Source organism: Burkholderia sp. 4NA327C6 (genome assembly GCF_005502655.1).
GTDB classification, from domain to species: Bacteria; Pseudomonadota; Gammaproteobacteria; order Burkholderiales; family Burkholderiaceae; genus Burkholderia; species Burkholderia contaminans.
The window spans coordinates 56,538-114,208 of record NZ_SCNZ01000029.1; the positions used below are offsets into that span (position 1 = coordinate 56,538).

The window sequence follows — 57,671 nt, forward strand, 5'->3', positions numbered from 1 at the left end:
CGATCTCGGGATGTCGACGCCTTACCTGCTGAGCGGCCCGAGCATCGACTTCATGCACGCGCTCTCGCCCGATTACGTGACCGCCTACGACCTGACGCTCGATGGCGACGTGCGGGTCGGCGCGACGTTGTGCGTGTGCGCGAACGCGCCGGTCGATTTCCATGTGCCGGAAACGGCCGTGATGGAAACCGGCGGCGAGCTCGAACTGTTCTGACCGACCCAGACCGACCCCGATCGACCATGAGGAACCCTTGAGATGACCCTGGACAAACCCGTCAGCAAGGTGCTCGTGCTCGACGACAGTCGCGCGCACGCCGACGCGATCAAGCGTTTCTGCGACGAGCACAACCTGGTCGGCCTGACCGTGCGGCGCAACCGGCTGCTGAAGGTGCTGCGCTCGAATATCGACCTCGGCGCGATCCTGCTCGCCGAGGATTACGGTGGTTCGCCGGCCGAGAGCGCGATCATCGCGACGCAGATCGATGCGCTGCGCCCCGAGCTGCCGATCATCCTGCGCCGCGAATCGCTTGCGTCGCGCGACGGGCTGCCGGAGGCGCTCGCGCGCGTCGCATGCGCGGCCTACGTCGCGGACGACATGACGCCGCTCAAGCGCGCGATCGACGAATACCTGTTCGGCCGCGACTACCCGAACGCACTCGTGCGCGGCATCTCGGAGATCACCGAGGCGCGCATCGACAGCCTGTTCCCGGGCATGACGATCGAGCACGAAACGCCGTGCATCGTGCGCGACCAGATCATCTTCGGCGAAGTGTTCAGCCTGATCGCGCTCGAAAGCGCGTGGTGCCGCGGCTACATGCTGCTGCAGACGAGCGAGCAGCCGCTGCTCGACATGATCGGCGGCACGCGCGACGCCGGCCGCGCGCCGGATTTCCGCGACGTGAACAGCATGCTCGGCGAGTTGACCAACCTCGTATGGGGCGCGTTCAAGAACCGCTATCTCGGCGACGCCGAGGCGCTGGCGCGCCATCCGGTGCAGGTGCCGCTCGTCGTGAATCACAAGCAGAAGTTCATCTCGTTCGGCGGCGACTGCCCGCAGCTCTGCTTCAAGTACCGGATGACCGATCCGGCATCGGGGCGCTCCGTGTGCCTCGACCAGCGCTTCGTGTTCAGCCTGAGCTGGTCGCCGGAGGATTTCCGCGAATCGGTGCAGGACGTGGGGCCGATGGTCGAATCGGGTGAGCTCGAACTGTTTTGAATACTGAAGTCAGCAACAAGGAAAGGAAGGGGAATACGACATGGCAAAGATTCTGGTGGTCGACGATTCGGGCACGGTGCGCGACGAGGTCGCGGGTTTCCTGCGCAATCACGGGCTCGACGTCGCGACGGCCGTCGACGGCAAGGACGGGCTCGCGAAGCTCAAGGCGACGCCCGGCGTGCGCCTCGTGATCAGCGACGTGAACATGCCGAACATGGACGGCCTGACGATGGTCGAAAAGATCCGCGGCGAACTGGCGAACTCGACGGTCAACGTCGTGATGCTGACGACCGAAAGCAGCCCGGCGATGAAGGAACGCGGCAAGGCCGCCGGCGTGAAGGGCTGGATCGTGAAGCCGTTCAAGGGCGACGCGGTGCTCGACGCACTGAAGAAGCTCGCGGGCTGACGCGCGGCAGGTCACATCGAGCGCGCCCGCCCGCACTCGCATTCAATGCTGCGGGTCGGGCTGCGCGGCCGCCGCGTTACCCTCCGCGTCACCGGCGCGGGCATCTGCCATTTCACGACGATCATGCCCGCGAGGCCGTCGAGCCGTGTCCACAGCGGGCGCTGCAGCGTGTCGCCGACGAGTGGCGCATGCGCGCGCGGCAGGTCGCGATGAGTAACGATGAGTAGCGACGCCGCTTGATCGTTGGCGGGCGCAACGATTTACAGCGTGCCGCGACGTCCGTATCCTGCCGGATGCCGAGGGCGGCGATGCTCGCGCATCGCGCGGCACGCCCGGCATCTGTAACGATCAGGAACGGGATCCCTTCCGATGACAATCAGAATCGAGCGAGCCGCGCGCGGGCGCGGCGCAGCGCAATCGCGCACACGAAACCGCCGGCATTGCCGATGCGCACCGGCGCGCGCTCGGCGTGCGTTGCTGCGCGCCGATCGATCCGGTGCGCCGAGGTGAGCGGGATGGCGTCCGAATCCGCACGCGCCGACGCGCATCAGACGGAAACACGGATCGCGAAGGGCATCGTCTTTACCGTCCTGGGCGCGTGCATGCTGGTCGCCGCTGCGCTGACCGCTCGGTCGACGAGCGAATTCCTGCGGACGTCGATCGTCGTGCCGGGCCGCGTCACCAAGCTGAATGCGGGGCGGCACCATCCGGAGATCGCGTTCACGACGCTGGCGGGCGAACACGTCGAATACGCGCAGGGGGGCGACGTTAGCGTGGAGGATGGCGCGGCGGTCGAGGTGCGCTACACGCCCGACGCGCCCAGGATGAGCGCGCGGATGAATACGTTCGGCGCAATCTGGGGCACCGCGCTGACGATCGGCGGGATGGGCGGCGTGTTTTTTTCGTGCGGAGTCGGCCAGCTGTGGTCGGGCATTCGCGCGTGGCGCAGCGCGCGCAAGCAGCAGTGATCGAGCGCTGCCAACGGAAACCCCACGAAAACATTTCAAGGACATTCCAGCATGACGATTCGCTCGATGCCGTGGCTGATCGCGATCGGTGCCGCATTCGCGGGCTTTTCCGCGCACGCGGCCGGCACCGCACATTCGCTCGGCCAGGTGCCGCAGACGTTCGATTCGGCCGAAGCCCGCGCCGCGTATGCGCGCGACATGAGCGGCGCACCGCAAGCGGACGGTTTCGGCGTGCACCTGCCGCCCGGCTTCACGAGGGAAGGGCTGGCGGCGCTGCTTGCCCCGGGCCAGCCGTTCGCGCGTGTGGTGCTGGCCGGCGCGAAACCGTGGCCGCAGCGTCCCGGTGCGTTCGTCGCGATCGTTTGCGTGGCACCGACCGACGACCGGGCGCGCGAGGTACTGCGATTCAGCGCGCCCGCCGATTGTGAAGGCGTCGACCGCAATGCCAGTGCCGATGACCCGAAGGAACAGGTTTGGCTGGGCGTGTTCGAGCGCGGGCCGGACGGCGTGCCGCACCTCGTCGCACGTACCGGACAGCCGCTCGACCAGGCCACCGACTGGGGCAACACGAATCTCGACCGCCCGGACGCCCTCGAACAGACGACGCAGGCGGCTGATCTCGCATTACGGCCCGAGCGGTGGTCGCGGTTCGATCTCGCGCCGTATCTGCTGCGCGACGGCGATGCTGCGTTCGGCGTGCGAGCGGGCTGGTCGATCGGCTATGCGGGCGGCGGCGCATCGTTCGAGGCGTTGTACCTGTTCCGGGTCGACGGCAAGACGCTGCGCGTCGTGTTTGCGCAGCCGATGATGTTCTACCGGGATATCGCCGGCGATTGGCACCGCGACGGCACGCGCGATCACGACATCACGGAAGGCAGCAATACGCTCAGCGTGCTGTCGACTTCGACGGAAGGCTTCCGCGACCTGCAGTTGCGCGAGCGCGGCGGCAAATGGCGCCAGACGTTTCGCTGGTCCGCCGCGGATCGCGCGTATCAGCCGCGCTGACGAAGCGGCGCGCGACCGGATCGTCAACGGCCCGCCACCGTGACCGTCGCGAATTCCTCGACGACGGCTTCGATCACCGCCTGCACGCGCGCAGTCTTGTAGAGATCGGCGTGAGCGACGAGCCACACGTCGAAATAATTGCACCGCGGCGCGATGAGCCGCACCAGCTCCGGCTCCGTTTCGGCGCGAAAGCACGGCAACTCCGAGATGCCGAGCCCCGCCAGCGTGGCCTCCACCAGCATCATCGTCGACGAGGTCTGGAACATCACGCGACCGTGCGAAGTCGGTTCGCCGCATAGCGCGTCCCACATCGTCGGCACGACCGGCTGCTGGTACATCACCAGATCGTGTCCATCGAATGCGCTGCCCGCGACCGGTTCGCCGCGTTCGGCCAGGTAGCCGCGCGACGCGTAGATGCCCGTTTCGAGATGCCCGAGCCGTTTGACGATCAGGTCCGGCGATTCCGGCCGAAGCGTACGTATCGCGAGATCGGCTTCGCGGCGCGTGAGGTTGGCGATTCCCGCCGATGTCACGCACACCACGTCGATGCCGGCATGCCTGCGCCGCAAGCGGGCGACCGCGGGCACGACGAAACGCTTGCCGAGCGTGTCGGTCGTCGCGATGCGCACGGACCCGGCCAGTTGCTCGTCGAGCCCCATTACCCGGCGCTCGATCGTGAGCGACGCGCGTTCCATCGTTTCGGCCGGCTCGAGCAGCGCTTCGCCCGCGGTCGTCAGCACGTAGAGGGCGGGCGTGCGCAGAAACAGCCGGGCGGAGAGTTCGTCCTCGAGCGCGGCGATCCGGCGCCCGACCGTTGCCTGATCGACGTTCAGTTGCGCCGCAGCGCCGCGCAGCGTGCCGGTGCGCGCCAGGGCGAGGAAGAAGCGGGCGTTGTCCCAGTTCATGCGGGTCGATTGTGTCATCGGATGGGCGGCAGCGGGCGGACGGTGGTGATGCAAATCTGCATCAGGCCAATGCGAAATTACCACTTTTCCGCATCGCTCGCCGTTCCTAGACTCCCCGCATCTGCCTGGAGGTGTCATGTCCGATTGCAACCCCGTTTCCGTTCCCGCCGCGCTTGCGGCACCGGGCCGCCCGGCGGCGCGCGAGCAGCGCCTGACGCTCACGCTCGTCGCGGTCGGCATGTTCATGGCGGTGCTCGATTCGACGATCGTCAACGTCGCCTTGCCGGCAATGCGCGCGAGCCTCGGCGCGACGGTCGCGCAGCTCGCGTGGATCGTCGACGCCTATACGCTCAGCTTCGCCGCGCTGATCCTCGCGGGCGGCGCGCTGTCCGACCGGTTCGGCGCGAAGCACGTATACCTTGCCGGGCTGGCGCTGTTCGTCGGCGCGTCGGCCGCATGCGGTGTCGCGTCGTCGGTGGCCGTCCTCGTGGTCGCGCGCTTCGTGCAGGGCATGGGTGCCGCGCTCTTCCTGCCTGCGTCGCTCACGATCGTACGCAGCACCTTCGACGTGCCGGCCGAGCGCGCGCGGGCGATCGCGGTGTGGGCCGGCATCGCGTCGGTCGCGGTCGCCGTGGGCCCCGTGCTCGGCGGAATCCTGGTGGACGATTTCGGCTGGCGCAGTGCGTTCCTGATCAACGTGCCGGCCGGCGCACTCGCCTTTGCGGGCACGGCGGCGCTCGTTCGCGCATCGGGCACTCAGGGCGTGGGGCACTTCGACTGGGCCGGCCAGTGTATCGGCGCAATCGTGCTCGGCGCCCTGTGTTTTGTGGTGATCGAACTGCCGACGCGCGGCGCCGGCGCGACGGATGTCCGGGCCGCGCTGCTGGTTGCCGCGCTCGGTGCAGCCGCGCTGGTCGTCGTGGAGCGGCGCGCCCGCCATCCGATGGTGCCGCTCGCGTGGTTTCGCAATCGCGTCTTCGTCGCGATGAACCTGATGGGCAGCCTCGTCTACGTCGGCTACTTCGGGCTGCTGTTCGTGCTGAGCCTGTACCTGCACGGCCGCCTCGGGATGGGCGCGCGGCAGACGGGGCTGACGCTGTTGCCGTTCGCGTTGAGCCTGTCGCTCGGTAATCTGCTGTCGGGCAAGCTGCATGGCCGGGTCCGCCCGGTCCGGCTGATGGCGAACGGCCTCGCGATGGCGGCGCTGGCCATTCCGGCGATCGCGATCGCGCTCGCGCTGCGTGCGCCGTGGCCGGTGGTCTGGGCGGCGATGGTCGTATTCGGCACGGGGACCTCGATGTCGGTGGCGCCGATGATCGCGACGGTCCTCGAACAGGTGCCGGCCGACGCGGCGGGCGTGGCATCGGGGTTCCTCAATGCGGCCCGGCAGGCCGGCAGCCTGCTCGGCGTGGCCATCGCCGGCGCGGCGACGATACTGTTGCCGGACGTGGCCGATGCGTTGTGGGTGGTCGCGGGGATCGGGTGTGTCGCCTATGCGATTGCCGCGCTGGCCGCGTGGACAGCAGGCCGCGCGCACGCCGCGCAACGGACCCGTTGACGGCCGAGCGGCACGCGCGTTGTACGGTGGCAGGCAGATGCGCACGCATGCGGCGCCGCGGCTGGACGTCGCGCGGAATGTGGAGGACCATTTCGTGGTGGCGCCGCGACCGGACGGATGCGATTTTCATCCGTTCGCGCCGCATAGAATCCTGCCGAACCCCATCGAGCGGAACATCATGAAATCCGATCAAGAGACTGCCGAGCCGATCCTGTTGCGCGACGCGCACGACGGCGTCGTCACGCTGCGGCTAAATCGTCCGCAGCAATTCAATGCACTGTCCGAGGCGATGCTCGCGAGCCTGCACGATGCGTTCGAGTCGCTGGCTGCCGATCCGCACGTGCGCTGCGTCGTGCTGGCCGCGCAAGGCAAGGCGTTCTGCGCGGGTCACGACCTGCTGCAGATGCGCAGCAAGCCCGAACTCGATTACTACCGCGCGCTGTTCGCGCAGTGCAGTCGCGTGATGCTCGCGATGCGCGCGTTACCGGTGCCGGTGATCGCACGCGTGCACGGCATTGCGACGGCGGCCGGCTGCCAGCTCGTCGCCGCGTGCGACCTGGCGATCGCCGCCGATACCGCGCGCTTCGCGGTTTCGGGCATCAACGTCGGGCTGTTCTGTTCGACGCCGGCCGTTGCGTTGAGCCGCAACGTCACGGCAAAGCGCGCGTTCGACATGCTCGTGACCGGGCGCTTCGTCGACGCGGCAACGGCCGTCGCGTGGGGCCTCGTCAACGAGGCGGTGCCCGAAGATGCGCTCGACGCGGCCGTCGCGCGCAAGGTCGCGGAGATCGTCGCGAAGAGCCCGGCCGCGATGCGGTACGGCAAGCAGATGTTCTATCGCCAGCGCGAGTTGCCGCTCGACGAAGCCTATGCGTATGCGGGCGACGTGATGGCGCGCAACATGATGGAAGAGGATGCGGGCGAAGGGATCGACGCGTTCCTCGAGAAACGCAAGCCGACGTGGCGTTCGTCGTGAGCCGCCGTCGGCGTGTGGCGAGCGAAGCGGAAGGGCCGTAAGGAAGGGCCGTAACCCGCGCCTGTCGCTCACACGGAAAAGCAAACGGGCCGCCCGAGGCGACCCGCAATCGAAGCGCACGCGAGGCGACGCAACAGCGTGTGCGTCGCCGCATCTGCGCCGGTCAGCGCCCGTAGCTCCCGGTCCGCAGCGTCGGCTGTTCGCTCGATGCACCAGGCGGCACGATCACGACCGGCACGCGGCGCGCGAGCGCGCACATCAGCTCGTAGCCGATCGTGCCGCTGGCTTCCGCCACGTCATCCACCTTTACCTGGTCGCCCCACAGCTCGACACCCGATCCGATGCCCGCGTTCGGGCATGGCGTCAGGTCGACGGTCAGCATGTCCATCGACACGCGGCCGACGACGCGCGTCATCACGCCGTCCACCGCGATCGGCGTGCCGGTCGGTGCGTGGCGCGGATAGCCGTCCGCATAGCCGCACGCGACGACGCCGATCCGCATCGGCCGGTCGGCCGTGAAGCGGCGGCCGTAGCCGACGGTCTCGTCCGGCGACAGCGTCTGCACGCCGATGATCTTGCTCGTCAGCGTCATCGCGGCCATCAGCGGCGTATCGGCGATATCCCGCGCCGCACCCGTCGGCGATGCACCGTACAGGATCGTGCCGGGCCGGACCCAGTCGCGGTGCGCGCGCGGATGCCACAGCACGGCGGCCGAATTCGACGTCGAGCGCTCGCCCGGAATTCCCGCCGTCGCCGCATCGAACTGGTCGAGCTGCCAGTCGACTTCGCCTTCGTCGGCGTTCGCGAAATGCATCATCAGCGTGATCTTGCCGATCGACGGCGCGCCGGCCGCGCGCTCCCACGCGGCACGGAAAGCGGCGGGGCGATAGCCGAGCCGGTTCATCCCGGAATTCATCTTGAGCTGGATGTCGATCGGCTGCTGCGGCCTGGCCGCCATCAGCAGGTCGAGCTGCTCGTCGCAGTGCACGGCCACCGTCAGGCGGTGGCGATCGGCCAGCTCGACGTCGGCCGGCTCGAAGACCCCTTCGAGCAGCAGCACCGGCTTGTCCCAGCCGAGTTCGCGCACGCGCACGGCTTCGTCGAGATCGAGCAGCGCGATGCCGTCGGCCGCTGCGAGGCCCGGGTAGATCCGCTCGATGCCATGACCGTACGCATTGGCCTTGATCACGGTCCACACGCGCGATTGCGCGGCGGTGCGGCGGATGAAGTCGAGGTTGTGGCGGACGGCGTCAGGTCGGATGTGGGCGACGATGGGACGGGGCATGGCGATGTCTCGGATCGGATGTCGTTCGGCGCGCGCGGCGGCGCGGGTTCGGCGGCCTGGCGCGACAACGCGTCAGGCCAGTGGTGAGCGCTATCTTATTGGTGTTCGACCAGTTTTAATTAACGTTTTTGTCGATGATTTGGTGGAAATTGTGGTGTCGAACCAGGCGTGTCGCGGCTGCCGGCGGGCCGTGCAGCCGAGTCTCCCGTCTAGAAAACCGGTGCGCGAACAGCACGACGCAATGCTAAGCTCTCGGCGATCTTGTCATTGATCAATGTAATCATAAAAGGAGGAGACTTTTGATGACGACGTCCCAGCTGTGCCTGTTCATCGTGGCGGCGTTGCCGTTCTCGATGACGTTTCTCGCGAAGGCCCGCAAGGGTTACGACAACCGCGCGCCGCGCGATTACCTGGCGAAACTCGAAGGCTGGCGCGCTCGCGCGCAGGCCGCGCACCAGAACGGGTGGGAAGCGCTTGCGCTGTTCACGGCCGCGCTGGTGGTGGCATGGCACAACGGCGCGAACGGGCATCGCGTTGACCAGCTTGCGATGGCATTCGTCGCGATCCGCATCGTCTACATGCTGATGTACCTGCTGAACTGGGCGACGCTGCGCTCGCTCGTGTGGTTCGGCGGGATGGCGTGCGTGGTGGCGTTGTTCTTCGCCGCGCCGTAAGCGGCGCATGCGGGCGAGGCCGGCGCGTTACTTGCCGGTCGCGCGGCCCGTGCCGTGCACGAGGCTGTCGTTGGATGCGGGCGCAACGATCGGGCCCGCGATCGGCGCTGCTGCCGCGTCCGCTTCCGCTTCGCGGCGCAGGAACGCGATCAGTGGATCGAGCAGCCGGTGTCGCGTCGACGGGTTGCGGCGCAGCACGAAGCGCCACGACGCGGCGCGCTCGAGGCCCGGCCTCAGTGGCACGAGGCGCCCGCTGCGCAGCTCGGGCTCGATCAGCGGCGCGCGGCCGAGCGCGATGCCCGCGCCGCCGACCGCCGCGCCGATGACCTGGCTGAAACTGCTGTAGCGGACGATCTTCGTCTCGAAGTCGCCCGGCAGGCCGAACTCCATGGACCAGTTGCGCCAGTCGATCTCGGGGCTGTTCTCGTGCATCTCCTGAAGCAGCCGGGAGCGGCACACGTTCACGGAGGCAAACGGATGCAGTTCGGGGCTGCATACCGGGAACACCGTTTCCTGCAGCAGGATGTCGTCGTCGGCCTGCAGCCGGTGCGCGGGCACGTGCACGATCGCCAGATCGACGCCGCTGCGCGCGAAATCCGGTTCGTCGTCGAGCACGACGGCATGCAGCGGCGTGTCGGGATGAAGCGACGAAAATTCCGCGAGGCGGCGTGCGAGCCACATCGCCGAAAACGGCGCGTTGGCGGATACGGTGAGCCGTTGCGCGGTGCCGCGAATTTCGGCACAGGCATCGGTCAGCCGCGACAGCGCATCGCTGACCGCCGGCAGCAGGCGTGCGCCGGCCGGCGTGAGGCTGATGCCGCCGAGCCCCGTGCTGCGTTCGAGCAGCCGCGCGCCAAGCGATTCCTCGAGCGCGCGAATCTGGTGACTGACCGCGCTCGTCGATACGTTCAGTTCCGCCGCCGCGCGCGCGAACCCGCCGAGGCGGACGGCCGCCTCGAAAGCTCGCAATGCGCTGAGGGGAGGGAGGTGCGACATGCGGGGTATTGTAGTTGACTCAATACCCGTTGAAAAATCATCTTTTGCCGCGCACGGGCCGCGCGGGTAGCCTCGATCCGGTCAAGAAAAAACATCATCGGACACGACCGGAGGGCTTCATGTATTTCGACCGACGACTATGGGCAATGATGGCGGGACTGCGCTGGCGGGTTGCCGCGGCCGTCGCGCTCGGCCTGCTCGCGATGGGTGTCGGGATTCTGCGTTTCGTATTTCTCGGCCGCGTGCTGGCGCTGGTCTTTTCCGGCGCGCCGGCACGCAGCATCGGCGAGGCCGTCGTTGCAACCGCGGCCTGCGTGCTGTTGCGCGCGTGGCTCGACCATCGCCGTACGATGCTCGCGCAGCACACGGCCGGGCGCGTGCAGGCCACGTTGCGCGCGCGGCTGTTCGACCGGATCGCCGCACTCGGTCCCGCGTGGTTCAGCGGCGAACGCACGGGCGGCGTGATGCTGGCCGTCGTCGACGGCGTCGAGCAGTTGCAGACCTTTTTCGGCACCTACCTGCCGCAGCTCGTGATCGCCGCGTGCGCGCCGGTGATGATCTTCGCGGTGCTCGCGTGGTGGGATGTGCCGACGGCCGCGATCCTCCTGGTCGCGGCGCTCGTCACGCTTGCGCTGCCGCAACTCGTGCACCGTGCCGACAAGCGCGCGGCGCTCGCTCGCTCCGCAGCGTTCAAGGCGTTCGGCGAGGAATTTCTCGACGCGGTGCAAGGCCTGCCGACGCTGAAGGCGTTCGGGCAAAGCACGGCGTTCGGCGCGAAGCTGGCCGCGAAGGCGCGCGCGCTGTCCGACAGTACGTTCTGGGTGCTCGCGCTCGGCCTGCTCACGCGGTTCTTCACCGATCTCGGCACCGGCCTCGGCGCGGCCGCCGCGATCGCGGTCGGTGCGTGGCGCGTGCGGCATGGCGACATGAGCCTCGAGGCGCTGCTGATCGTGCTGATGGCCGGCAGTGAAATCTTCCGGCCGCTGCGCGACCTGCGTTCCGTGCTGCACCAGGGGATGATCGGCCAGTCGGCGGCGAATGCGATCCATGCGCTGCTCGATGCGGATAGTCATGCACCGGCCGCCGACGCGCCGCGTGTGACGGGCCTGCGGCCGGAGATCGCGTTCGACGCCGTCAGCTTCGCGTATCCGGGGCGTCGTGCGGACGCGCATGCGGCGCTGAGCTTTTCGGTTCGCGAGGGCGAAACGGTGGCCATCGTCGGGCCGAGCGGTGCGGGCAAGTCGACCATCGTGCGCCTGCTGCTGCGCCAGCACGATGCGCAGGGCGGCGCGATCCGCATCGGCGGCCACGACGTGCGCACGCTCGATGCCGGCCAGGTGCGCGAGATGATCGCGGTCGTCGCGCAGGATGCGACGCTGTTCGACGGCAGCGTGGCCGACAACCTGCGGCTCGGCAGCCCCGACGCGAGCGATGCGGACATGATCGCCGCCGCGCGTGCCGCCAACGCGCACGATTTCATTTCGGCGCTGCCCGACGGCTACGCGACGCGCATCGGCGAACGCGGGCTCATGCTGTCGGGCGGCCAGCGCCAGCGCCTCGCGATTGCCCGCGCGCTGCTGCGCGATGCGCCGATCCTGCTGCTTGACGAGGCGCTGTCGTCGGTCGACGCGGAGAACGAAGCGCTGATCCAGCAGGCGCTCGACCGGCTCACGCGCGGGCGGACCACGCTCGTGCTCGCGCACCGGCTGTCCAGCGTGATCGGCGCCGACCGCATCCTGGTGCTCGACCAGGGGCAGGTGGTCGACGAGGGCACGCATGCGGCGCTGATCGCGCGCGACGGTCCGTATCGCCGGCTGATGGGGCCGCAACTGGAAGCGGTCGCCGAGTCGGTCGGTGCGGCGGCGACGGCCGGCCCGACCGCGCGCGCATCGTCGGGCCCGCAGGTGCGGCCGCTGAACGACGATGCGGCGGAGATCGGCTGGCCGGAAACCCTGCAGACGCTATTGCGCTTCGTGCGCCCGTGGACGGGCAAGGTCGTGCTGACGGTGCTGTTCGGGATCGGCCGCGTGCTCGCGTTCATCGGCGTCGGCGTGATCGGCGCGCTGGTGGTCGGCGCGGTGCCGGGCGGCCACGTGAGCCCGACGCTCGTCACCGCACTGCTCGTGATCGCGCCGTTGGCGGCCGTGCTGCACTGGCTCGAATCCTGGCTCGCGCACGACATGGCGTACCGGTTGCTCGCGGAAATGCGCATCGCGCTGTTCGCGACGCTCGAACGCCTCGCGCCGGCCGGGCTGCTGCGCCGCCGCTCCGGCGATCTCGTGTCGCTCGCGACGCAGGACGTCGAGACCGTCGAGTATTTCTATGCGCACACGCTGGCGCCCGCATTCGTCGCGGTGCTCGTGCCGGCCGCCGTGCTGGTGCTGCTCGCGTCGGTCGCCTGGCCGCTCGCGCTCGTGCTGCTGCCGTTCCTGTCGTGGGCCGGGCTCGCACCGGTGCTGGCGCGGCGTGACGTCGACCGGCTCGGCACCGGCGCACGCGAAGCGCTCGGCCAGCTCGGCGCGCACCTGACCGAAACGATCCAGGGGCTTGCGGAGCTGACCGCGTTCCAGGCCGTCGCGCGCCGGCGCGCAGCGTTCGTGGCCGAGGTCGATGCGTACCGCAAGCAACGCACGAAGCTGCTCGACGATCTGTCGGCGCAGAGCGCCGCGCTGGAAATCGCGAGCGGGCTCGGCGGGCTGGTCGTCGCGGCGCTGGGCGCGCTGCTGTGCGCACGCGGCTGGTTTCCGCGCGAGTCGTTGCCGCTGCTGGTGCTGGTGGCCGTGGCCGCTTTCATGCCGGTGGCCGAAATCGGCCAGGTCGCGCGCCAGCTCGCCGATACGATCGCGTCGACGCGCCGCTTGCGTGCGCTGGAGAAGGAGCCGGTGCCGGTGACGGACGGCACGCAGGCGATGCCTGCCGATCCGGCCGTGCGTTTCGAGGCCACGTCCTTCACATACCCGGGCCGCAGCGTGCCCGCGATCGACCGCGTGAGCTTCGAGGTGCGGCCCGGCAGCACGGTCGCGCTGGTCGGTGCGTCGGGCGCCGGCAAGTCGACGGTTGCGAGCCTGCTGCTGCGCTTCTGGGATCCGCAGCAGGGCCGCGTGACGCTCGGCGGCGTCGACCTGCGCGACTTGCGGCTCGACGACCTGCGGCAGCACATCGCGCTGGTTGCGCAGGATACCTACCTGTTCAACGACACGCTCGAAGCGAACATCCGGCTCGCCGCGAGCGATGCGTCCGACGCGGACGTGCAGCGTGCGATCGACCATGCGGCGCTCGGCGACTTCGTCGCGCGGCTGCCTGACGGGCTGGCGACGCGCGTCGGCGAGCGCGGCGTGCAGCTGTCGGGCGGGCAGCGCCAGCGTGTCGCGATTGCACGCGCGTTCCTCAAGGATGCGCCGGTGCTGATCCTCGACGAAGCGACGTCCCATCTGGACACGATCAGCGAGCAGCAGATCCGCGCGGCGCTGGAAGACCTGATGACGCAGCGTACGTCGATCATCATCGCGCACCGGCTGTCGACCGTGCGCAATGCCGACCTGATCCTCGTGATGGAGCACGGCAGCGTGATCGAGGCGGGAAGGCATGCGGACCTGATGGCGCGGCAGGGCGCGTATGCGCGGCTCGTGTCGCATCAGGCGAGCGGGGTGGCGGCGTAAGCGACGCTGCAGCGGCGCGCGGCCGGCCGATAGGGCCGCGCATATTCCGCAACATGTGTTGAGCCCCGCCGGCGAATGCCGGCATCGCGCGGGCAGCCGCTCCGGCACGACACGGTGCCGGGGCGAAGCGCCGACGATCCGCGCTGACACATGCGCTGACACCCGCACGGGCGGCGGTGGTTGTCGCGCCCCGTCGCGCCGTCATCCCCCTCTCGCGTAATGCCCGGGACGGGAAACCCGCCAGACCAGACCGCGTCACCACCAACCGCTCCCCACGCGCCGCCATCGGCCGGCGCATCACGATCCGGCCGGGCATTTCGCCCCGGGCCACACGCCCTTTCCTCCGATTTATCCACCCGCGCGCCCCGGGTTTGTCTCGACGCATTTACCTGTTGCGCACTTTTTTGTTGTCGTAGTATCGCCGTTGACAACACGTGTTGCACTACGGTCTAATTCGACATCGCATGTTGCGGTGCGGCTTGATGTCGTCGTTCCGCCGGCCGCGTGGCCGGCCCATCGCTCAATCATGCGGAGAGAAACCATGAGTCGCCGTTCCTTCCTGAAAGCCGTCGCGGTCGTTGCCGCGCTCGGCGCAAGCCTCGCGCACGCGGACACCAGGACGCTCGTCGTCGGGACCGACACGTCGTTCATGCCGTTCGAGTTCAAGCAGGGCGACAAGTACGTCGGCTTCGATCTCGACCTGTGGGCGGAGATCGCGAAGGACCAGGGCTGGAAATACACGATCCAGCCGATGGATTTCGCGGGCCTGATCCCGGCGCTGCAGACGCAGAACATCGACGTCGCGCTGTCGGGCATGACGATCAAGGAAGAGCGCAGGAAGGCGATCGACTTCTCCGCGCCGTACTACGACAGCGGGCTCGCCGCGATGGTGCAGACCGGCAACACGACGATCAAGTCGATCGACGACCTGAACGGCAAGGTGATCGCCGCGAAGACGGGCACCGCCACGATCGACTGGATCAAGGCGCACCTGAAGCCGAAGGAGATCCGCCAGTTCCCGAACATCGACCAGGCCTACCTCGCGCTCGAAGCCGGCCGCGTCGATGCGGCGATGCACGACACGCCGAACGTGCTGTTCTTCGCGAACAACGAGGGCAAGGGCAAGGTGAAGGTCGCGGGCCAGCCGGTCAGCGGCGACAAGTACGGGATCGGCTTCCCGAAGGGCAGCGCGCTGGTGCCGAAGGTCAATGCGTCGCTCGTGAAGATCAAGGCCGATGGCCGCTACGCGCAGATCTACAAGAAGTGGTTCGGTGCCGAACCGCCGAAGATGTGAGCGTGACGCCGCAACAGCGCGCGGCCGGGTGGCCGCGCCGGTCTTGAATCGAACGGGGAGCGACAAGTGAATTTCGATTGGTCGGCGATCTGGGCGGCGTTGCCGGACCTGATGGACGGGGTCCGGTTGACGGTGTTCATCGCATTTTTCGGGCTGGTGGGCGGCTTCATCGTCGGGATGATCGCGGGCATGTTCCGCGCATACGGACCAAAGGCGATGAACGTGCTCGCACAGGTTTATATTGAATTGATCCGCGGCACGCCGATCGTCGTGCAGGTGATGTTTTTGTATTTCGCGCTGCCGCTGCTCGCGCATATCCGCATCGACGGCCTGACGGCCGCGATCATCGCGATCACGGTGAATTCCGGCGCGTATCTCGCGGAAGTGGTGCGCGGCGCGCTGCTGTCGATCCCGAAGGGGCTGACGGAGGCAGGGCTCGCGATGGGCTTGTCGATGCCGCGCGTGCTGCTGAAAGTGGTCGGGCCGCTCGCATTCCGGCGCCTGATTCCGCCGCTCGGCAACCAGTGCATCGTGAGCCTGAAGGACACGTCGCTGTTCATCGTGATCGGCGTCGGCGAGCTGACGCGCAAGGGGCAGGAAATCATCGCGGGCAATTTCCAGGCGGTCGAGATCTGGACGGCAGTGGCTGTCCTTTACCTGTTGCTGACCGGCGCCATGACGTTGACGCTGCGGCTCGTCGAAAGAAGGATGCGCATCCTATGAGCATGATCGAATTCCAGAACGTGTCGAAGAGCTTCGGCCACGTGCCGGTGCTGAAGCATATCGACCTGAAGATCGACGCGGGCGAGGTGGTCGTCGTGATCGGGCCGTCCGGCTCGGGCAAGTCGACGATGCTGCGCTGTATCAATGCGCTCGAGAAAATCACCGGCGGCGAACTGCTCGTCGACGGCCAGAGCGTGCGCGGCAACGCGGCGACGATCCGCAACATCCGGCTCGAAGCCGGCATGGTGTTCCAGCAGTTCAACCTGTTTCCGCAGATGACCGCGCTCGAGAACGTGATGTTCGGGCCGATGCAGGTGCGCGGTGCGTCGCGCGCCGAAGCGCGCGACCAGGCGATGGCGCTGCTCGACAAGGTCGGCCTCGAATCGCGCGCGAATCATTATCCGTCGGAGCTGTCGGGCGGCCAGCAGCAGCGTGTCGCGATTGCGCGTGCGCTCGCGATCCGGCCGCGGCTGATGCTGTTCGACGAGCCGACGTCGGCGCTCGATCCGGAATTGCGCCACGAAGTGCTGAAAGTGATGCAGGATCTCGCGACCGAAGGGATGACGATGATCGTCGTCACGCACGAGATCGGCTTTGCGAAGCGGGTCGGCACGCGCCTGCTCTTCATGGATCAGGGCGGGATTGCCGAGGACGGCCATCCGGTCGAGCTGATCGACCGGCCGCCGACCCCGCGCCTGAAGGAATTCCTGAAACACGTGTCCTGAACGAAACCGAACCCTCCGACATGCCGCTTTCCCTTTCCCCCGTCATCGCCGGCGCGCCGTTCGACATCGGCGTGCGCCTCGGCGAGCTCGCCCGGCCCGTGTTCGATGAATACATGCAGCAGAGCAGCGCGTGGCAGGCCGTGCGCCGCTGGCGCGGCCATCCGTTCGTCGCCGCGCTGCGGCAGGCCGCGCTGGCCGCGTATCCCGATCTCGTCGCGGAGCTGGACGGGATCGCGGCGGGCATCGGCTGGCGGGCGGAGGACATCTTCCTGTGGAACTGCCGCGGCGAACTGATTCACAACGCGCCGGATGGCTGCACGACGCTTGCCGGGCGCGACGCTCACGGCACGCGCTGGATCGCGCACAACGAGGACGGCGATCCGTACCTGCGCGAGCGCTGCCTGCTCGTCGACGTGCAGCCGGCGGGCAAGCCCGGCTTCATCAGCTTCTATTACCCCGGCTCGCTGCCGGGCCACACCTTTGCCGCGAACCGCGCGGGCATCGCGCAGGCGATCAACAACCTGCGGATCCGCACGCCGGCAGCGGGCGTGCCGCGGATGATCCTCGCGCGCGCCGTGCTCGATGCGACGTCGCTCGACGCGGCGGCCGACGTGCTGCGCACGCATGCACGCGCGAGCGGGTTTCATCACACGCTCGGCGCGACCGGCGATGCACGGCTGCTGAGCATCGAGGCGAGCGTCGCGCGCTGTTCGGTGACCGACGTCGCGCGGCTCGCGGGGCATGCGAACCATCTCGTGCACGCCGGCTGCGACGCGGAAGCGCAGATCGTCACGCAATCGTCGGCCGATCGTCAGCGTCGCGTCGACGCGCTGACGCCCGCCATCGACGCGATCGATGAAGCCGCGCTGCGGCGCGTGCTCGGCGATCGCGCGCCGGAAGGGCTGCCGATCTACCGCGACGATCCGGCCGACCCCGACGACGAGAACACGCTGGCCACCGCCGTGTTCGCGATCGGCGCGGCATCGATCGATTTCACCATTCACCAACACGGCACGCAGCGTTTCGCGACGCGCATCGTGCCGTCCGGACGCGCGCACGACGCGTCCTGATCCATGAGGCAACGCATGACGACCGTTTTCCATCGCGCTCCGCGCGCCACCTTGCCCGTTGCCGTCGCAGGCGACGGCATCGAGATCATCGACTCGACCGGCAAACGCTATATCGACGCGTGCGGCGGCGCGGCCGTTTCGTGTCTCGGCCACAGCAACCAGCGGGTGATCGACGCGATCAAGCGGCAGGCGCAGCAGCTGGCGTACGCGCATACGTCGTTCTTCACGACCGACGTGGCTGAAGAACTCGCCGACCGGCTCGTCGCTGCCGCGCCGGCCGGCCTCGAGCACGTGTATTTCGTGTCGGGCGGCTCCGAGGCGGTCGAGGCCGCGCTGAAGCTCGCACGCCAGTATTTCGTCGAGAAGGGCGAGCCGCAGCGCCGCCATTTCATCGCGCGACGCCAGAGCTATCACGGCAACACGCTCGGCGCGCTCGCGATCGGCGGCAACGCGTGGCGGCGCGAGCCGTTCCTGCCGCTGCTGATCGAGGCGCACCACGTGAGCCCGTGTTATGCATACCGCGACCAGCAGGCGGGCGAAACCGACGAAGCTTATGCGCAGCGCCTCGCGGATGAACTCGAACAGAAGATCGTCGAACTCGGCGCGGACAACGTCGCGGCGTTCGTCGCGGAGACGGTGGTGGGCGCAACGGCCGGCGCGGTGCCGCCGGTGCGCACGTACCTGAAGAAGATTCGCGCCGTGTGCGACAAGTACGGCGTGCTGCTGATCCTCGACGAGATCATGTCGGGCATGGGCCGCACGGGCTACCTGTACGCGTGCGATGAAGACGGCGTCGCGCCCGACCTGCTGACGATCGCGAAAGGGCTCGGCGCGGGCTACCAGCCGATCGGCGCGACGCTGGTGAGCGATCGCATCTACCGGACGATCGTCGACGGTTCGGGCTTCTTCCAGCACGGCCACACGTACCTGGGCCACGCAACCGCATGCGCGGCCGCGCTCGAAGTGCAGCGCGTGATCGCCGAAGAGAAGCTGCTCGACAACGTGAAGGCGCGCGGCGAGCAACTGCGTGCATCATTGCGCGAGCACTACGGCGCGCATCCGCATGTCGGCGACGTGCGCGGCCGCGGGCTGTTCGTCGGCATCGAGCTCGTGCGCGATCGCGACAGCAAGGCGACGTTCGATCCCGCGCTGAAGCTGCATGCGGCGGTCAAGCGCGAAGCGATGCAGCGCGGCCTGATGGTGTATCCGATGGGCGGCACGATCGACGGCGTTCACGGCGATCACATCCTGGTCGCGCCGCCGTTCATTTGCACCGCGCAGCAGATCGATACGATCGTCGAGCGGTTGTCGGGCGCGATCGGCGCGGCGCTCGCGTCGGCCGGCGCGTGACCGTATTCGTCAAACCTAGTCCGGACTTCGCCATGACCAACAGATTGCCTCCGTTCGATCCCGCATCGGCCACCGATGAGCAGAAGGCCGTGCTGGCCGACATTCTCAGCGGCCCGCGCGGCAACCTGAACGGGCCGTTTCTCGGCTGGATCGCGAGCCCCGAGCTGGCGCAGCACGCGCAGAAGCTCGGCGCGTTCTGCCGTTATCGCACGGGCCTGCCGCTGCGCCTGTCGGAGCTCGCGATTCTCGTGACGGCCGCGCGCTGGCGCTCGCAGGCCGAGTGGCACATTCACCATCCGATCGCGCTCGAGGCGGGCGTGCCGGCCGCGACGGCCGACGCGATCCGGCGCGGCGTCGCACCCGCATTCGAGTCGGACGACGATGCGCTGATCCATGCCTTCGCGAGCGAGCTGTACGACACGCGGCGCGTGAGCGATGCGACGTTCGAACGGGCGCAAGCGCGCTTCGGCCACGAAACGGTCGTCAATCTCGTCGCGTTGCTCGGCTACTACGCGCTCGTCGCGATGACGCTGAACACGTTCGGCATGCGCGCGCAAGGGCAGACCGAATTGCCGTTTCCGGAGTAATACCCGTGCGTTGATCGTGCCGGAGCAACTGAGGTGATACGTCTGACGAACGTGTTGCCAACCTGTTCCGGCACAATGCAACCAAATGTATTCATGCGGGATCGACGGCCGATCGCCGCGTATGATGGCTTGTTCACGTCGATATGAGCGGTGAGCAAGCATGACGAGTACCCGCAAGACCTTGATGATCGCCGGTGGGCTCCTGGTAGCCGCGGCCGGCACTGCCTACGTGATGCTCCTGCGTGCGGATCACCGCGCGATCGAAGATGCCGGCATCGGCGATTCGGCCGCGCCCGTTGCCGCGGCGCCCGCGGGCAACGATCACGCCGTGCAGGGCGCCATCGCGCCGCCGGCTCCTGCCGCCGCGATGGCACCGAAACAGGCGGCTGTCGCGCCGCCGCCCCCCGCACCGGCGCCTTCTGCGCCGGCCGAAACCGCACGCGTCAGTGCAGCGCCGGCCGTGCCGGTCGTCAGCGACAAGCCGCAGCCGGTGACGAAGCCGAGCGCGCCGCCGCCGAAGGTCACCGTCGTGACCGTCGATGCGCAGGATTCGACCCCACCGTCGCCGCCGTCGGCCGCCAAACCCGCGCAGCAGGCCGCACCCGCACCCGCGCAGGTCACGCAACGCGCGCCGCGCAAGCGCGATGGCCTGGAACGCCACGCGGCCGCAGCACCTTCCGCAACGAAATCCGAAACGCCGGAGACGGCCGCGCTCGTGAGGGAATCGGCGAAGCTCGACCCGTCGTTGCCGCCGCCATCGATGTCGTCGATGCCGTCGATGTCATCGGGCAGCGGTTCGACCCGGCAGGGCAGTTCGTCGTCGGGCGCGAATCCGGTTGCCGCGGCGATGACCGAGCAACTGGTCAGGCAGTCGAGCAATTTCAACTCGGCGTCGTCAGCGGCGCCCGCGAACGGCGGCCCGACCACGACCAAGTAACCGCGATCGCTTCGAGAATAAAAAGGACCCCGCATGCCGACCAAAGCATGCGGGGCCAAGAGAGACAAACTGTCGTGCCGACGGGCTGACGCGCGTTACGCGGCGACCGCTTCCTCGGCCTGCGGCTGCGCGGCGGCAACCGGTGCAACGTCCTGCCGGATCAGGTGGTCGAACGCGCCGAGCGACGCCTTCGCGCCTTCGCCCACGGCGATCACGATCTGCTTGAACGGCACCGTCGTCACGTCGCCGGCCGCGAACACGCCCGGTACCGACGTCGCGCCGCGTGCATCGACGACGATCTCGCCGTGCTTCGACAGTTCGACCGTACCCTTCAGCCACTCGGTGTTCGGCACGAGGCCGATCTGCACGAACACGCCTTCGAGATCGATGCGCTGCGTGTCACCCGAGCGCAGATCCTTGTAGATGAGCCCGTTCAGCTTGCTGCCGTCGCCGGTCAGCTCGGTCGTTTGCGCCTGCGTGACGATCGTCACGTTCGGCAGGCTGCGCAGCTTGCGCTGCAGCACTTCATCCGCACGCAGTTGCGCGCCGTATTCGATCAGCGTGACGGCCTTCACGATGCCGGCGAGATCGATCGCGGCCTCGACACCCGAGTTGCCGCCGCCGACCACCGCGACGCGCTTGCCCTTGAACAGCGGGCCGTCGCAGTGCGGGCAGTACGCGACACCGCGGTTGCGGTATTCGCGCTCGCCCGGCACGTTGATTTCGCGCCAGCGTGCGCCGGTTGCGAGGACGATCGTCTTCGCCTTCAGCACCGCGCCATTCGCGAGGCGGATCTGGTGCACGTCGCCCGGAATCAGCGCATCGGCGCGCTGCACGTCCATGATGTCGACGTCGTATTGCTTCACGTGCTGTTCGAGCGCGGTCGCGAACTTCGGCCCTTCGGTTTCCTGCACCGACACGAAGTTCTCGATCGCCATCGTATCGAGCACCTGGCCGCCGAAACGCTCGGCGACCACGCCCGTTGCAATGCCCTTGCGCGCCGAGTAGATCGCGGCTGCAGCGCCTGCCGGGCCGCCGCCGACGATCAGCGTATCGAACACCGGCTTGTTCTCGAGCGACTTCGCGGCACGCGCGCTGGCGCCCGTATCGAGCTTCGCGAGGATTTCCTTCACGCTGCTGCGGCCCTGGCCGAACGAGGCGCCGTTCAGGAACATCGTCGGCACGGCCATGATCTGGCGCGACTCGACTTCACCCTGGAACAGCGCGCCGTCGATCGCGACGTGACGGATGCGCGGGTTGATCAGCGACATCACGTTCAGCGCCTGCACGACTTCCGGGCAGTTCTGGCACGACAGCGAGAAATACGTTTCGAACGCGTAGTCGCCGTCGAGCGCGCGGATCTGTTCGATCACGTCGTCGTCGAGCTTGATCGGATGGCCGCCCGTCTGCAGCAGCGCGAGCACGAGCGACGTGAATTCATGGCCCATCGGAATGCCGGCGAAGCGGATGCCGGCCGGCTTGCCGGGCTCGCCGATCGAGAACGACGGCTTGCGCTCGGCGTCGTCGCGGCGTTCGGTCACGGTCACGCGATCCGTCAGCGACGCAATCTCGTTCAGCAGCGCCAGCAGTTCCTGCGATTTCGCGCTGTCGTCGAGCGAGGCGACGAGTTCGATCGGGCGCGTGATCTTTTCGAGGTACGCTTTGAGTTGGTTCTTGAGATTGGCGTCGAGCATGGCGTTTCGGATTCCGTATTGATGATTCTGGTCGGGCACGTCGTGCCGGAGGAGGGCGCGGGCCGCATGCCGCGGCGGCCCGTCATCGGGAGGCTCGCGCGCCTCGTGCGAGGCGCGCGGCGCGATCGTCAGATCTTGCCGATCAGGTCGAGCGACGGGGTCAGCGTTTCCGCACCCGGCGTCCACTTGGCCGGGCACACTTCACCCGGGTGCGCCGCGATGTATTGCGCCGCCTGCACCTTGCGCAGCAGTTCGCCTGCGTCGCGGCCGATGCCGTTGTCGTGGATTTCGCACAGCTTGATCTCGCCTTCCGGGTTGATCACGAACGTGCCGCGCAGGGCCATCCCTTCTTCCTCGATCAGCACGTCGAAGTTGCGCGACAGCGTGAGCGTCGGGTCGCCGACCAGCGGGTACTTGATCTTGGCGATCGTGTCCGACGTGTCGTGCCATGCCTTGTGCGTGAAGTGCGTGTCGGTCGACACGCCGTAGATTTCGACACCCAGCTTCTGGAATTCCGCGTAACGGTCGGCGAGGTCGCCCAGCTCGGTCGGGCAGACGAACGTGAAGTCGGCCGGGTAGAACACGACGACGGACCACTTGCCCTTGAAGTTCTCTTCCGAGACGGGCACGAATTCGCCGTTGTGGTAAGCGGTTGCCTTGAACGGCTTGATTTGGGTGTTGATGATCGGCATCTGGACAATTCCTTTTCGTCAGGGGTGAGTGGAGTGTTGCCAGTATCCGGGTTCACCCTGAGCTTGTGAAATTGCTTGTTTCAATCCGGGGCATCGGGATTTTCTATCTGCTTCCGGCCCTTGATTGGGCGCGGCGTGCGCCGAAGGCGATTCGGGCGGCAGGGGGGCTGTACGTGCCTTCACCATTCCGAGCGGAGGTCCTCAAATCCCCGCCATCTTCCTCAACCACGCCGCCAGCCGCCTGGCTCCATCCGGCATGTCCGCGTCCTCGCGGGTGCACAGGTAGTAATTGCGCCCGTCGTCGAGCGCGTGATCGAACAGCTGCACGAGCTCGCCGTTCGCCAGTTCGCGCTGGACCAGCGGCGCGCGCAGCAAGGCCGCGCCGAGATCCGCGCGCGCGGCGCTCAGCGTGAGCTGGCCGTCCTCGAACATCGGCCCCACCGCATGCGACACATGCTTGACGCCCGCGCCCTGCAGCCAGTTGACCCACGTGCTGCGATCCTCGTCGTGCACGAGCGGCGCGCGCGCGAGATCGGCCGGCGTGCGAAACGGCCCGTGGCGGTTCAGGAACGACGGGCTGCACATCGGCACCATCGCGCCCGGCAGCAGCCGCTCGCAGCGGTAGCCGGGCCAGTCGCCGGTGCCGAAGCGGATCGACAGGTCCGATGCATCGCTGCGGTAGTTGCGGTGATGTGCATACAGCACCGTCACGTCGACGTCCGTGTTGTCGGCCAGGAACGCGTGCAGCCGCGGAATGAACCAGCCGATGCCGAGCAGCGGAATCAGGCTGATGGTGATCTGCCGCAGCGACGAGCGGTCGCGCACGAAACGCGTCGCGCTGCGCAGCACCGAGAACGCGGCGCTGATCGAGCGGTAGTAGTCGCGGCCTTCGTCGGTGAGGACAAGCAGTCGGCCCTCGCGCACGGTCAGCGGCGTCTGGATGAATGCTTCGAGCAGCTGCAGCTGATGGCTGACCGCCGAAGGCGTGATGTCGAGCTCGCCCGCCGCCGCGGTGACCGACCCGAGGCGCGCGAACGCTTCGAACGCACGCACCGCGCGCAGCGGCGGATCGTGCGGCAATTGTTCGATATTTTTCATGTATCGAATTTTATCGAAAAGTCAGGGTAAGCGACAACATGAAAATTTCCTGTATTTACAGTGATGTAGGTTAATGTGTCGGGAACGGCATAAGCATCCAACAATTGGATATTTGGGGTTTGGGTGCTCAATATTTAATATTTTTCATGTTTTGATTCGATCCACCGGTCCCCCGCACATGAAAATCGCATTTCTCCACGCCAGCCTCGCATTCTCGGCGGCCGCCCTGGTCGCCTCCGTTCCCGCGTTCGCACAATCCGCGCCGCAGACGATCCTGATCGGTCTCGCCGCGCCGCTCACCGGCCCGTCCGCGCGGATCGGCAAGGATCTGCAGAACGGCGCGCAACTCGCGATCGACGACGCGAACGCGAAGCATCCGACCATCGGCGGCAAGCCGGTGGTGTACAAGCTCGTCGCGGCAGACGACCAGTCCGATCCGCGTACGGCCGTCGCGGTTGCGCAGCAGCTCGTCGACCAGCACGTGATCGGCGTCGTCGGCCACTGGAACACGGGCTGCAGCGTGCCGGCGTCGCGCGTCTACCGCGATGCGGGCATCCCGCAGATCGCGCCGGCGTCCACCGGCCATCAATACACGCAGCAGGGCTATGCGACGGCCTTCCGCATCATGGGTCACGACGATGCGGGCGGCAATTTCACCGGCGCGTATGCGGTGAAGACGCTGAAGGCGAAGCGCATCGCGGTGATCGACGATCGCACGTCGTTCGGCGCGGGGCTCGCCGACCAGTTCATCAAGGGCGTGCAGGCGAACGGCGGCGCGATCGTCGATCGCCAGTACGTGAACGACAAGACGACCGACTTCAGCGGCGTGCTGACCGCGATCAAGGGCAAGCGCGCGGATCTCGTGTTCTTCGGCGGCCTGGATGCGCAGGCCGCGCCGATCTCGCGGCGGATGCGCCAGCTCGGCGTGAACGCACCGCTGCTCGGCGCGGGCGGCTTCGTGAGCCAGACCTTCCTGTCGCTCGCCGGCAAGGACGGCGACGGCGTGACGGCGCTCGAGCCAGGCCTGCCGCTCGACCGGATGCCGGGCGGCAAGGCGTTCGACACGCAATACCAGGCGCGCTTTCACGCGCCGATCGAGCTGCATGCGCCGTTCGCGTACGACGCGGCCGCCACGCTGATCGCGGCCGCGCAGAAGGCCGGCACGACGCAGCCGGCGAAACTCGTCGCGGCGGTGCATGCGATCGACCGGCCCGGCGTGACGGGGCGGGTCGCGTTCGATGCCGAAGGCAACCTGAAGGACCCGGCCTTCACGATCTACCAGGTGCGCGGCGGCAAGTGGGCCATCGTCGACGTGCTTGGCGGCTCGCGCACCGCGACCAAGTAAACGATACGGCGCGACACAGCGATAAGACAACCAAGACGATCCCCATGACCGAAGCCACCCAGACATCCGCCGCCGCACCCGAGGACACGCGCCTCGGGATCCTCGCGCGGCGCCGCATCGAAGCGGAAATCATCAAGCCGATCTACGAGATCATGAAGCGCGAGTTCGGCGCCGAGCGCGCGCAGGCCGTGATCGCGGAGGCCGTGCGCGGCGCGGCGGTGGATGCCGGCCGCACGTTCGCCGCGCAGGAACCGGACGGCACGAGCGTGAAGTCGTTCATCGCGCTGCAGGTGCTGTGGGAGAAGGACGATGCGCTCGACGTCGAGGTGCGGCGCGCGGACGACACGCATTACGACTACGACGTGCATCGCTGCAGCTACGCGGAGATGTATCACGCGATGGGGCTCGGCGAGATCGGCCACCTGCTGAGCTGCGCGCGCGACAGCTATTTCATCCAGGGCTATGCGCCGGACATCGCGCTCACGCGGACGAGCACGATCATGCAGGGCGGCAAGCGCTGCGATTTCCGTTACGCACGGCAAGCCGCGCCGGAGAACGGCGATGCGTGACGACAACACGATTGCTGAAAGCGTGAGCGCGCCGCGCGTCGACGGCGACCGCCTGTGGGCGTCGCTCGACCGGATGGCGCAGATCGGCGCGACGCCGAAGGGCGGCGTCTGCCGCCTCGCACTGACCGATCTCGATCGCGAGTCGCGCGACCTGTTCGTGCGATGGGCGCAAGACGCCGGCTGCACGGTGCGCGTGGACCGGATGGGCAACGTGTTCGCGCGCCGCGCGGGGCGCAACCCCGACGCCGCGCCGGTCATGACCGGCTCGCACGCCGATTCGCAGCCGACGGGCGGCCGCTACGACGGCATCTACGGCGTGCTCGGTGGGCTCGAGGTCGTGCGCGCGCTGAACGATGCGGGTATCGAGACCGAGCGCCCGATCGACGTCGTGATCTGGACCAACGAGGAAGGCTCGCGCTTCGCGCCGGCGATGGTGTCGGCCGGCGTGTTCTCGGGCGTCTATACGCTCGAATACGGGCTGTCGCGCACCGATGGCGCAGGCAGGACGATCGGCGAGGAGCTGGCACGGATCGGTTACGCGGGTGCCGAGCCCGTCGGCGGCTATCCGGTGCATGCGGCGTACGAGCTGCACATCGAACAGGGCGCGATTCTCGAACGGGCCGGCAAGACGATCGGCGTCGTGACGGCCGGGCAGGGGCAGCGCTGGTACGAAGTGACGCTCACCGGTGTCGACGCGCATGCGGGCACGACGCCGATGGAATTCCGTCGCGATGCGCTGGTCGGCGCCGCGCGGATGATCTCGTTCGTCGAGGTGCTCGGCCGCCGTTACGCGCCGTATGCACGTGCGACGGTCGGGATGATCGAGGCGCGGCCGAACTCGCGTAATACCGTGCCGGGCGGCTGCTTCTTCACGGTCGAATTCCGTCATCCCGATGATGCGGTACTCGACGAACTCGACGCGACGCTTCGCGCGGAACTCGCACGCGTGGCCGACGAAACGGGCCTCTGTGCGCAGATCGAGCAGATCTTCACGTATGCGCCGATCCCGTTCGCGCCGCGCTGCATCGACACGGTGCGTGACGCGGCCGAGGCGCTCGGGCTGTCGCACATGGATATCGTGTCCGGCGCCGGTCATGACGCGTGCTATGTCGCGCGCGTTGCGCCGACGGGGATGATCTTCGTACCGTGCGTCGACGGGCTGAGCCACAACGAAGCCGAATCGATTACGCCCGAGTGGGCGGCGGCGGGCGCGGATGTGCTGTTGCGTGCGGTGCTGCGGAGCGCGCAGGAACGCTGAGCTTGAGGGTGACGGCGGTGGCCCGGCGGAAAGGTGTTCGCCGGGCCGGGCCGGCCCGCGTTGCGTTCCGCCTGACGCTGCGCGCGCGGTTCGCGTCAGCCCGGCGGCGATTGCCGATCGATATACCGCCGCATCACATGGAACGCCGTATCGGTGCGCCCAGGCATCGTGATCGTCGCGTCATCGGCCGTGAAGCCGAGCTTTTCATAGAACCGGTACGCGGTTTCGCGTGCCGTGCACCACACGAGCGCGGCCCCGCGTGCCTCCGCGTGCCGCACGCAAACCTGCACCAGCACGCGCCCCAAGCCCATGCCGCGCACGGCAGGGTGCACGGCCATCCCGCGCAGCCGCCACGCCGGCCGTGCCGGGTCGTCTTCGCGCACCTCCTCGCAAAGCGATGCAACGGCGACGATGCCCGACGCATCGCGCACGCCGACGTGCAGCGTCGTCGGTGCAAGGTCGCCGGCCAGCGCGCTCGCATCCAGATCGCCATTCAGCAGGACCATTGCGCGGAGCGGGCGCGTCTGCGCGGCATCGATCGGTGCGATGGTGAACAGCGTGCTGCCTGACGTCATCAACGTTCCTTGAGTCATTCGATTCAGCCGCGCGTTACTGAGCGGCCTTGCGCCGCGCCATATACGCGAGATACGCGACGATCTGGTCGAGTTCTCGGTCGCTCAGCTGGTCGGGCGGAAATGCCGGCATGCTGCGGCCCGGCCAGTCGCGCACCGAGGCCGGGTTGCGGATATAGCGGCGCAGCGCGGCGGCCTGGAAGTAGTTGACCGGGTTCATCGGCGTGTTCAGGTCGGGGCCGGCATGGCTGCTGCCCGCGCCGTCGAGGCGATGGCAGGCGAGGCATTGCGTGACGAACAGGCGCTGGCCCGCGCGAGCCGGATCGTTCGCGGGCAGCGCGGCATCGACGGCGAGCGACGGCCAGCGCGCAAGCGGCGACGATTCGATCGTGATGCGCACGATCTGGTACGGCCACTGCTCGCCGCGCACCGACGATGCGCCCGGCCCGAGCCAGACCAGGTAGAACGGCCCGGCGCTGACCTGTTTGCCGGGCAGCTTCGGCCACGGATGCGCCGGATCCTCGATCGCAAGCCACGGAACGGCGCCGGCCGGCGTGCGGCGGCGCACGAGATCCAGCGGCAGTTGCGCGGCGAAGCCGTCGGCGGCACGGGTTTCGAGCACGCCGTCGGCCGGCAGGCCGTCGCCGAGCAGGTCGGCGAACGGCACCGCGCGGAAGGTCATGGGCTTGCCGTATGCGATGTCGCGCGGCACGTGGATGTCGGCGGCATCGGGGCGCGCGAGCAGCGTTTGCCGGGTGAGGGCGCGGGCCGTGCCGTCCGTCTCGAGTTCAAGCGCGGACTGCGCCGAAGCGCGTTGTCCGATCAGGCAGACCGTCAGCAGCAAAAGCGAAAACCACCGGCGCTTCAGCATTCTTTCTCCGGGAAGGGGCGTTCCGGCGGCGACCGGAGGGGCTGGCCGCGGCCGATGGAAGGAATCGGGCGACAGTCTATCCGGTACGCGCGGCGCTGGCGACTGCTGCGCGGGGATCGGGGCGGCGGTCATATGATCGGGCCGGCCGGCGGCAGCGCGGCTGGCGGCCGGCCCGCGAGAACGATGCGGCATTGCGGGCCGAGGTTGGAGCACGAAGGAGGGGAAGAGGCGGAAGGAGCGGAAGAGGCGGAAGAGGCGGAAGAGGCGGAAGAGGCGGAAGAGGCGGAAGAGGCGGAAGAGGCGGAAGAGGCGGAAGAGGCGGAAGAGGCGGAAGAGGCGGAAGAGGCGGAAAGGCCGGCAAGCCGGAACGAGAGCATGCAGGCCGGCCGCGCTCGCTGCGCCCCGGCTCGTTACCCGCCCGCCTTCAATGACTCGAACAAGGCGCTTCGCGCTTCGGCAACGGCGTTTCATGCGCCGGTTCGAAATCGGCTTCCCGTGTGCCCGACGGCGTCAGCGACACGAAATGCATCGCGTTGCCGCTCCCCGGGAAACCGGCGATACCGGTCAAACCCCACGGAATCGGCGAACGCTGCACGCCGCTCACTGAAATGTCCGCCGGCCCGAGCGCCAGCGTCAGCAGCCGCCCGTCGCGGATCGGCAGGTACGCGTGCGTGCCGGACACCCCGATGCCGGATTCGCGCACCGATGCCGGCAGGCAGTCGAGCGTCGCCGTGCGGCGGCCATCCGGCGCGATCAGCATCGCGACGCCGCGATCGTCCGCCGTCGTCGTGACGACGATGAAGCGGTCGATCTCCGGCACGTAAGCCGACGAATACACGTAGTACTGGATCGCGTCGTTCAGCGTCCCCAGCTTGTCCAGCTTTGCCGTGACCGGGTCGAACATCGCGTATTCGAGCGTCGCGTCCGTACTGCCTTCGATGTATTTCTGCCAGACGAGCAGCGCGGTATGCGGCGAGCCCGCGACGACGGGCCACCACTCGCGGCGGTGCGGCACGACCGCGACATGGTTCAGCACGCGCCCGGCCGCGTCGTAGGTCTTCACGTACACGCCGTTGCCGGTGCCGAGGTTGTCGACGCCGCCGCCGTCGATCCAGTCGGCCGAATAGAACACGACGAAGCGATCGGCCGCCGTGGCGACGTGCCCCGAGTGGCCGCCCGATTCGACGTCGTTCGGATAGGGCTTGATCGGCTTCAGGTCGCGGCGGTAGACGCCGTAGCGCTGGCTGACTTCCTGCGGCGCATTCCAGCCGTCCTCGAACGTGACGAAGATGTCGCCGCGCGCGTTCTGCGCGATCGACACGGGCTCCTGCGCCTCGGGGCGGCTGATGAACGTACGGACGCGCAGCAGGTGCGGCTTGCCGGGCAGCCATTCGCCGACGTACACGTCGTGCGGCCAGTTGCCGCTGCGCATCGCGCCGCGCGGCACGACCCCCGAGCTGCTGAAGAACACCCAGCGCTTGCCGTTGCCGGCGTCGGCCACGCCGATGCCGTGCATGAAGCTGCGCGGATCGACGGCCGGGTGAGCTGAAGGGGCGGCCTGCACGGTGACCGTATGCATGGCCGGCGCGGCGGCGCAGGCGGGCTGCATCGCCGTGACGATGCCGCATGTGCCGCACAGCGCGGCCGCGACGCACCGCGCGACCGCCTGTGCCGGGCGCGCGCGCGCCCTCATTCCACGGTCACCGATTTCGCGAGGTTGCGCGGCTTGTCGACGTCGGCGCCGCGCGCGCAGCCGACGTGATAGGCGAGCAGCTGCAGCGGAATCACGTTGACGATCGGCGACAGCAGGTCACCCGATTCGCGCACGCGGATCAGGTGCGTGTCGCGGTCGGCGTCGATTCCGAGCTGGTCGCCGGCCAGCACGTAGAGGCGTCCGCCGCGCGCGCGCACCTCGGCCATGTTGGATTTCAGCTTCTGGAACAGGCGGTCGTCCGGCGCGATCGTGACGACCGGCATCGCGCTCGTGACGAGCGCGAGCGGGCCGTGCTTCAGTTCGCCGGCCGCATAGCCTTCCGCGTGGATGTACGACACCTCCTTGAGCTTCAGCGCACCTTCCATCGCGATCGGGAAATGAATGCCGCGCCCGAGGAACAGCGCGTTCTCGGTGTGTGCGAACTTCGTGGCCCAGCCCATGATCTGCGTTTCGAGCGCGAGTGCGTGGCCGATGCGCTCGGGCAGCGCATGCAACTGCTTCAGGTGCAGCGCGACCTGCTTCGCGTCGAGCCGGCCGCGCAGTTGCGCGAGCGTCAGCGTCAGCACGAACAGCGCGACGAGCTGCGTCGTGAACGCCTTGGTCGACGCGACGCCGAGCTCGATGCCGGCCCGCGTCAGGAACCGCAGCGGCGCGGTGCGCGCGATCGTGCTGGTCGCCACGTTGCAGATCGCCATCGACAGTGTCTGGCCCATGTCGCGCGCCTGCTCGATCGCGCCGATCGTGTCTGCCGTCTCGCCCGATTGCGAAATGCCGACGACGAGCGTGCGCGGATCGGCCACCGTCTCGCGGTAGCGAAATTCGCTGGCGATCTCGACCTGCGCCGGCACGCCCGCGATGGCCTCCAGCCAGTACTTCGCAGTGAGCCCCGCGTAGTAGCTGGTGCCGCAGCCGAGCAGCAGCACGTTCCTCACGCGCGACAGCAGCGCGCGCGTGCCGTCGGCGGCGTCGAACAACGCCGGCGAAATCGTGTCGATGCCATCGAGCGTGCTGGCGATCGCCTTCGGCTGCTCGAAGATCTCCTTTTGCATGAAGTGCTGGTACGGGCCGAGCGCGGCGTCGCCCTCGCGCGCCTTCACCTGGCACAGCGGGCGCTGGGCCTCGTGCCCGCCCGAGTCGACAACGGCGATCCGGTCGGGCGTGATCAGTGCGACGTCGCCGTCTTCCAGGTAGACGAAGCGGTCGGTCAGGTCACCGAGCGCCGCGCAATCCGACGCGAGGTAGTTCTGTTCGGCGCCGATGCCGATCACGAGCGGCGAGCCGGCGCGCGCGGCGACGAGGCGCTGCGGCTCTTTCGCGCTCAGCACCGCGATCGCGTACGCGCCGTGCAGCCGCTTGACGGCGCGCACGACCGCGTCGAACAGGTCGTCGCGATAGAGGCTGTGGATCAGGTGCGCGATCACCTCGGTGTCGGTCTGGCCGCGAAACGTATAGCCGCGCTCCCGCAACTCCACGCGCAGCGCGTCGTGGTTCTCGATGATGCCGTTGTGCACGACCGCGATCGTGTCGCCGGACATGATCGGATGCGCGTTCATTTCGGACGGTGCGCCGTGGGTTGCCCAGCGCGTATGCGCGATGCAAGTCTGCGCTTCGAGGCCCAGCGTCAGCACGCGGGCCTGCAGGTCGGTCACGCGCCGCAACGTGCGTTCGCTGCGCAGGCGGCCGTCGTCCTGTACGGCAATGCCGCACGAATCGTAGCCGCGATACTCGAGCCTGCTCAGCGCGTTGACCAGTTGCGGCACCTGATTGTTCAGGCCGCTTGCTCCGACGATTCCGCACATGATTCACCTCGTCCACAAAAGGTTGCCGGTCTGCCGGCAAAATGCGGCAGCGCGGTATCTGGAGTGGCGCCGCGTCGCGCGAATGACATCCCGTGCGCAGCGGCGCGTCTCCGCTGACCTACTCGCGGGGCTGCGGCCCCGCGTGGGCTACCCATTCGATGCCGGAAATCGAACCGTTCGCGTCGTGCGACGCGACGAGAATGCGCGTCGTGCGTCGCGCGCCGCGCCGGCGGGCGCTTGCCAGCACGGTCGGCGGCACCGAGCGCGCCTTCGCGCTGGCCGAGCGTCGCAGCATTTTCGATACGCGCAGCCGGTAGGCGAGCGGATGCACGACGCGCCCGGCGATCAGCCACATGACGATGGTGCCCGCGATGAGCGCGATGCTGGTCGCGTAGAACACCATCTGTTCGATCGGCATCTCGGCCGGGTTGAACGGCAGCAGGTAGCGGTACGTGTAGATGCAGATCGATGCCCACACGGCGCCCACCAGCGCGGGCCGCAAGAGCCGGAACCAGACGATCAGCACGGACCCGACGACATGACCGCGTTCGGCGATCAGTTCGCGCGGTGTGCGCAGGGAAAGGTCAATAATCGGTGCGTTCTTCATGTTGAATGCCTCGGTCGGGGCTGACCCATACGGCCCGCTTGCCGCGGCCCCGCAGCACGACGGCAGGCAGGGCGACGACGGTGGTGATCATGCTGATCAGCCAGAAGGCGACGGGATACCAGATGGTGTCCAGGAAATACATCAGGAGTTTTTCGTCGTAACGACGATCGATCATGCTGCCGATGATCAGTTGCAGGATGCAGGTGGCGACCAGCAGCATGCCGTGCCAGTGCGGCACGACCGACACGTGCCAGTCTTGCGGCAGCGGGTACACGACATTGATGAGCGCGAGCAGCAGGATGAACGACATCGAGTACGCCCACGCGATGCCGATCAGGTACTCGGCGAACAGCGGCCACATCATCATCTGTGTCGGCCGCGCGAGCGTGCCCGCGTACTTCATCAGCACCTGGATGCCGCCCTTCGCCCAGCGCAACCGCTGCCGGTACAGGCCCTTCACCGTCTCGGGCATCAGGATCCAGCTCAGCGCGTGCGGCTCGTACACGACGCGCCAGTCGCGGCACTGCAGCTTCCAGCTGATGTCGATGTCCTCGGTCAGCATGTCCGAGCTCCAGTAGCCGACGTCGGCGAGCGCGGTCTTGCGGAACATCGTGATCACGCCGGATACCGTGAAGATGCGGCCGTACACCTGCTGCGTGCGCTTGATCAGCCCGACGATCGACGAGAATTCGCCGACCTGCATGCGGCCGAGCAGCGACGTGCGCGTGCGGATGCGCGGGTTGCCGGTCACGGCGCCGACGCCCGGATCGGTCAGGAAATGCTCGAGCATCCAGCCGATCGCGTCATGCGCGAGCAGCGCATCGCCGTCGATGCACAGCAGGTATTCCGCGTTCGACACGGCCGCCGCGGTCGTGAGCCCGACCGCCTTGCCTTCGTTGCGCGCGTGATGGATCACGAGCAACCGCGGGATTTCGACGGCCAGCTCGTTGAGGATCTCGCCGGTGCGATCCTTGCTGCCGTCGTTGACCGCGATGATGTCGTAGTTCGGATACTGCATCCGGTCCAGGTGGCGGATCACGCTGCGTGCGTTCGCGGCTTCGTTGAAGCAGGGCACGACGATCGAGATCTTCGGGATCCCGCTCGACGCGATCGTCCGCGTGGACACCTCGCGGCCTTCCTCGAGCAGGAAGTAGTGCACGACGCCGCCGATCATCCACAGGTACGACATGAAGAACGGGTAGTAGAAGACGAAATCCTGCAGGCGCTGGATGATGCTGTGGGTGGTCATGGCGTCTTCGTCCCCTGGGTTTTGTGCATCTGCATCAGCGCGTTGATCGAGGTCGGGTCGAGGCGCGACTTCAGCGACATCACGTCGCGCATCGCGTCGAGATCCGGCTGGTCGTTCAGGAAGTTGTCCGGGTAGTAGCCGAAATTCACCGCGCCCTCGCTGCGCAGCCGCCGCATCTGCGCGAGCAGCGTGCTGGCCGCCACGTCCTTGTGCGCATGCCAGTCGTACGACTGCAGTTCGAACACGGTGCGCTGCAGGCCGAGCTTCTTCGCACGGACGGCCTTCACGAGTTCGTCCATCCAGCCTTCGGGATCCTTCGCCTGCTCCATGTACGGCATCGCCATCAGCGCGACGTAGTCGTACGTGGCGAGGAAATCGTCGTAGTTCTGCGCGTACCACGCTTCCGATTCGGGCTTGAGCACCGGCATCGCGAAGATGTTGCGCGCGGTCAGCACGTCGCCCACGTTCTGGTGGGCCAGCACGACCTGCTGGAGCTGGCGGGTCAGGTCGATCAGGTAGCGCGACTTCTGCCGGGTCCAGCGTTTCAGCAGGTCGGGGTTCTCGCGGATCTTGCCGACGTCGGCCGGCAGCCCCCACTGCGAATAGATGCGCAGCGCGTGCCGGCCCGCATCCTCGTAGTCGTCGAGCACCGCGTCGTCGCTGAACAGGATGCCGCTGAACGACGCGTGCTTGCTGAGATCCTCGTAGACCTGCTGGATCATCAGCCTCGCATCCGGATCGAACGGGCTCAGCCGGAACGTGCGCGTGCCGTTCTCGCGGGCCGGCGCGCCGCCGTAGGCGCTCACGGCCTCGAGCCCGCGCAGCTTGTCGGCCGGCGGCCGGAACGCGAGCACCGGCATCCATGCATACACCTGCACGTTGGCGCGCGTGTTGAGCTGCCACGCGGCGCGCGAGAACAGGTCGGCGCGCATCGGCAGGTGCCGGTTCGGGAAATACACCGCTTCGGCCACGCCCGTGCCTTTCGGGTCCGCATACGCCTGCAGGTACACCGATTTCGGCTGCATCCGGTAGATGCGTTCGATCAGCTTGCCGAGATTCGCTTCCTGCCGCGCGGGGTCCGGATCGTAGACCTGGTCCAGGTCGACCTGCACGGTGCGCTCGGGCACGTCGACGTCGCCGCGGTTCGACGCCGGCTCGCGCATCGAGCGCTCGAACCCGCCGATGTCGACGTCGTACATCATCAGGATCCGCCGCAGCCGGTCGAGCGGCACGTCCGGCGTATTCGGGCCGGCATCCAGGCTGAACTGGATGTCCATGCCGAGCGATGTCGAGATCTGGCGCACGGGCTGGTTTTCCGCGCCGTACGGCCACACCATCGAGCGAGCGACGATGCCGGTGCGTTCGCGGATCTGCCGCACGCACGTCTGCAGGTCGTCGTGCACGCGTGCGTGGAATTCGGCGTCGGTCTCATAGCGTTTCTGGTCTTGCAGGTACAGATGCGACGTGGTTGCCGGCAACTCGTTGCCTTGCGGATTCGCGACCGCGCCGTGATGGAGGTTGTGCGTGTGGCAGCCGAGCTCGACGAATTCCGACTGCCCGAGCTTCTTCACCTCGTCCCACGACAGGAAGTAGTCGCGCGGCACCTGGACCTTGTCGCTGATGCGGATCGGCGTATCCGGCGGCGTATCGATCCACGCGGTGACGAGGCCCATCACGGCCGGATACTTGAAGCGCTCGAGCAGCGGCAGCACCTTCGTGTAGTGGCTGCGAAAGCCGTCGTCGAACGTGAGGAGCACCGCGCGCGGCGGCAGCGGCTTGCCGCCGTGCCGCGACTCCTCGATCTGCTTGACCGTGATGGTGTGGTAGTTGTTGGTCTGCAGCCACGAGAAGATCGCGGTCAGCGTGCCGGTATCGACCGCGAACGGGTCGATCAATGCCGACGCCGACTTCGACGAAAACGACGCCATCAGGTTGTCGCGCACGTCGTGCATGCAGATCACGCGAAACGTCTTGCCGTCGGCCGGATCGGACGGCGGCAGCAGGTCGATCATCCTGGCGTTGGTCACGCCGGGAAACAGCGAACAGGCGGCAAATGTACCGAGGCATCCGCACATGAAGGTCCGTCTGGTTTGCATTACCCGATCTCCTTGCTAGAACGGCAGGTTGACCGACATGAAGCCGGTTTCGGAGCGCTCGCGCTGGCCGTCGTAGGCGTGGCTGCTGACCTCCACGCCATAGCTCAGCGTGATGTCGTGCTTGAACGTCCATGCGTGCTCGAGGCGCGCGCTCCACAGCGCGCTGGTGCCGAAGCCGCGCTCGTTGTACATGCCGCCCGACACCGAGACGCGCTGCTGCAGCCCCATGTCGCCCTTCTTCCACAGCGTCAGCTGGTGCATCACGGTCGCCGCGGCCGCATAGTCGCGGCCCGGGCTGAAGTAGGGCGCGTTCGTGCGCGTGTTGCTGTCGGTGCCGAGATCCAGCGATACGTTGACCTGCTGGGTGGCGCTCGTGTACACGCGCTGCGTGGCGGTTGCCGCGATTTCCTGGTGCACGTTCGAATCGCTGTAGCGGCTCACGCCGTAGCTCAGCTTGACCTCGCGACGGTCGTTCTGGCGATACACGACCGAGACGTTCGCCGAGCGTCCCCAGATGTGGGCGGCGTACGCCTTCCACGGCAGCGAGTTGTCGTTGGAGTCGAGCGCGCCGCTGACGGTCCAGTAGTCGTTCAGCGCGTACGCGATCGATCCGCGGCCGCCCGTTCGTCCGTCCCCGCCGAGCGAGCGCGTGACTTCGCCCAGCACGGTGAGCGGCCCGTGCCGGTAGTCGCCGCCGACGCCCGTGCGTGTGCGGCTGACGCTGCCGCCGTCCGTTTGCGCATGGCCGTAGAACGTATGCGCGAAGACCCGCCAGTTGTCGCCGAACGGTTGCGAATAGATGTAGCTGTCCGACGTGAAGCTGTTGTCGGCCAGTGCGCTGTTGCCGTGCTCGAAGCTCAGGTCGGTCGTAAACACGGGGCTGCGGTACGCCTTGTAGTCGCGCTTGAAGCCCCGCACGGCGCCGCTGTCGGGGAACGTGTTGTCCAGCGTCTGGTCGACGCTCTTCGCGGTCGCATAGTCGTCGGCCGTGAGCGACGCGCGGCCGAGGCCCGCGAGCATCTCGACGCTGTCGGGGTGGTCCGTCAGCGACGCGCGATACATCGCGATCGCCTGGCGCGGATGCGACTGGCCGGACACCGCGTCGGCGTGCGCGGCGCGGATCTCCGCGTTGAACGGCACCTGTTTCTCGAGTTCCTCGAGCGCGACGATCCCTTGATCGGCGTGGCCCGTGAAGATCAGGTATTGCGCGCGCAGCCGGTAGTAGCGCAGATAGTCGCTTTCTCCCGGACCGACGCTGGTCACCTCCTTGGCAGGCGGCAGCGACGCGCCCATGTCGTCGAGCGCCTTCTTCGCGTCCGCCGCGCGACCCTGGTCGACGTACGACCAGAACAGCCCTTCGCGCAATTCGATCGGACGCGTGCGCTCGCCGTACTGGAAGCCGCGGGTCGCGCGATCCGTCGGCGACGCAGTCGCCTGCTTCAGCGCGCGCTGGTACACGGCGTTCGCCTTGCCCGGTTCGCTCAGGTACAGGTATGCGTCGCCCACGGCTGCCAGCGCGTCGATCGAGATTTCCGCGTTGGATGGAATCGTCTCGAACGTCGCGACGGCCTGCTTCATGTCGCCGCGTGCCGCAAGGGCGACCGTCCGGTCGCCTGCGAGCGCAGTCCTGACCGGCGTGTACTCGGGCGTGGCCGGCGTCCGCTTGTCGAGGTCGTCTGCGGCGCGCAGCGCGTTGTCGATCCCGTCGAAGCGGTCGGCACTCGTCATCGAGCGCGACTTGTCGCGTCCGCCGCGCACCTGCTGGCGAATCGACAGTTCTTCGAGTTGCGCGATGTCGACGGCGGAGAACGCATCGGGCCGTGCCTTCGCTTCATCGAGCGCCTTGACCGCGCCGCCGCTCGCCGCGAGGCCGAACACGTCGTTGCGCACGGTCTCGACGTCGGCGGTACGCAGATTCGGCGCGTGGGCGTTCGGCGTTTCGACGTCGGGCCCCTGCGATCGCTGTGTCGGCTCGCCGGGTAGCTGGGCGCCGGGCGTCTGCGAGTTCGGCGCCGGGGAAGACGGCGGCGGCGAGCCAGGCATCTGGGGAACGGGCGCGGGCGAGTTCGGCATCGGCGTGCCGGAGACCTGCGCGGTTTGCGTCGGCGCAAGCGGCGGCGTGGCGGGTGCGGCTCGTTCGATCTTCGGCGCGGGGGCCGAAGGCGGCGCGATCGGCGCCGGCGAAGGGGATGCGGACGTGTCGGACGTCGTCGAAGCGGGAGGTGTCGGTGCTTCGGGCGGGCGGGCGTTCTCGGCCTGAGCAAGCAGCATCGGCGCTGTCGGTGTCTGCACGACCGGCGCCGGCTTATTCGTCGTATTCGCCGTATCCGGCGATCGCGCACCCGGCACGGCGGCGCTCGATTGCGGCGCCTCCGGTTCCACCACGACCGTGGTCGGCAGGGTCGGCGGCTGCGGGTTCGAGGCTTGCGCGATCTGCATCGACGCATCCGAAGCCCGCGCGATCGGCGTCGGCGCATGAGGGGGCGGGACGACCTCGGCCTGGGCAATCTGGATCGACACGACCGTCGGCTGCACATCGCGCGGCGCCGCATCCGGAGCGCCGTTGGTCCCGGCGAATTCGTCGATGCGCCGCGCTTCCGGATCGCCGTCGGCGGAGAAGCAGGGGCCTGACGCGACGAGCAGCAACACCAGCGGCGCATGCAGGAGGAGCCGTCGGCTGGACGGAGTGACGGTGGTGCATTGTTGTTTCCGATTGTTGTCCACGAGGTGGCCTCCTTTCGAAACGATCACATCGGTTGCCCGCCTGACGACGCAGGTCGTCGTGCGTCGCGCGGCCGGGCCGCGCGTGCCCGGCGTTGCGGACCCGGCTTACAGCCGGTTGCGGATCGCCTGACCGAGCAATGCACGCGATTCGCTGTTCGTCGGGTCGATCGCGAGCGCCCGGCTCGCGTTCTGCTCCACACAGTTCCATTCGTCGATCACCGCGCACGAGCGCGCCTTCGCCAGCGCACGCGCGCTTTCCAGTTCCGCGTGCGTGACGCTTGCCGTCTGCATGCGCGCCGTGTCGTTGCCATACGGCCGGGGCCTGGGCGTGAAATCCATGCGCCGGCTCGTGCCTGCCAGCGTTTCGGTGCGCTGCGCACGTTGCGCGGCACCGTGCCGCGTGGCGGCGCGGCCGTAGGCCGACGCCCCGTGCGTACCGGCCGCGAGCGTCACGGGCGGCGCATGCGGCGATTGCCGGTGTTTCGCGACGGCACGGGGGGCGGGCTGCGGCGCGGCTTGCGGTTCGACCGCGAGCGTGACGGGCGGCACGGTGGACACCTCGCGCGCAGCCGACGTCGACGCGACCTGAGGCGGCGCGGGCGGCGAGGCCTGCGTGCGTGCCGGGGCCGGGCGGGGCTCGGCCGATGTTCCGGGCGTACCGGTTGCGGTTGCGCGCGAGGCAACGGTCATGATCGCCTGGCGGGTTTTCCCGACGGCGGTTCCGATCGCGCCGGAGATGTCGTGCGTCACGCTCGCATGGCCGACCGTCGTGTCCCGTTCGGCGTACGCGAAGATGCCGAAGATCGCGGCGAATGCGGCGAAGCTGAGCGCCGCATTCTTTCCGGGACCCCAGGAGGGTTTCGGCTGGTGGGCGGGCGAGCCGTCCTGTCGTTCTGCACGAGTCATTCATGTCTCCTCGATTCGATACGGTGTGGTGTAAGACGTGATGGGGTGCGCTCAGGTGGCGCTCACCATTTCAACTGTGTGGTCAGCGCACCCGTTTCGACGATCGCGAACTGGGTCGCGCCCTGATAGGTTCCTTCGACCCGGTAGCTCGCATCGGGCACGCTGAACAGGCAACGCGACCCCGAGGCATTGAATTCGACGAGCACGCGGCCATGTCTGCGCAGGCGCACCTGGACGTTGGAGAGCGGCTGCCCCGTCTTGGCCGAAGCAAACGACACGCCCAGGTTGTACGGCCGTCCGTCGGGCGGCAGCGGTGCGGTACCGTCGATCCGCGCATCGCCGCAGATGTACGAAATGACGTAGCGATCCGCACCCGGGCCGGATGCGGGTGCGGACGCGGACGCGGGTGGCTGGGACGCGAGCGTCTGGGCCATCGCATTCATGCAGAGCGTCGAGAGGAAGACGCTCAGGAAAGGGCGAGCCTGCTGTCGAAACGAGGAAGACATTGCAACCTCCCGTCCGGAATCAATGGCGAGCATTTATTCCGAGTCAGATTTGCCAACGTTCTTTTTGCGACACGCTATTGATACACGATGGGTTTTGAACCAACAACCGCGTGTGGCCCGAATGGGACGGCGTTAAATGTCCTATTTAAATAGGATAACGACGGATTCGTATGACTCTCTTACCTATGAAGAAAGTCGATATTGCCGAATATGAATATTGCTATTCGGTAGGGATGATCCAGCACGCATTGAATCACGTCGGACGTATCGACATTAGTGCCGAAAAATAACGACTGATAAAAGGAATTTTTGCGACTGTGTTCCGGGGAAATTGATATCGAACCGGATACAGGTCGCGCGATATGAAATGCGGCGGAGGCGTTTCTGGTATTTTAGATTGTTACAGGTAAATCGAAACTTTTAATTTGTTCTGTAACAGGGTATTTCTGCCCAGATAATCAGACGGAAAATGCCGGTGTGCTGCGTCGGACGTAAAAACTTCATGTTCGGAATGCAAACGATTGCGATTCATCTGATATCGATTCCGCGTCCGGCGCGGTAATTCTTCAGGCCAAAGCGGGATCGTTGCGTGCTACCGGGAAGCGGCCCGACGCGAATGGACGCGCACACCGGATTGCCGCAAACCGCACTTGCGTTCGCGTCGTCCGCGAGAACGACGCGAACGACGCGAACGCGACGATCAGCGGCTGCCGCCCGCGCTGCGCCGTGCGATGCGCATCGCCGGCGCGGCCGCGGGTTCGGCCGGGCCGGCTGCATCGTCGACCGCCGCGCGCGGCCGGTTCATGATGTAGGTCCACAGTTGCTCGGCCGCGAGCCCGCGCTTGCGGGCCGACCGGTACAGGCGGATTTCGAGCTCGGTGATCCAGTCGCCGGAACCCGCGCATACGAGCGTGCCGTCCGCGAGTTCCTTCGCGACGCAGCTTTCCGGCAGCCAGCCGATCCCGTGCCCGGCCACGACCATGCCCTTCAGGGCCTCGGACATGTGCGTCTCGAAGCAGCGGTGCAGCACGTACGGCTCGGTGGCATTCAGCAGCAGCATCTCGACGATGTTGCCGAGAAACGCGCCCGACGAATACGCGAGCAGCGGCAGCGGTGCATCGGGGGTGCCCGGCAACTGGAACACGGGCTTGCCGCGCGCATCGGGTGTCGACACGGGCAGGATCCGTTCGACGCCGAGGCTGACGAACGGGAAGTGGTTCGGGTCGAGCACGATCGGCAACTGCGGATGGTGATAGCCGAGCAGCAGGTCGCATTCCCCTTCGACGAGCTGCTGCACGCCTTCCGGCACGTTCACCGCGTTGACGCGCGCGGTGACGTGGCCGACTTCGCCGTTGAGCTGCTTGAGCCACTCGGGAAACAGCGTGAAGACGAGCGTGTGGGCCACCGCGAAACGCACGACCTGGTCGCTGGCCGCGAACTGGTCGTAGCCGTTCACGAGATTGCGTGCCGCATACATGCTGCGCAGGATGTCCGCGGCGAGCCCGCGGAACATCTGGCCGGCCGGTGTCAGCGTGATCGGGTTGATGCTCCGGTCCACCAGCTTCGCGTCCATCCAGGTTTCGAGCGCAGCTATTCGTCTGCTGAATGCCGACTGCGTGAGGTGCCGGTTACGCGCGGCCCGGGAAAAGCTCTTGGTATCCGCAAGGCTCAGGAAATCTTCCAGCCACTTTGCTTCCATTTCGATCTTCGCTTTTTATAGTCGGGCGCCTGAAAGGCGGCGGCACCGTTTGCTGCACGAACTTTCTAGCGTACCGCGCCTCGCGCCGGTCGGGCCGATGTTTTTTTTCGATGGGTGTCAGTCGAAATATGCATGGGCGTTGTCGGCGGGATTACGGCTGCATAGCGTTGAGGTGCCGGACCCGGCTAACCGGACAGTTCATCGCGTCGAACTGCCGGTGCGGCCGCAGACGGTACTTCCCCCCAGGGCCGGTTGCGCCGTGCGCGTACCGGCCCGCCTTCATGGCAGCGGTCCCGTGCCCGGTCGCGCCGTTTTTTGTGCAGTGCAGATTGCACATTCGTGACACGCGGGAGAACTATGTTCGGAAGACGCGGCGCAGCATGAACCGTGCGCGCTGGCGACGCACCGTCGTCGCCCGTCGCGCCGGGCGCTGCACCGTGATGGTGCGCAATGCCGCGCGGGTGTGCCCGGCGCGGCGCAAAAACGGGGGGATATCGAGGGGTCGAGCAAGGCACGTTCCTTGCAAAGCATTCAGTACGCCGGTCCGGCATGCGCAATGCCGGGGAAAACGATCGATGGAGAAAAGATCGATGAAGCCATTCGATGAAATGCTGCAATCCGGCGACATGGTAAGGGCGCCCTACGCGCGCCTGAAGCAGTGGCTCGACACGCAGAATCCCGCGAGCCTCGCCCAGAAGGCCTACGACGCGGAAGGCGTGTTCCGCAAGACGGGCATCACGTTCGCCGTCTATGGCGACGCGGAGGCGGCCGAGCGGCTGATTCCGTTCGACATCGTCCCGCGCATCATCTCGGGCGCCGAATGGAGCCGCCTGTCGCTCGGCATCGAGCAGCGCGTGATGGCGCTCAACGCCTTCCTCGACGACATCTACCACCGCCAGGAAATCGTCCGCGCGGGCATCGTGCCGAAGCACCTGATCGCGCACAACGAAGCGTTCATCCCGGAGATGATCGACTTCCGGCCGCCCGGGAACGTTTACACGCACATCATCGGCGTCGACATCGTGCGCACCGGCGAGAACGAGTTCTACGTGCTGGAAGACAACGCGCGCACGCCGTCCGGCGTGTCGTACATGCTGGAAAACCGCGAGACGATGATGCAGCTCTTCCCGGAGCTGTTCCAGCAGGTGAAGGTGCGCCCGGTCGAGACCTATCCGCAGATGCTGCGCCAGTCGCTCGCGGCCGTGTGCCCGCCAGGCGGCAACGCCGACAACCCGACCGTCGCCGTGCTCACGCCCGGCATCCACAATTCCGCGTACTACGAACATTCGTTCCTCGCCGACCAGATGGGCGTGCATCTCGTCGAGGGCAGCGACCTGCAGGTGATCGACGGCCGCGTCGCGATGCGCACGACCGAAGGCTTCCAGCCGATCGACGTGCTGTACCGCCGCGTCGACGACGCGTTCCTCGATCCGCTCACGTTCCGCCCCGATTCGGTGCTCGGCGTCGCGGGGATCATGGACGTCTACCGCGCGGGCAACATCACGATCGCGAACGCGCCCGGCACCGGCATCGCCGACGACAAGGCGATCTACTCGTACATGCCGGAGATCGTCGAGTTCTACACGGGCCGCAAGGCGCTGCTGGAGAACGTGCCGACCTGGCGCTGCGGCGAAGCCGACAGCCTGAAATACGTGCTCGACCATCTCGACGAACTGGTCGTGAAGGAAGTGCACGGCTCGGGCGGCTACGGGATGCTGGTCGGGCCGTGCGCGTCGAAGGCCGAGCTCGAAGCCTTTTCCGCGAAGCTGCGCGCGCGCCCCGCGAACTACATCGCGCAGCCGACGCTCGCGCTGTCCACGACGCCGATCCTGACCGAAGCCGGCCTCGCGCCGCGCCACGTCGACCTGCGGCCGTTCGTGCTGGTGTCGGACCGGATCCGCATCACGCCGGGCGGGCTGACGCGCGTCGCACTGAAGGAGGGATCGCTCGTCGTCAACTCGAGCCAGGGCGGCGGCACCAAGGACACCTGGGTGCTGGCCGACTGAGCCGGACGCGACCGCGCGCCCCGCGATCGGGGCGCCAACCGAACGAAGACGGAGTGGACACGAGATGCTTCTGGGACGTACTGCAAGCGGCCTCTACTGGATGTACCGCTATATCGAGCGCGCGGAGAACATCGCGCGCATCGTCGATGCCGGGCTGCGGATGGCGCTCACGCGCACGTCCGACGCGCCGGCCGAATGGTCGTCGGTGCTCGTCAGCTCGGGCACGGACGAAGGCTACCGGCAGAAATACGACGCGTATGCGGCCGATACTGTGACCGACTACCTGCTGCGCGACCGCGACAACCCGTCGAGCGTGCTGTCGTGCATCGAGGCCGCGCGCTCGAACGCGCGGATGGTGCGCACGGCGCTCACGCGCGAGGCATGGGAGAGCGTGAACGGTGCGTGGCTCGCGCTGACCCGCGCGCTCGCGCAGCCGGTGCCGGAGAGCGAACTGCCGGCCGTGCTCGACCAGGTGAAGCGCGAAACCGCGCTCATCCTCGGCAGCTTCTACAGCACGATGCTGCGCAACGAGATCTTCGATTTCGCGCAGATCGGCGCGTTCGTCGAGCGCGCCGACAACACCGCGCGGATCATCGACGTGAAATACCACCTGCTGCTGCCGTCGGTGTCGCACGTCGGCACGATCCTCGACAACTACCAGTGGGAGACGATCCTGCGCTGCGTCGCCGCGCACCGTTCGTACCGCTGGGTGTACGACGTGCAGTACAAGCCGATGAACATCGCCGACTACCTGATCCTGAACGGCCGCATGCCGCGTTCGCTGCGCTATTGCTACGGGCGCGTCGTCTCGAGCCTGAACCTGCTCGCGAAGGATTACGGCGTGACACACCCGTGTCACGACACGGCCACGAAGATCCTGCAAATGCTGTCCGACACCTCGGTCGAGCGGATCTTCAAGAGCGGCCTGCACGAGTTCCTGACCGACTTCATCGGCCGCAACAACAGCCTCGGGCTCGAAATCGCCCAGGCCTACAACTTCGACTGAGACTTGCCATGCGACTCGCCATTCGACACATCTCGCGTTATCAGTTCGACGATCAAGCCACCCATGCACTGCAACGGCTGCGGCTGCGCCCGCAGTCGGGCCCCGGGCAGACGGTGCGCGCGTGGCAGGTCACGATCGACGGCGTCGAGCCGTCGCTGTCCTATGCCGACGGGCTCGGCAACCGGATCGACCTCGTGCGGCACGACCGCGGCGCGAAGGCCGAGATCGTCGTGATCGCGGCCGGCGTCGTCGAGACGCAGGACCGCGCCGGCATACTCGGTCATCCCGAGGGCTATGCGCCGCCGTGGATCTTCGAGCGCGAAACGGCGCTGACGAAGGCGGGCGACACCGTGCGCGCGCTGGCGCAAGCGTTGCCGATCGAGCCGCGCAGCCTCGACGCGCTGCACTGGCTGATGACGGAAGTGCACGACCGCATCGCGTATGCGCCGAACCTGGCCGCCGACGCCCCCGTCGACGCGGAAACCGCGCTGCAAAGCGGCGAGGGCACGAGCCGCGACCATGCGCATGCGTTCATCGCGGCCGCGCGCGTGCTGAAGATTCCCGCGCGCTACATCTCGGGCTACGTGCTGGCGGACAGCGCGATGCAGCGCATCGCCGACGCGAAGCAGAACGCGGGCGACGTCGAGGAGGAAGAAGCGCTCGCGCTGCAGAGCGGCGAGGGCATGCAGCAGGTGCTCGGCGCGTCGCATGCCGCGCAGTCGCAGTCGCAGTCGCAGGGGATGCCGCAGCCGGCGCACGGCGCGCAGCCGCAGGCGGCCGGGCTGATGCAGCAGCCGGCCGGCCATGCGTGGGCCGAGGCCTATGTCGAAGGGCTGGGCTGGGTCGGATTCGATCCGTTCATGAATCGCTGCCCGGACGAGCGCTACGTGCGCATCGCGGTCGGCCTCGACTATCGCGACGCGCAGCCGGTGACGGGGCTCGGCGCGACGGCCGTCGGTGTCGAGATCAGCGTCGTGCAGACGCCCGAGCTCGTCTGACCTCGCGCACGCTTTCGCCGAATCCGCCAGGCCGGGGCGCCGCGTCGCATCGAGTGCGACGCGGCGCGCGGCTGGCCCAACCCGAACCGAGCTCCCATGTCCATCCACGTCGCGCTGCATCACACCACCCGCTATCGCTACGACCGGCTCGTCAACCTCGGCCCGCAGGTCGTACGCCTGCGGCCCGCGCCGCACTGCCGGACGCCGATCCTTGCGTATTCGATGACGGTCGAGCCCGCGCAGCACTTCATCAACTGGCAGCAGGACCCGTTCTCGAACTATCTCGCGCGGCTCGTGTTTCCGGAGCGCACCGAGCACTTCGAGATCACGATCGATCTCGTCGCCGAGATGTCGGTGTACAACCCGTTCGACTTCTTCCTCGAAGCCAGCGCGGAGCAATACCCGTTCAGCTATGACGACGCGCTGAAGACCGAGCTCGCGCCGTACCTCGTGTGCGATCCGCAGACGAGCGTGTCGCCGCTGTTCCGTACGTATCTCGACGGCGTCGACCGCACGCCGGCCGGCACCGTGAACTTTCTCGTCGCGCTGAACCAGCAACTGCAGCGCGACATCGGCTATCTCGTGCGGATGGAGCCAGGCGTGCAGACGCCCGAGCAGACGCTCGAACTGGCCTCGGGGTCGTGCCGCGACAGCGCATGGCTGCTCGTGCAGCTGTGCCGCCACCTCGGCATCGCCGCGCGGTTCGTGTCGGGCTACCTGATCCAGCTGACGCCCGACGTGAAATCGCTCGACGGCCCGAGCGGCACGTCGGTCGACTTCACCGACCTGCACGCGTGGTGCGAGGTGTACCTGCCCGGCGCCGGCTGGATCGGCTTCGACCCGACCTCCGGCCTGCTCGCCGGCGAAGGCCACATTCCGCTGGCCTGCACGCCGCAGCCGACCAGCGCCGCGCCGGTCGAGGGGCTGATCGACGAGTGCGAGGTGTCGTTCGAGCACGAGATGACCGTGACGCGCGTGTACGAATCGCCGCGCGTGACGAAGCCGTACACGGAATCGCAATGGGACGGCGTGCTGGCGCTCGGCACGCAGGTCGACGGTGCGCTGGCGGCCGGCGACGTGCGGCTCACGCAGGGCGGCGAGCCGACCTTCGTGTCGATCGACGATCGCGACGGCGCCGAGTGGAACACCGACGCGCTCGGCCCGACCAAGCGCGGCTATGCGACCGAACTCGTGCAGCGGCTGCGCGCCGAATACGGCGACGGCGGCTTCCTGCATTTCGGGCAGGGCAAGTGGTATCCGGGCGAGCAATTGCCGCGCTGGGCGTTGTCGATCTTCTGGCGTGCCGACGGCCAGCCGGTGTGGCACGACCCGTCGCTGTTCGCCGACGAGCGCGAGCCGTCCGCCTATACGACCGACGACGCGAAGCGCTTCATCGACGCGCTGGCCGCACGGCTGAACCTGACCGACGAATTCATCCGGCCCGGCTACGAGGACGTCTGGTACTACCTGTGGCGCGAGCGCCGCCTGCCGGTCAACGTCGATCCGTTCGACTCGAGGCTCGACGACGAGCTCGAACGCGCGCGGCTGCGCAAGGTGTTCGAGCAGCAGCTCGACAGCGTGGTCGGCTACGTGCTGCCGGTCAAGCGCACGGACGATGTGGACGGCCGTGATCGGCCGGGCCTCGACGGCCCGCGTTGGGAGACGGGCCCGTGGTTCTTCCGCGACGAGCGGATGTACCTCGTGCCCGGCGATTCGCCGATGGGCTATCGGCTGCCGCTCGATTCGCTGCCGTGGGCGAGCCGCGCCGACCATCCGTATCTGGTCGAGCGCGACCCGTTTGCGCCGCGTGACACGCTGCCTGACGCCGCCGCGATCCGCGCACGCTACGCCGGCCCGTCCGATGCGCCGCGCTACCTGTCCGGCGTGCATCGCGAGGCAGCCGCGCAGACCGTGATGCAGTGGCGCGACGACGGCACGGCCGGGAACGGCCGGCCGGCCGCGCGCGACCCGGGTCGCGCCCCCGAGCGCTTCGAGTCGGCCGCGTGGATCACGCGCACCGCGCTGTGCGTCGAAGTGCGCAACGGCATCCTGTACCTGTTCATGCCGCCGCTTGCCGCGCTCGAGGATTATCTCGACCTGCTCGGCGCGATCGAGCTGACCGCGCACGCGCTGGGCGTGAAGCTCGTGCTCGAAGGCTATCCGCCGCCGCGCGACGCGCGGCTGAAGCTGCTGCAGGTGACGCCCGATCCCGGCGTGATCGAGGTGAACATCCATCCGGCCAACAACTTCGACGAGCTCGTCGATCACACGGAATTCCTGTACGACGCCGCGTGGCAGTCGCGGCTGTGCAGCGAGAAGTTCATGGTCGACGGCCGCCACGTCGGCACGGGCGGCGGCAATCACTTCGTGCTGGGCGGCGCGACGCCGGCCGACAGCCCGTTCCTGCGCCGCCCGGACCTGCTCGCGAGCCTGATCGCGTACTGGCACAACCATCCGTCGCTGTCGTACCTGTTCTCCGGGCTCTTCATCGGGCCGACGAGCCAGGCGCCGCGCGTCGACGAAGCGCGTAACGACCAGCTCTACGAGCTCGACATCGCGTTCGCGGAGATCCAGCGCAACAAGCTGCTGTTCGGGCAGGACATGCCGCCGTGGCTCGTCGACCGTGTGCTGCGCAACCTGCTGATCGACGTGACCGGCAACACGCACCGCAGCGAGTTCTGCATCGACAAGCTGTATTCGCCGGACTCGTCGACCGGCCGGCTCGGCCTGCTCGAACTGCGCGCGTTCGAGATGCCGCCGCACGCGCGGATGAGCATCGTGCAGCAATTGCTGCTGCGCGCGCTGGTCGCGCGTTTCTGGGCCGCGCCGTACACGACGCCGCTCACGCGCTGGGGCACCGCGCTGCATGACCGCTTCATGCTGCCCGCGTTTCTTCAGATGGATTTCGACGACGTGCTGACCGAGCTGCGCGACGCCGGCTTTGCGTTCGATCCGGCGTGGTTCGCGCCGCACTTCGAATTCCGCTTCCCGCTGTTCGGCCAGATCGCGGTGAACGGGATGGAACTGTCGCTGCGCGGCGCGCTGGAGCCGTGGCACGTGATGGGCGAGGAGGGCGCGCCCGGCGGCACGGTGCGCTACGTCGATTCGTCGGTCGAACGGCTCGAAGTGCGCGTGACGGGGCTGAACGACAACCGGCACGTCGTGACGGTCAACGGCCGCGCGCTGCCGCTGCAGCCGACCGGCACCGTCGGCGAATACGTCGCGGGCGTGCGCTACAAGGCGTGGTCGCCGCCGTCCGCGCTGCATCCGACCCTCGGCGTGCACGCGCCGCTCACGTTCGACATCGTCGATACGTGGCTGCAGCGCTCGCTCGGCGGCTGCCGCTATCACGTCGCGCATCCGGGCGGGCGCAACTACGCGACGTTCCCGGTCAATGCATACGAAGCCGAGAGCCGCCGGCTCGCGCGCTTCGTGGAGATGGGGCACACGCCGGGGCGGATGGATGTCGCGGCTGCCGCGCCGAGCCGCGAATTCCCGTTCACGCTCGACCTGCGGCGGCCGTGACCGGACGATGACGATGCGCGGTTCGCGATACCCGGCGGTTCCGGTCGCTGGCGGCCCCGCCGGAATGCTAGGATGCGGGCAGATTGCGGCCGCGCGCCGCAGCCCGCTGCCCGGGTGGCGGCGCGTGTGCGCGGCTGTGCCCTGACGACGGAACGATATCGTGCCGCCCATTGACACCGATCATCTCGCCGCCCTCGACGCGATGCCCACGCTTTTCGATACCGGCGCGCAGCCGGATGCCGCGGAACTGGCCGCCGCGCTCGCGGCGCCGGCTGCCGCCGGCCGTTACGACGAACTGCGCGGCAGCGCGGCGGGCCTGAACGCGCCCGCGCTTGCGCCCGCATGGCGCAGTTTCTTCACGTCGATCGGCAGCGACGGCGTGGCCGACCTCGATCGCCGCGCCGACGCGCTGCACCGGCGTATGCGCGAGAACGGCCTGTTCTATCAACTGCACGAGCAGCGCGCCGGCGACGGCGCGGCCGGCCCGTGGTCGCTCGACCTGCTGCCGCTGATCGTCACGCCCGAGGACTGGGTCTCGATCGAGCGCGGCGTGCTGCAACGCGTGCGGCTGCTCAACGCGACGCTGGCCGACCTGTACGGGCCGCAGACGATCCTCGAGCGCGGGCTGCTGCCGCCCGCGCTCGTCACCGGACATCCCGGCTACCTGCGCGCGATGCGCGGCGCACGCGTGCCGGGCGATACGTGGCTGCACGTCGTCGCGTTCGATCTCGCGCGCGGCCCGGACGGGCAGTGGCGGATCGTCGCGCAGCACACGCAGGGCCCGGCCGGCCTCGGCTATCTCCTCGAAAACCGGCTGATCGTGTCGCGGCTCTTCCCGCGCGGGTTTCGCGGGCTGCGCGTGCAGCGGCTCGCGTCCGCGTACCGCGCGCTGCTGCAGAGCATGCAGGCGCTCAGCCCGACTCGAAAGAATTCGCGGATCGTGTTGCTCACACCGGGGCCGCACAGCGCGACGTATTTCGAGCACGCGTATCTCGCGCGCTACCTCGGCCTTACGCTCGTCGAAGGCGGCGACCTGACCGCGCGCGACAACCGGGTGTTCCTGAAGACGCTGAGCGGGCTCGAACCGGTGCACGGCATCCTGCGGCGCGTCGATGACGCGTGGCTCGACCCGCTCGAACTGCGGCCCGATTCGATGCTCGGCGTGCCGGGGCTGCTGCAGGCGGTGCGTGCGGGCAACGTGCTGCTCGCGAACGCGCCGGGCTCGGGCTTCCTCGAATCGCCGGCGATGCTCGGCTTCATGCCGCGTCTCGCGGAAGCGCTGCTCGGCGAAACGCTGACGCTCCCGGCCGTGCATTCGTGGTGGTGCGGCGAGGCGGCTGCGTGCGACGACGCGCTGCCGCAGCTCGCGCGCGGCATCGTCAAGGCATCCTATCCACCCGACGTGCAGGAAGGCGGCGCATTCGAGCCGGTGATCGGCGCGCGGCTCACGCAGGCACAGCTGGCGGAATGGCGCGCGCGGATTCTCGCGCGGCCCGAACATTACACGGTGCAGGCCGACCTGCCGTTGTCGCAGGCGCCGACCTGGCCGCGCCACGACGCACCCGACAGCAACGGCGGTGCACGCATCGTGCCGAAGCCGGTGCTGCTGCGCGTGTTCGCGCTCGCCGACGGCGCGCAGCGCTGGCGGCTCCTGCCGGGCGGGCTGTCGCGGGTCGGCACGCGCGACACGCTGTTCAACGCGCCGATGCCGCGCGGCGGCAGCACCGTCGATACGTGGGTGATGACCGAAGGCATCGTCGATTCGACGACGCTGCTGCAGACGCACCTCGGCCCCGACGACCTCGTCGAACGCCCGCGCGCGATCGCGAGCCGCGCGGCCGAGAACCTGTTCTGGCTCGGCCGTTATACCGAACGCGCAACCAACCTGATGCGCCTCGCGCGCGCGGCGCTCGAACGGCTGCGCGGCGAGGACGACGTCGACAGCCCCGCGCACCTGGAACTGCTCGACACGCTGTGCCGCGATACGGGCCTGATCGCGGCCGACGCGCCGAACGCCGTCGATGCGCCGCGTGCATTCCAGCACACGCTCGCGACGTCGCTGACGCGCGGCGCGGATCGCACGTCGGGCATTGCGTCCTGCCTGTTCGGCATGCGTGGCGCCGCCGCCGCGATCCGCGAGCGACTGTCGAGCGACCAGTGGCGGCTGATCGACGACGCGACCCAACTGTTCGCGGACAGCGCCGGCCAGCCGGAAGCCGAAGAGCAGATCGGCAACGAGGCGCTGCAGTTGCTGGAGCGCCTCGGCCTGCTGCTCGGTGCGATCACGGGTGCGCAGACCGACAACATGACGCGTGACGATGGCTGGCGGCTGCTGTCGATCGGCCGGCAGATCGACCGGCTGGATTTCCTCTGCAGCGTGCTGAAGGCGGCCTTCGACGAGGGCGCGGTGCACCGGCAGGACGGCTTCGAGCTCGTGCTGGAGCTGTTCGACAGCACGATCACGTTCCGTTCGCGGTTCCAGCGCGGCTTCGACGTCGCGCCGCTGCTGTCGCTCGTCGTGCTCGATACCGACAATCCGCGCTCGCTCGGCTGGGTCGTGCAGGCGCTGCGCGGCCGGTTGACGAAGGTCGAGCGCAGCGAAGGCTACGCGCTGTCCGAGCTGGCCGAGACGATTCCTGATGTTCCCGCGTGGTCGCTGCACGAGCTGTGCGAGACCGCCGACGGCGGCCGGCACGACAAGCTGCTCGAGGCGCTCGACACCACGGTGAAGGCGGTCTGGGAGTTGTCGAACCGGATCGGCGAACGCTATTTCAGCCACGTGCGCGAAGCGGGCAGGACGTTATGGTGACGACGAAAGGCGCGGCGAAAGCGCCGCATGGTTCCGGCAATGCGCGGAACGCATCGACACCGGCAGCAAAGCCCGCCGTTGCGCCCGGCCGGTTGCTGCGCGTCACGCACGACACCGAATACCGTTACGCGGCGCGCGTCGAATCGGCGCAGCACCAGGCACGCCTGCAACCGCTCGTCACGCCGCGCCAGCAGGTGCTGTCGTTCGCGCTCGACATCGATCCCGCGCCGGAATCGGTCGGGACCGAGATCGATGCATTCGGCAATGCGCGCGCGTCGTTTGCGTTGAACCAGCCGCACGATGCGCTGCTCGTGCGCAGCCGCAGCACGGTACGCGTGACGCCGCCGGTGTGGTCGCGCGGTGCGCGCGGGGAGCCGCCGCCCGCCATCGCGAAACCCGACCCGAAGCAGGCGATGGCGTGGGAAGCCGTGCGCGATCGCTTGCGGTTTCGCGCGGGGCAGCCCTACGACGCGGCGAGCGAATTCGTGTTCACGTCGCCGCATGTCGCATGCGATCCCGAACTCGCCGCGTACGCGGCGTCGAGCTTCACGCCGCAACGGCCGCTCGTGCAGGCTGCGTGGGAGCTGATGCGGCGCGTGCATGCCGATTTTGCGTATACGCCGAACAGCACCGACATCACGACGTCGGCGCTCGACGCGCTGCGCTTGCGCAAGGGCGTATGCCAGGATTTTGCGCACGTGATGATCGGCGCGCTGCGCTCGCTCGGGCTGGCCGCGCGTTACGTGAGCGGCTACCTGCTCACGCAGCCGCCGCCCGGGCAGCCGCGCTTGATCGGCGCCGACGCGTCGCATGCATGGGTCGAGGTGTACGACCCGGCATGGCCTGAGGACAACGGTTGGCTGCAGCTCGATCCGACCAACGATCGTGCGCCGGGCGACGACTACGTGATGCTGTCGATCGGCCGCGACTATGCGGACGTGACGCCGCTGCGCGGCGTGATTCGCGGCGGTGGTGCGGATCAGGAGCTCAAGGTTGGCGTGACGGTGGAGCCGCTCGACGCGCCCTGACGTATGCGGCATGCCGCGTGCCCGCGCGAATGCCGTTTAAGTCTTCGTTAATACTGCACGCCTAGCATGGTCATGCCGGCGACCGGATCGGACTCGATCCGGGGCGCCGGCGGCACGCGCGGGTGCGCCGACGTCACGGCGCCGCACCGTCGCGCATCGCCATTCCCTTGTAACGGCGGCGGACCATGATCAAACAATTCGACTACACGCTCGGCAGCGACACGATTGCGCTCTGCGCGAGCTTCGGCGCGGGGCCGGCGTGGCGCCGCGTGCTCGTGAGCCGTGCGGATTCGATGGAGACGCTCGTGGTGCTCGACGCGCGCGGGCTGTCGGGCTTGCTGAAGGTGGCGACCGAAGCGCCGGAAGGGCTGCTCGACGATGCGATCCGCAAGGTCGGCGACGAACAGCTCGTCGAACGGGCGATCAGCGGCAAGACGATCGTCGAAGCGGCGCTTTGACCGGGCGGTGCGTGAGTGTGCCGGCAGGCACGGCCGCACGCACCGCGTTGCATTTTGATTACGCTTACGCGGCGAACCGGTCCGTCGCCGCGATCAGTGCTTCCAGAATCCCCGGCTCGTTGTACGCATGCCCCGCGCCGGGCACGATCTCGAACGTCGCATCCGGCCATGCCTTTGACAACTCCCATGCGGTGCGCGCGGGCGTCGCGACGTCATAGCGGCCCTGCACGATCACGCCCGGGATGCCGGCGAGGCGATGCGCGTCGCGCAGCAACTTGCCTTCCTCGACGAAGCCCTTGTTCACGAAGTAGTGGTTCTCGATGCGCGCGAACGCGAGTGCGTAGTGCCCGTCAGCGAAGTGCGCGGCGAGTTTGGGATCGGGCAGCAGCGTGATCGTGCGGCCTTCCCAGATGCTCCACGCGCGCGCGGCTTCGAGTTTCGCGGCTTCGTCGCTGCCGGTCAGCCGGCGATGGTAGGCGGCCATCAGGTCGCCGCGCTCGGCTTCCGGAATCGGTGCAACGAAGTCTTCCCACAGGTCGGGGAACAGCCACGACGCGCCTTCCTGGTAGTACCACAGCAATTCCGCGCGACGCATCGTGAAGATGCCGCGCACGACCAGCGCGCTCACGCGCTCGGGATGCGTTTCCGCGTAGGCGATCGACAACGCGCTGCCCCACGAGCCGCCGAACACGAGCCATTTTTCCGCGCCGACCATCTCGCGCAGGCGCTCGATATCGGCGACCAGATCCCACGTCGTGTTGTTCTCGAGGCTGGCGTGCGGCGTCGAGCGCCCACAGCCGCGCTGATCGAACAGCAGGATGTCGTAGCGCTCCGGATCGAACAGGCGGCGATGGTCGGGGCTGCAGCCGGCGCCGGGGCCGCCGTGCAGGAATACGGCGGGCTTGCCGGCCGGGTTGCCGCAGCGCTCCCAGTAGATGCGGTGGCCGTCGCCGGTGTCGAGATGGCCGTGGGCGTAGGGTTCGATCGGTGGGTACACAGGCAGGCTCCGGATGAAAGTCGACGGGAGGGCGGACGAGGCGCGGGCCGGTGTGCGGGCGGGTACGGTACCGCGGATGTTGCTGCGCCGCAAATTCGTTGCGTGGGCATCGGACCGGCCGCCGCCGGACAAGGCTTGTCATTATGCCCATTCGCCGCGCAGGGCGTCGGCTCGTTCGGGCGCAGCGTCGTTGGCGAGGTGTGTCGCGGCGATTTTTGAAGCAATTTCATTCGGATATTTTTCATACAAAATCGCGGCGACGTGTCGGCGGGCCAGTCGGGCGCCGACCGAATCCTCTTCCTTTACCGTGCCAACGGAAACCAGCCGATGAACCATCGCGTCACGCAGTTGACCGGGTTGCGCGCCGTCGCGGTCGCGATGGTGGTAGTCGGGCACGCCGAGCACGTACTGCCCGGCGGCTACACGGGCTGGTATGCGCCGTTGCGGCTGATCGCCGACGGCCGGCTCGGCGTGCTGATATTCTTCGTCCTCAGCGGCTTCCTGATCACCAACGTATTGCGCGCAGAGTTCGCGCGCACCGGCGGCATCGCGCTGACGTCGTTCTACGTGCGTCGCGCGCTGCGGATCTGGCCGGCCTGCTACGTGTATCTCGCGGCGGTCGCGATCATGGCCTTCGCCGGCTGGTTCGACGTCGACCGCCGGCAGTGGCTCTATGCGGCGCTGCACCTGTGGAATTACTCGGCGTGGTTCGGGCTGACCGGAGACAACGTGATGCATCCGGACGGCGCGTGGTATCTCGGCCATTTCTGGTCGCTCGCGCTCGAGGAACAGTTCTACTGGTTCTGGCCGCTGCTGTTCGTGTATGGGATGCGCCGCGGCGGCACGCGCTGGCTGGCCGCGTTGATCCTGGTCGTGCCGCTGGTGCGCGCCGTGACGTATTTCGTTGCGCCTGCGCTGCGCGGGCAGCTCGGGATGATGCTGCACACGGGCGTCGATTCGATCCTGATCGGCTGCTATGCGTCGCTCAACCGCGAACGGCTCGAAGCGTGGATTCGCACTTGGCGTGGCGAGACAAGCATCGTGACCGCGATCATCGTCATCGTGCTGATCGGCATGCCGCTTGCCGAGCATCGGCTCGGCGGGTTCTGGAATGCGACGTACGGCGTGACGCTTGAGGCCGCGTTGATCGCGATCGTGATCGTCGTGCTGAATTTCCGTAGCGAGTTCTGGTGTGCGCGGTGGTTGCGTGCGCGGCCGGTCGTGTTCGTCGGCACGATCTCGTTCAGCCTGTATCTTTGGCAGCAGCCGTTTGCGAATCCGGATCTGGCCGTGCCGCATGCGTTTCCGCTCGGGATCGTTTGGGCGCTGCTGGCTGCGACGGCCAGCTATTTTCTCGTCGAGAAACCGTTCCTGCGGTTGAAGGATCGATATTCGGCGCGCGAGGCGCGACGTGTGCGTGATGATGCGCTGCGGATGCCGGCTTCGGGTGAGGCGATCGGAGCGAAGGTGGCGGAGTAGGCGGGTGGGGGAGACTCACCGCGGCTTCACGTCACCGTCATTTGAATCGCCTCTTCGAGGCAGGCGAATACCAGAAGTCCCGGTACATATCGCTCCCGTAAGATTTGCCATCGTATTTGACGACAGTGCGCACGGTGCGTTTTCCGGCGTCCGGTTGTTTGTCGTCGTTGCTTTCAGCGTTCATCACGTGTGCCGTAATCGACAGATCCGCAAAGCCGTTGTGCGACGTCTTCTCGACCGCAATCGTCATGCGGGCGGACTCGCTGCGCAGGTCGCTGGTATCGGGGCCGCACGCGGTGCCTGTGGTGGCGACCCAGCCATTGAGATTGGTGCCAAACACGGGGCGGACACGGGCGCCTTCGCGAATCCACAGTGTCAGTTCGTTCTCCATGTAGGCATCCGGGCAGCTCGGTCCGTGCGCGGTGCTGCTGAACACGACGCCGAATGCCCGTACATCTGGCGACAGCCGGTACGGTGCAGTATCGATGCGATAACTGTTCTCGCCGATCTGTATCGCTGCGTCCTCCTGAATCACCGAACGGTCTGCCGCCACGACCTTGACACCTTCGACGAGTGCGACGACCTGCAGCTTGCTGCTTTCGTCGGGGTTCTTGCTTTTGGGAAGCGAATCGAATGCGACGGCTGCGATCGTCGTTTCCGGCGCGTTCGGCATGACCTTGCAGGCCGACGCGACGACGAGCCGATCCGCGTCGCGCGTGGCGATGCGTGCGCTCGCGATGCCGGCCCAGCGGGCGACGGCCGTGACGGTTTCGTCGCTACAAGCCTGGCTGTTGGCTGCGTGGACGATGGGGGCGGCGGCGAGCGCCAGCAGCGGGGCGAAGCGGAGGATTCTTATGGTCATGATGGAAACGGTTCTTCTTGGATTCCCGTGGATGTGCCTGATGAGCCCCACGTTGACATTCACGCGTTACGGAGTTCCTTGAATTTGCGATTCAATGTTTCACGCTCATCGTCGAACAGAATGGGTAAGTCCACCCAGCTTTGATATAGCGGCCCAAGCCAGCAACAGTGCCCGGAATCCGGTCGCCAGCCCTCCAACTTCTCGAAGTGTCGGTGAATATCAAGCGCAGTGGCCCGCTGCGCGACGGATATCCATGCGAGTGCTCTGATTGCCGCTATCGTCGCCCAATCACTGGGCCCGAGCAACGCGCTATATAACAAGCTCCGCCGAATCGATCCCTCCCAGTCGCCGCCATACTGCGCGATGATCTGCATGACAACCATTTGCACTCGTGTCAACCAGGCAAGCGCTGAGATTGATTCCTTACGGCCGGCCGGTATGGCAGGGGGATGTACGATGCACGCGAATACCTGAAGTATTGCTTCCTCGCTGAGCGAGGCGGCAACGTGACTCGCTTGCGCCCAATTTCGCGGTGGGAAATACGGTTCGAGGGCCAAAGCCGATACGGTTTCCCGTATGTGAAGCGGAGGGGGCGGCAGCGCAGGCGCTGCTTGATCCTCTTCGTAATGCCAGAGGGCATATTCGACTGGTTCAACGGGTTGGCGAGGGTCGGGGGACGGAATTGCCTCGGCATGGATGCTGATATTGCACTGCGTTCTGCCATGGGACGCCAACTCGAGGCGCAACGCCAAAGCGTTGCTGGGTGCCTC

Annotated in this window: 48 protein-coding genes (2 of these 48 cut by a window edge); 27 read left to right on the forward strand and 21 right to left on the reverse strand. The window is 67.6% G+C overall.

Annotated elements, in window-relative coordinates:
* The 5 genes from FFS49_RS26225 to FFS49_RS26245 all read left to right on the forward strand — a co-directional run.
* Window positions 1-214: the final stretch of a hypothetical protein gene (locus FFS49_RS26225; protein ID WP_105816108.1), read on the forward strand. 368 nt of this gene lie to the left of the window's left edge; 214 of the gene's 582 nt are visible here — the last part of the coding sequence; the start codon falls outside the window, past its left edge; its stop codon occupies window positions 212-214.
* A gap of 42 nt (window positions 215-256) precedes the next feature.
* Window positions 257-1,216: a chemotaxis protein CheX gene (locus FFS49_RS26230; protein WP_039357252.1), complete on the forward strand. Its 960-nt coding sequence runs from the start codon at window positions 257-259 to the stop codon at window positions 1,214-1,216.
* A 40-nt stretch (window positions 1,217-1,256) separates the two neighbouring features.
* Window positions 1,257-1,622 carry a response regulator gene (locus tag FFS49_RS26235; protein ID WP_011355572.1) on the forward strand — a complete coding sequence of 122 codons (366 nt, stop codon included), beginning with the start codon at window positions 1,257-1,259 and terminating at the stop codon, window positions 1,620-1,622.
* Window positions 1,623-2,137: 515 nt separating this feature from the next.
* Complete coding sequence (locus FFS49_RS26240) at window positions 2,138-2,590, forward strand: DUF3592 domain-containing protein (RefSeq protein ID WP_105816145.1); 453 nt, start codon at window positions 2,138-2,140, stop codon at window positions 2,588-2,590.
* Window positions 2,591-2,641: 51 nt separating this feature from the next.
* A complete protein-coding gene (locus FFS49_RS26245; protein WP_046547528.1) occupies window positions 2,642-3,595 on the forward strand; it encodes a hypothetical protein in 954 nt (317 codons plus the stop codon).
* A 23-nt stretch (window positions 3,596-3,618) separates the two neighbouring features.
* Here FFS49_RS26245 and FFS49_RS26250 read toward each other — a convergent pair whose 3' ends face one another.
* A complete protein-coding gene (locus FFS49_RS26250; protein WP_171026835.1) occupies window positions 3,619-4,500 on the reverse strand; it encodes a LysR family transcriptional regulator in 882 nt (293 codons plus the stop codon).
* A gap of 136 nt (window positions 4,501-4,636) precedes the next feature.
* Between FFS49_RS26250 and FFS49_RS26255 the strand changes: the two genes are divergently transcribed.
* Together FFS49_RS26255 and FFS49_RS26260 are read left to right on the forward strand one after the other, a co-directional pair.
* Window positions 4,637-6,058, forward strand: coding sequence for an MFS transporter (locus FFS49_RS26255; protein WP_105816106.1), 1,422 nt, complete (start codon window positions 4,637-4,639; stop codon window positions 6,056-6,058).
* A gap of 178 nt (window positions 6,059-6,236) precedes the next feature.
* Window positions 6,237-7,034, forward strand: a complete 798-nt coding sequence (locus FFS49_RS26260; protein WP_105816144.1) for an enoyl-CoA hydratase — start codon at window positions 6,237-6,239, stop codon at window positions 7,032-7,034.
* A gap of 163 nt (window positions 7,035-7,197) precedes the next feature.
* Here the strand turns inward: FFS49_RS26260 and alr are convergent, their stop codons facing one another.
* Entirely contained in the window at window positions 7,198-8,319 is a 1,122-nt protein-coding gene (gene alr / locus FFS49_RS26265; RefSeq protein ID WP_105816105.1) for an alanine racemase, read from the reverse strand.
* A gap of 302 nt (window positions 8,320-8,621) precedes the next feature.
* On the opposite strand from alr, the gene FFS49_RS26270 reads away from it, so the two are divergent.
* The gene (locus FFS49_RS26270) at window positions 8,622-8,993 is read left to right on the forward strand and encodes an MAPEG family protein (RefSeq protein ID WP_039357232.1); all 372 of its coding nucleotides are present in this window, start codon (window positions 8,622-8,624) and stop codon (window positions 8,991-8,993) included.
* 27 nt (window positions 8,994-9,020) lie between these two features.
* On the opposite strand, the gene FFS49_RS26275 is transcribed toward FFS49_RS26270, so the two are convergent.
* Entirely contained in the window at window positions 9,021-9,989 is a 969-nt protein-coding gene (locus FFS49_RS26275) for a LysR family transcriptional regulator (RefSeq protein WP_105816104.1), read from the reverse strand.
* A 119-nt stretch (window positions 9,990-10,108) separates the two neighbouring features.
* Between FFS49_RS26275 and FFS49_RS26280 the strand changes: the two genes are divergently transcribed.
* From FFS49_RS26280 to FFS49_RS26315, 8 genes are all read left to right on the forward strand, one after another.
* Window positions 10,109-13,648, forward strand: a complete 3,540-nt coding sequence (locus tag FFS49_RS26280) for an ABC transporter ATP-binding protein (protein WP_105816103.1) — start codon at window positions 10,109-10,111, stop codon at window positions 13,646-13,648.
* Window positions 13,649-14,189: 541 nt separating this feature from the next.
* Window positions 14,190-14,942: a glutamine ABC transporter substrate-binding protein GlnH gene (gene glnH / locus FFS49_RS26285; RefSeq protein ID WP_105816102.1), complete on the forward strand. Its 753-nt coding sequence runs from the start codon at window positions 14,190-14,192 to the stop codon at window positions 14,940-14,942.
* 66 nt (window positions 14,943-15,008) lie between these two features.
* Window positions 15,009-15,665, forward strand: coding sequence for a glutamine ABC transporter permease GlnP (gene glnP / locus FFS49_RS26290; RefSeq protein WP_039357222.1), 657 nt, complete (start codon window positions 15,009-15,011; stop codon window positions 15,663-15,665).
* Complete coding sequence (glnQ, locus tag FFS49_RS26295; protein ID WP_039357219.1) at window positions 15,662-16,390, forward strand: glutamine ABC transporter ATP-binding protein GlnQ; 729 nt, start codon at window positions 15,662-15,664, stop codon at window positions 16,388-16,390. The genes glnP and glnQ overlap by 4 nt, the downstream gene beginning before the upstream one ends.
* A 20-nt stretch (window positions 16,391-16,410) precedes the next feature.
* On the forward strand, window positions 16,411-17,460 hold the full coding sequence (locus FFS49_RS26300) for a C45 family peptidase (RefSeq protein WP_105816101.1): 1,050 nt from the start codon (window positions 16,411-16,413) through the stop codon (window positions 17,458-17,460).
* Between the two features lie 15 nt (window positions 17,461-17,475).
* The gene (locus tag FFS49_RS26305; protein ID WP_105816100.1) at window positions 17,476-18,810 is read left to right on the forward strand and encodes an aspartate aminotransferase family protein; all 1,335 of its coding nucleotides are present in this window, start codon (window positions 17,476-17,478) and stop codon (window positions 18,808-18,810) included.
* A 32-nt stretch (window positions 18,811-18,842) separates the two neighbouring features.
* Window positions 18,843-19,397 (forward strand): carboxymuconolactone decarboxylase family protein, encoded by a 555-nt coding sequence (locus tag FFS49_RS26310; protein ID WP_039357211.1) that lies wholly within the window; start codon window positions 18,843-18,845, stop codon window positions 19,395-19,397.
* A 160-nt stretch (window positions 19,398-19,557) separates the two neighbouring features.
* Window positions 19,558-20,334: an extensin gene (locus FFS49_RS26315; RefSeq protein ID WP_105816099.1), complete on the forward strand. Its 777-nt coding sequence runs from the start codon at window positions 19,558-19,560 to the stop codon at window positions 20,332-20,334.
* A gap of 95 nt (window positions 20,335-20,429) precedes the next feature.
* Here FFS49_RS26315 and ahpF read toward each other — a convergent pair whose 3' ends face one another.
* From ahpF to FFS49_RS26330, 3 genes are all read right to left on the reverse strand, one after another.
* On the reverse strand, window positions 20,430-22,028 hold the full coding sequence (ahpF, locus tag FFS49_RS26320; RefSeq protein ID WP_105816098.1) for an alkyl hydroperoxide reductase subunit F: 1,599 nt from the start codon (window positions 22,026-22,028) through the stop codon (window positions 20,430-20,432).
* A 128-nt stretch (window positions 22,029-22,156) separates the two neighbouring features.
* Window positions 22,157-22,720, reverse strand: a complete 564-nt coding sequence (gene ahpC / locus FFS49_RS26325; RefSeq protein ID WP_011547973.1) for an alkyl hydroperoxide reductase subunit C — start codon at window positions 22,718-22,720, stop codon at window positions 22,157-22,159.
* 201 nt (window positions 22,721-22,921) lie between these two features.
* A complete protein-coding gene (locus FFS49_RS26330; RefSeq protein ID WP_105816097.1) occupies window positions 22,922-23,818 on the reverse strand; it encodes a LysR substrate-binding domain-containing protein in 897 nt (298 codons plus the stop codon).
* A gap of 178 nt (window positions 23,819-23,996) precedes the next feature.
* Here FFS49_RS26330 and FFS49_RS26335 point away from each other — a divergent pair, with 178 nt between their 5' ends.
* Genes FFS49_RS26335 through FFS49_RS26345 form a run of 3 tightly spaced genes read left to right on the forward strand, consistent with a single transcriptional unit; the run spans window position 23,997 to window position 26,990 of the window.
* The gene (locus FFS49_RS26335) at window positions 23,997-25,163 is read left to right on the forward strand and encodes a branched-chain amino acid ABC transporter substrate-binding protein (RefSeq protein WP_039357197.1); all 1,167 of its coding nucleotides are present in this window, start codon (window positions 23,997-23,999) and stop codon (window positions 25,161-25,163) included.
* Between the two features lie 44 nt (window positions 25,164-25,207).
* A complete protein-coding gene (locus FFS49_RS26340; RefSeq protein ID WP_039357194.1) occupies window positions 25,208-25,732 on the forward strand; it encodes an L-2-amino-thiazoline-4-carboxylic acid hydrolase in 525 nt (174 codons plus the stop codon).
* Window positions 25,725-26,990 (forward strand): Zn-dependent hydrolase, encoded by a 1,266-nt coding sequence (locus tag FFS49_RS26345; protein ID WP_105816096.1) that lies wholly within the window; start codon window positions 25,725-25,727, stop codon window positions 26,988-26,990. Before FFS49_RS26340 ends, FFS49_RS26345 begins: the two co-directional genes overlap by 8 nt.
* A gap of 95 nt (window positions 26,991-27,085) precedes the next feature.
* Here the strand turns inward: FFS49_RS26345 and FFS49_RS26350 are convergent, their stop codons facing one another.
* From FFS49_RS26350 to FFS49_RS26410, 11 genes are all read right to left on the reverse strand, one after another.
* Entirely contained in the window at window positions 27,086-27,565 is a 480-nt protein-coding gene (locus tag FFS49_RS26350) for a GNAT family N-acetyltransferase (RefSeq protein WP_039357188.1), read from the reverse strand.
* Between the two features lie 34 nt (window positions 27,566-27,599).
* Window positions 27,600-28,433, reverse strand: a complete 834-nt coding sequence (locus tag FFS49_RS26355; RefSeq protein WP_105816095.1) for a cytochrome c — start codon at window positions 28,431-28,433, stop codon at window positions 27,600-27,602.
* Between the two features lie 424 nt (window positions 28,434-28,857).
* Window positions 28,858-30,126: a hypothetical protein gene (locus FFS49_RS26365; protein ID WP_105816093.1), complete on the reverse strand. Its 1,269-nt coding sequence runs from the start codon at window positions 30,124-30,126 to the stop codon at window positions 28,858-28,860.
* On the reverse strand, window positions 30,123-31,946 hold the full coding sequence (gene glmS, locus FFS49_RS26370) for a glutamine--fructose-6-phosphate transaminase (isomerizing) (protein WP_039357178.1): 1,824 nt from the start codon (window positions 31,944-31,946) through the stop codon (window positions 30,123-30,125). The genes FFS49_RS26365 and glmS overlap by 4 nt, the downstream gene beginning before the upstream one ends.
* 118 nt (window positions 31,947-32,064) lie before the next feature.
* On the reverse strand, window positions 32,065-32,553 hold the full coding sequence (locus FFS49_RS26375) for a Biofilm PGA synthesis auxiliary protein PgaD (RefSeq protein WP_105816092.1): 489 nt from the start codon (window positions 32,551-32,553) through the stop codon (window positions 32,065-32,067).
* Window positions 32,531-33,802 carry a poly-beta-1,6-N-acetyl-D-glucosamine synthase gene (gene pgaC, locus FFS49_RS26380; RefSeq protein ID WP_039357173.1) on the reverse strand — a complete coding sequence of 424 codons (1,272 nt, stop codon included), beginning with the start codon at window positions 33,800-33,802 and terminating at the stop codon, window positions 32,531-32,533. The genes FFS49_RS26375 and pgaC overlap by 23 nt, the downstream gene beginning before the upstream one ends.
* Window positions 33,799-35,898: a poly-beta-1,6-N-acetyl-D-glucosamine N-deacetylase PgaB gene (gene pgaB / locus FFS49_RS26385; protein WP_105816091.1), complete on the reverse strand. Its 2,100-nt coding sequence runs from the start codon at window positions 35,896-35,898 to the stop codon at window positions 33,799-33,801. Before pgaB ends, pgaC begins: the two co-directional genes overlap by 4 nt.
* A gap of 15 nt (window positions 35,899-35,913) precedes the next feature.
* Window positions 35,914-38,622, reverse strand: coding sequence for a poly-beta-1,6 N-acetyl-D-glucosamine export porin PgaA (gene pgaA, locus FFS49_RS26390; protein ID WP_105816090.1), 2,709 nt, complete (start codon window positions 38,620-38,622; stop codon window positions 35,914-35,916).
* Window positions 38,623-38,727: 105 nt separating this feature from the next.
* The gene (locus FFS49_RS26395; RefSeq protein ID WP_105816089.1) at window positions 38,728-39,528 is read right to left on the reverse strand and encodes a hypothetical protein; all 801 of its coding nucleotides are present in this window, start codon (window positions 39,526-39,528) and stop codon (window positions 38,728-38,730) included.
* A 62-nt stretch (window positions 39,529-39,590) separates the two neighbouring features.
* Window positions 39,591-40,034, reverse strand: coding sequence for a hypothetical protein (locus tag FFS49_RS26400; protein ID WP_105816088.1), 444 nt, complete (start codon window positions 40,032-40,034; stop codon window positions 39,591-39,593).
* Window positions 40,035-40,734: 700 nt separating this feature from the next.
* On the reverse strand, window positions 40,735-41,733 hold the full coding sequence (locus FFS49_RS26410; RefSeq protein WP_039357163.1) for a LysR substrate-binding domain-containing protein: 999 nt from the start codon (window positions 41,731-41,733) through the stop codon (window positions 40,735-40,737).
* Window positions 41,734-42,323: 590 nt separating this feature from the next.
* On the opposite strand from FFS49_RS26410, the gene FFS49_RS26420 reads away from it, so the two are divergent.
* From FFS49_RS26420 to FFS49_RS26450, 7 genes are all read left to right on the forward strand, one after another.
* Entirely contained in the window at window positions 42,324-43,739 is a 1,416-nt protein-coding gene (locus FFS49_RS26420; protein ID WP_039357160.1) for a circularly permuted type 2 ATP-grasp protein, read from the forward strand.
* A 64-nt stretch (window positions 43,740-43,803) separates the two neighbouring features.
* Window positions 43,804-44,745 carry an alpha-E domain-containing protein gene (locus FFS49_RS26425; RefSeq protein WP_039357158.1) on the forward strand — a complete coding sequence of 314 codons (942 nt, stop codon included), beginning with the start codon at window positions 43,804-43,806 and terminating at the stop codon, window positions 44,743-44,745.
* A gap of 8 nt (window positions 44,746-44,753) precedes the next feature.
* The gene (locus FFS49_RS26430) at window positions 44,754-45,743 is read left to right on the forward strand and encodes a transglutaminase family protein (protein WP_105816087.1); all 990 of its coding nucleotides are present in this window, start codon (window positions 44,754-44,756) and stop codon (window positions 45,741-45,743) included.
* Between the two features lie 96 nt (window positions 45,744-45,839).
* Complete coding sequence (locus tag FFS49_RS26435) at window positions 45,840-49,268, forward strand: transglutaminase family protein (RefSeq protein ID WP_105816086.1); 3,429 nt, start codon at window positions 45,840-45,842, stop codon at window positions 49,266-49,268.
* A gap of 202 nt (window positions 49,269-49,470) precedes the next feature.
* A complete protein-coding gene (locus FFS49_RS26440) occupies window positions 49,471-52,077 on the forward strand; it encodes a circularly permuted type 2 ATP-grasp protein (RefSeq protein WP_039357383.1) in 2,607 nt (868 codons plus the stop codon).
* On the forward strand, window positions 52,071-53,105 hold the full coding sequence (locus FFS49_RS26445) for a transglutaminase family protein (RefSeq protein ID WP_105816085.1): 1,035 nt from the start codon (window positions 52,071-52,073) through the stop codon (window positions 53,103-53,105). The genes FFS49_RS26440 and FFS49_RS26445 overlap by 7 nt, the downstream gene beginning before the upstream one ends.
* A gap of 185 nt (window positions 53,106-53,290) precedes the next feature.
* Window positions 53,291-53,563 carry a hypothetical protein gene (locus tag FFS49_RS26450; protein ID WP_105816084.1) on the forward strand — a complete coding sequence of 91 codons (273 nt, stop codon included), beginning with the start codon at window positions 53,291-53,293 and terminating at the stop codon, window positions 53,561-53,563.
* A gap of 64 nt (window positions 53,564-53,627) precedes the next feature.
* Here the strand turns inward: FFS49_RS26450 and pip are convergent, their stop codons facing one another.
* Together pip and FFS49_RS26460 are read right to left on the reverse strand one after the other, a co-directional pair.
* On the reverse strand, window positions 53,628-54,560 hold the full coding sequence (gene pip, locus FFS49_RS26455) for a prolyl aminopeptidase (protein ID WP_105816083.1): 933 nt from the start codon (window positions 54,558-54,560) through the stop codon (window positions 53,628-53,630).
* A 141-nt stretch (window positions 54,561-54,701) separates the two neighbouring features.
* On the reverse strand, window positions 54,702-54,896 hold the full coding sequence (locus FFS49_RS26460; RefSeq protein ID WP_137909915.1) for a hypothetical protein: 195 nt from the start codon (window positions 54,894-54,896) through the stop codon (window positions 54,702-54,704).
* On the opposite strand from FFS49_RS26460, the gene FFS49_RS26465 reads away from it, so the two are divergent.
* Window positions 54,888-56,039 carry an acyltransferase gene (locus tag FFS49_RS26465; protein WP_105816082.1) on the forward strand — a complete coding sequence of 384 codons (1,152 nt, stop codon included), beginning with the start codon at window positions 54,888-54,890 and terminating at the stop codon, window positions 56,037-56,039. The two genes, FFS49_RS26460 and FFS49_RS26465, sit on opposite strands and share 9 nt — an antisense overlap.
* A 37-nt stretch (window positions 56,040-56,076) precedes the next feature.
* Here FFS49_RS26465 and FFS49_RS26470 read toward each other — a convergent pair whose 3' ends face one another.
* Together FFS49_RS26470 and FFS49_RS26475 are read right to left on the reverse strand one after the other, a co-directional pair.
* On the reverse strand, window positions 56,077-56,895 hold the full coding sequence (locus FFS49_RS26470) for a multidrug ABC transporter ATPase (protein WP_105816142.1): 819 nt from the start codon (window positions 56,893-56,895) through the stop codon (window positions 56,077-56,079).
* 65 nt (window positions 56,896-56,960) lie between these two features.
* Window positions 56,961-57,671 carry the 3' portion of a hypothetical protein gene (locus FFS49_RS26475; RefSeq protein ID WP_137909914.1) on the reverse strand. 633 nt of this gene lie beyond the right edge of the window, so the window shows 711 of its 1,344 coding nt (coding positions 634-1,344); its start codon lies off the right edge, out of view; its stop codon occupies window positions 56,961-56,963.

Coding starts and splice junctions, on each gene's coding strand:
- FFS49_RS26430 (WP_105816087.1), top strand. CDS start 44,754: ATGCGACTCGCCATTCGACACATCTCGCGTTATCAGTTCGACGATCAA.
- FFS49_RS26350 (WP_039357188.1), bottom strand. CDS start 27,565: ATGACGTCAGGCAGCACGCTGTTCACCATCGCACCGATCGATGCCGCG.
- FFS49_RS26330 (WP_105816097.1), bottom strand. CDS start 23,818: ATGAAAAATATCGAACAATTGCCGCACGATCCGCCGCTGCGCGCGGTG.
- FFS49_RS26250 (WP_171026835.1), bottom strand. CDS start 4,500: ATGAACTGGGACAACGCCCGCTTCTTCCTCGCCCTGGCGCGCACCGGC.
- FFS49_RS26245 (WP_046547528.1), top strand. CDS start 2,642: ATGACGATTCGCTCGATGCCGTGGCTGATCGCGATCGGTGCCGCATTC.
- FFS49_RS26410 (WP_039357163.1), bottom strand. CDS start 41,733: ATGGAAGCAAAGTGGCTGGAAGATTTCCTGAGCCTTGCGGATACCAAG.
- FFS49_RS26230 (WP_039357252.1), top strand. CDS start 257: ATGACCCTGGACAAACCCGTCAGCAAGGTGCTCGTGCTCGACGACAGT.
- ahpF (WP_105816098.1), bottom strand. CDS start 22,028: ATGCTCGACGCCAATCTCAAGAACCAACTCAAAGCGTACCTCGAAAAG.
- glnQ (WP_039357219.1), top strand. CDS start 15,662: ATGAGCATGATCGAATTCCAGAACGTGTCGAAGAGCTTCGGCCACGTG.
- FFS49_RS26240 (WP_105816145.1), top strand. CDS start 2,138: ATGGCGTCCGAATCCGCACGCGCCGACGCGCATCAGACGGAAACACGG.
- FFS49_RS26275 (WP_105816104.1), bottom strand. CDS start 9,989: ATGTCGCACCTCCCTCCCCTCAGCGCATTGCGAGCTTTCGAGGCGGCC.
- glmS (WP_039357178.1), bottom strand. CDS start 31,946: ATGTGCGGAATCGTCGGAGCAAGCGGCCTGAACAATCAGGTGCCGCAA.
- alr (WP_105816105.1), bottom strand. CDS start 8,319: ATGCCCCGTCCCATCGTCGCCCACATCCGACCTGACGCCGTCCGCCAC.
- FFS49_RS26280 (WP_105816103.1), top strand. CDS start 10,109: ATGTATTTCGACCGACGACTATGGGCAATGATGGCGGGACTGCGCTGG.
- FFS49_RS26235 (WP_011355572.1), top strand. CDS start 1,257: ATGGCAAAGATTCTGGTGGTCGACGATTCGGGCACGGTGCGCGACGAG.
- FFS49_RS26395 (WP_105816089.1), bottom strand. CDS start 39,528: ATGACTCGTGCAGAACGACAGGACGGCTCGCCCGCCCACCAGCCGAAA.
- pgaC (WP_039357173.1), bottom strand. CDS start 33,802: ATGACCACCCACAGCATCATCCAGCGCCTGCAGGATTTCGTCTTCTAC.
- FFS49_RS26400 (WP_105816088.1), bottom strand. CDS start 40,034: ATGTCTTCCTCGTTTCGACAGCAGGCTCGCCCTTTCCTGAGCGTCTTC.
- FFS49_RS26315 (WP_105816099.1), top strand. CDS start 19,558: ATGACGAGTACCCGCAAGACCTTGATGATCGCCGGTGGGCTCCTGGTA.
- FFS49_RS26270 (WP_039357232.1), top strand. CDS start 8,622: ATGACGACGTCCCAGCTGTGCCTGTTCATCGTGGCGGCGTTGCCGTTC.
- glnH (WP_105816102.1), top strand. CDS start 14,190: ATGAGTCGCCGTTCCTTCCTGAAAGCCGTCGCGGTCGTTGCCGCGCTC.
- FFS49_RS26375 (WP_105816092.1), bottom strand. CDS start 32,553: ATGAAGAACGCACCGATTATTGACCTTTCCCTGCGCACACCGCGCGAA.
- FFS49_RS26355 (WP_105816095.1), bottom strand. CDS start 28,433: ATGCTGAAGCGCCGGTGGTTTTCGCTTTTGCTGCTGACGGTCTGCCTG.
- FFS49_RS26425 (WP_039357158.1), top strand. CDS start 43,804: ATGCTTCTGGGACGTACTGCAAGCGGCCTCTACTGGATGTACCGCTAT.
- FFS49_RS26340 (WP_039357194.1), top strand. CDS start 25,208: ATGACCGAAGCCACCCAGACATCCGCCGCCGCACCCGAGGACACGCGC.
- FFS49_RS26305 (WP_105816100.1), top strand. CDS start 17,476: ATGACGACCGTTTTCCATCGCGCTCCGCGCGCCACCTTGCCCGTTGCC.
- FFS49_RS26450 (WP_105816084.1), top strand. CDS start 53,291: ATGATCAAACAATTCGACTACACGCTCGGCAGCGACACGATTGCGCTC.
- FFS49_RS26435 (WP_105816086.1), top strand. CDS start 45,840: ATGTCCATCCACGTCGCGCTGCATCACACCACCCGCTATCGCTACGAC.
- FFS49_RS26255 (WP_105816106.1), top strand. CDS start 4,637: ATGTCCGATTGCAACCCCGTTTCCGTTCCCGCCGCGCTTGCGGCACCG.
- FFS49_RS26335 (WP_039357197.1), top strand. CDS start 23,997: ATGAAAATCGCATTTCTCCACGCCAGCCTCGCATTCTCGGCGGCCGCC.
- FFS49_RS26440 (WP_039357383.1), top strand. CDS start 49,471: ATGCCCACGCTTTTCGATACCGGCGCGCAGCCGGATGCCGCGGAACTG.
- FFS49_RS26420 (WP_039357160.1), top strand. CDS start 42,324: ATGAAGCCATTCGATGAAATGCTGCAATCCGGCGACATGGTAAGGGCG.
- pgaB (WP_105816091.1), bottom strand. CDS start 35,898: ATGCAAACCAGACGGACCTTCATGTGCGGATGCCTCGGTACATTTGCC.
- FFS49_RS26300 (WP_105816101.1), top strand. CDS start 16,411: ATGCCGCTTTCCCTTTCCCCCGTCATCGCCGGCGCGCCGTTCGACATC.
- FFS49_RS26345 (WP_105816096.1), top strand. CDS start 25,725: ATGCGTGACGACAACACGATTGCTGAAAGCGTGAGCGCGCCGCGCGTC.
- FFS49_RS26445 (WP_105816085.1), top strand. CDS start 52,071: ATGGTGACGACGAAAGGCGCGGCGAAAGCGCCGCATGGTTCCGGCAAT.
- FFS49_RS26465 (WP_105816082.1), top strand. CDS start 54,888: ATGAACCATCGCGTCACGCAGTTGACCGGGTTGCGCGCCGTCGCGGTC.
- FFS49_RS26260 (WP_105816144.1), top strand. CDS start 6,237: ATGAAATCCGATCAAGAGACTGCCGAGCCGATCCTGTTGCGCGACGCG.
- FFS49_RS26310 (WP_039357211.1), top strand. CDS start 18,843: ATGACCAACAGATTGCCTCCGTTCGATCCCGCATCGGCCACCGATGAG.
- FFS49_RS26460 (WP_137909915.1), bottom strand. CDS start 54,896: ATGGTTCATCGGCTGGTTTCCGTTGGCACGGTAAAGGAAGAGGATTCG.
- ahpC (WP_011547973.1), bottom strand. CDS start 22,720: ATGCCGATCATCAACACCCAAATCAAGCCGTTCAAGGCAACCGCTTAC.
- FFS49_RS26365 (WP_105816093.1), bottom strand. CDS start 30,126: ATGAGGGCGCGCGCGCGCCCGGCACAGGCGGTCGCGCGGTGCGTCGCG.